52 protein-coding genes and 1 riboswitch (2 of these 53 cut by a window edge) are annotated in these 54,969 nt (G+C 68.9%); of the genes, 25 read left to right on the top strand and 27 right to left on the bottom strand.

Features of this window, described 5'->3' with window-relative positions:
* Positions 1-20, top strand: partial view of a fimbrial protein gene (locus tag ACFWZ1_RS01545; RefSeq protein ID WP_439665199.1) — the 3' end only. The gene continues 940 nt to the left of window position 1, outside the view; only the last 20 of its 960 coding nucleotides appear in the window; its start codon lies off the left edge, out of view; its stop codon occupies positions 18-20.
* Between the two features lie 51 nt (positions 21-71).
* Here the strand turns inward: ACFWZ1_RS01545 and ACFWZ1_RS01540 are convergent, their stop codons facing one another.
* Positions 72-404: a hypothetical protein gene (locus tag ACFWZ1_RS01540; RefSeq protein ID WP_439665198.1), complete on the bottom strand. Its 333-nt coding sequence runs from the start codon at positions 402-404 to the stop codon at positions 72-74.
* A gap of 312 nt (positions 405-716) precedes the next feature.
* Positions 717-1,463, bottom strand: coding sequence for a ferredoxin--NADP reductase (locus ACFWZ1_RS01535; protein WP_439665197.1), 747 nt, complete (start codon positions 1,461-1,463; stop codon positions 717-719).
* A gap of 90 nt (positions 1,464-1,553) precedes the next feature.
* Between ACFWZ1_RS01535 and ACFWZ1_RS01530 the strand changes: the two genes are divergently transcribed.
* The 3 genes from ACFWZ1_RS01530 to ACFWZ1_RS01520 all read left to right on the top strand — a co-directional run bounded on the left by ACFWZ1_RS01530 (position 1,554) and on the right by ACFWZ1_RS01520 (position 4,103).
* A complete protein-coding gene (locus ACFWZ1_RS01530) occupies positions 1,554-2,489 on the top strand; it encodes an ABC transporter ATP-binding protein (protein WP_231323012.1) in 936 nt (311 codons plus the stop codon).
* A 104-nt stretch (positions 2,490-2,593) separates the two neighbouring features.
* Positions 2,594-3,373, top strand: a complete 780-nt coding sequence (locus ACFWZ1_RS01525; protein ID WP_231323010.1) for an ABC transporter permease — start codon at positions 2,594-2,596, stop codon at positions 3,371-3,373.
* A gap of 10 nt (positions 3,374-3,383) precedes the next feature.
* A complete protein-coding gene (locus tag ACFWZ1_RS01520; RefSeq protein ID WP_439665196.1) occupies positions 3,384-4,103 on the top strand; it encodes a pseudouridine synthase in 720 nt (239 codons plus the stop codon).
* A gap of 36 nt (positions 4,104-4,139) precedes the next feature.
* On the opposite strand, the gene ACFWZ1_RS01515 is transcribed toward ACFWZ1_RS01520, so the two are convergent.
* Both ACFWZ1_RS01515 and ACFWZ1_RS01510 read right to left on the bottom strand, forming a co-directional pair.
* Complete coding sequence (locus tag ACFWZ1_RS01515) at positions 4,140-4,778, bottom strand: helix-turn-helix transcriptional regulator (protein ID WP_439665195.1); 639 nt, start codon at positions 4,776-4,778, stop codon at positions 4,140-4,142.
* Positions 4,779-4,780: 2 nt separating this feature from the next.
* The gene (locus ACFWZ1_RS01510; protein ID WP_439665194.1) at positions 4,781-5,443 is read right to left on the bottom strand and encodes a hypothetical protein; all 663 of its coding nucleotides are present in this window, start codon (positions 5,441-5,443) and stop codon (positions 4,781-4,783) included.
* A 234-nt stretch (positions 5,444-5,677) separates the two neighbouring features.
* Here ACFWZ1_RS01510 and ACFWZ1_RS01505 point away from each other — a divergent pair, with 234 nt between their 5' ends.
* Positions 5,678-7,048: a M20/M25/M40 family metallo-hydrolase gene (locus ACFWZ1_RS01505; RefSeq protein ID WP_439665193.1), complete on the top strand. Its 1,371-nt coding sequence runs from the start codon at positions 5,678-5,680 to the stop codon at positions 7,046-7,048.
* A 64-nt stretch (positions 7,049-7,112) separates the two neighbouring features.
* On the opposite strand, the gene ACFWZ1_RS01500 is transcribed toward ACFWZ1_RS01505, so the two are convergent.
* The 7 genes from ACFWZ1_RS01500 to ttcA form a co-directional block, all read right to left on the bottom strand.
* The gene (locus ACFWZ1_RS01500) at positions 7,113-8,516 is read right to left on the bottom strand and encodes a mannose-1-phosphate guanylyltransferase/mannose-6-phosphate isomerase (RefSeq protein ID WP_439665192.1); all 1,404 of its coding nucleotides are present in this window, start codon (positions 8,514-8,516) and stop codon (positions 7,113-7,115) included.
* Positions 8,517-8,657: 141 nt separating this feature from the next.
* A complete protein-coding gene (locus ACFWZ1_RS01495) occupies positions 8,658-9,578 on the bottom strand; it encodes an NAD-dependent epimerase/dehydratase family protein (protein ID WP_439665191.1) in 921 nt (306 codons plus the stop codon).
* A gap of 123 nt (positions 9,579-9,701) precedes the next feature.
* Entirely contained in the window at positions 9,702-10,136 is a 435-nt protein-coding gene (locus tag ACFWZ1_RS01490; RefSeq protein ID WP_439665190.1) for a low molecular weight protein-tyrosine-phosphatase, read from the bottom strand.
* Positions 10,137-10,210: 74 nt separating this feature from the next.
* Entirely contained in the window at positions 10,211-10,981 is a 771-nt protein-coding gene (locus tag ACFWZ1_RS01485; protein ID WP_231322994.1) for a M48 family metallopeptidase, read from the bottom strand.
* A gap of 229 nt (positions 10,982-11,210) precedes the next feature.
* Positions 11,211-12,128 (bottom strand): recombination-associated protein RdgC, encoded by a 918-nt coding sequence (locus ACFWZ1_RS01480; RefSeq protein ID WP_231322992.1) that lies wholly within the window; start codon positions 12,126-12,128, stop codon positions 11,211-11,213.
* A gap of 237 nt (positions 12,129-12,365) precedes the next feature.
* Positions 12,366-13,565, bottom strand: coding sequence for an aromatic amino acid transaminase (locus ACFWZ1_RS01475; RefSeq protein WP_439665189.1), 1,200 nt, complete (start codon positions 13,563-13,565; stop codon positions 12,366-12,368).
* A gap of 42 nt (positions 13,566-13,607) precedes the next feature.
* On the bottom strand, positions 13,608-14,510 hold the full coding sequence (gene ttcA, locus ACFWZ1_RS01470; RefSeq protein ID WP_439665188.1) for a tRNA 2-thiocytidine(32) synthetase TtcA: 903 nt from the start codon (positions 14,508-14,510) through the stop codon (positions 13,608-13,610).
* Between the two features lie 76 nt (positions 14,511-14,586).
* On the opposite strand from ttcA, the gene ACFWZ1_RS01465 reads away from it, so the two are divergent.
* Both ACFWZ1_RS01465 and ACFWZ1_RS01460 read left to right on the top strand, forming a co-directional pair.
* A complete protein-coding gene (locus ACFWZ1_RS01465) occupies positions 14,587-14,793 on the top strand; it encodes a YdcH family protein (protein ID WP_231322986.1) in 207 nt (68 codons plus the stop codon).
* Positions 14,793-15,389 carry a GNAT family N-acetyltransferase gene (locus tag ACFWZ1_RS01460; protein WP_439665187.1) on the top strand — a complete coding sequence of 199 codons (597 nt, stop codon included), beginning with the start codon at positions 14,793-14,795 and terminating at the stop codon, positions 15,387-15,389. Before ACFWZ1_RS01465 ends, ACFWZ1_RS01460 begins: the two co-directional genes overlap by 1 nt.
* Before the next feature lie 38 nt (positions 15,390-15,427).
* Here the strand turns inward: ACFWZ1_RS01460 and ACFWZ1_RS01455 are convergent, their stop codons facing one another.
* The 4 genes from ACFWZ1_RS01455 to ACFWZ1_RS01440 are packed head-to-tail and all read right to left on the bottom strand — an operon-like array spanning position 15,428 to position 19,238.
* Positions 15,428-16,429, bottom strand: coding sequence for a biotin/lipoyl-binding protein (locus ACFWZ1_RS01455; protein ID WP_231322982.1), 1,002 nt, complete (start codon positions 16,427-16,429; stop codon positions 15,428-15,430).
* 10 nt (positions 16,430-16,439) lie between these two features.
* The gene (locus ACFWZ1_RS01450; protein ID WP_231322980.1) at positions 16,440-16,640 is read right to left on the bottom strand and encodes a DUF1656 domain-containing protein; all 201 of its coding nucleotides are present in this window, start codon (positions 16,638-16,640) and stop codon (positions 16,440-16,442) included.
* Positions 16,630-18,726: an FUSC family protein gene (locus tag ACFWZ1_RS01445; protein WP_439665186.1), complete on the bottom strand. Its 2,097-nt coding sequence runs from the start codon at positions 18,724-18,726 to the stop codon at positions 16,630-16,632. The genes ACFWZ1_RS01450 and ACFWZ1_RS01445 overlap by 11 nt, the downstream gene beginning before the upstream one ends.
* A gap of 14 nt (positions 18,727-18,740) precedes the next feature.
* Positions 18,741-19,238, bottom strand: a complete 498-nt coding sequence (locus ACFWZ1_RS01440) for a MarR family winged helix-turn-helix transcriptional regulator (RefSeq protein WP_439665185.1) — start codon at positions 19,236-19,238, stop codon at positions 18,741-18,743.
* Positions 19,239-20,180: 942 nt separating this feature from the next.
* Between ACFWZ1_RS01440 and ubiE the strand changes: the two genes are divergently transcribed.
* From ubiE to ACFWZ1_RS01420, 4 genes are all read left to right on the top strand, one after another.
* The gene (gene ubiE, locus ACFWZ1_RS01435; protein ID WP_231322974.1) at positions 20,181-20,933 is read left to right on the top strand and encodes a bifunctional demethylmenaquinone methyltransferase/2-methoxy-6-polyprenyl-1,4-benzoquinol methylase UbiE; all 753 of its coding nucleotides are present in this window, start codon (positions 20,181-20,183) and stop codon (positions 20,931-20,933) included.
* Positions 20,934-20,936: 3 nt separating this feature from the next.
* Positions 20,937-21,572 carry a TMEM175 family protein gene (locus ACFWZ1_RS01430; protein ID WP_231322973.1) on the top strand — a complete coding sequence of 212 codons (636 nt, stop codon included), beginning with the start codon at positions 20,937-20,939 and terminating at the stop codon, positions 21,570-21,572.
* Positions 21,573-21,645: 73 nt separating this feature from the next.
* Entirely contained in the window at positions 21,646-21,912 is a 267-nt protein-coding gene (locus ACFWZ1_RS01425; RefSeq protein WP_231322971.1) for a DUF2249 domain-containing protein, read from the top strand.
* 2 nt (positions 21,913-21,914) lie between these two features.
* A complete protein-coding gene (locus tag ACFWZ1_RS01420) occupies positions 21,915-22,529 on the top strand; it encodes an FmdE family protein (protein ID WP_439665184.1) in 615 nt (204 codons plus the stop codon).
* Between the two features lie 3 nt (positions 22,530-22,532).
* On the opposite strand, the gene ACFWZ1_RS01415 is transcribed toward ACFWZ1_RS01420, so the two are convergent.
* Both ACFWZ1_RS01415 and ACFWZ1_RS01410 read right to left on the bottom strand, forming a co-directional pair.
* Complete coding sequence (locus ACFWZ1_RS01415; RefSeq protein ID WP_439665183.1) at positions 22,533-23,216, bottom strand: glutathione S-transferase family protein; 684 nt, start codon at positions 23,214-23,216, stop codon at positions 22,533-22,535.
* A 72-nt stretch (positions 23,217-23,288) separates the two neighbouring features.
* The gene (locus ACFWZ1_RS01410; protein ID WP_439665182.1) at positions 23,289-24,203 is read right to left on the bottom strand and encodes a DMT family transporter; all 915 of its coding nucleotides are present in this window, start codon (positions 24,201-24,203) and stop codon (positions 23,289-23,291) included.
* A 114-nt stretch (positions 24,204-24,317) separates the two neighbouring features.
* Between ACFWZ1_RS01410 and ACFWZ1_RS01405 the strand changes: the two genes are divergently transcribed.
* Complete coding sequence (locus ACFWZ1_RS01405) at positions 24,318-24,815, top strand: Lrp/AsnC family transcriptional regulator (RefSeq protein WP_439665181.1); 498 nt, start codon at positions 24,318-24,320, stop codon at positions 24,813-24,815.
* 67 nt (positions 24,816-24,882) lie between these two features.
* Complete coding sequence (acpA, locus tag ACFWZ1_RS01400; protein WP_439665180.1) at positions 24,883-26,571, top strand: acid phosphatase; 1,689 nt, start codon at positions 24,883-24,885, stop codon at positions 26,569-26,571.
* 267 nt (positions 26,572-26,838) lie between these two features.
* Here the strand turns inward: acpA and ACFWZ1_RS01395 are convergent, their stop codons facing one another.
* The 3 genes from ACFWZ1_RS01395 to ACFWZ1_RS01385 all read right to left on the bottom strand — a co-directional run bounded on the left by ACFWZ1_RS01395 (position 26,839) and on the right by ACFWZ1_RS01385 (position 35,134).
* On the bottom strand, positions 26,839-29,952 hold the full coding sequence (locus ACFWZ1_RS01395) for an efflux RND transporter permease subunit (RefSeq protein ID WP_439665179.1): 3,114 nt from the start codon (positions 29,950-29,952) through the stop codon (positions 26,839-26,841).
* A 532-nt stretch (positions 29,953-30,484) separates the two neighbouring features.
* Entirely contained in the window at positions 30,485-33,727 is a 3,243-nt protein-coding gene (locus ACFWZ1_RS01390) for an efflux RND transporter permease subunit (RefSeq protein ID WP_231322957.1), read from the bottom strand.
* Between the two features lie 183 nt (positions 33,728-33,910).
* Positions 33,911-35,134 carry an efflux RND transporter periplasmic adaptor subunit gene (locus tag ACFWZ1_RS01385; RefSeq protein ID WP_439665178.1) on the bottom strand — a complete coding sequence of 408 codons (1,224 nt, stop codon included), beginning with the start codon at positions 35,132-35,134 and terminating at the stop codon, positions 33,911-33,913.
* A 313-nt stretch (positions 35,135-35,447) separates the two neighbouring features.
* On the opposite strand from ACFWZ1_RS01385, the gene ACFWZ1_RS01380 reads away from it, so the two are divergent.
* Positions 35,448-35,969, top strand: coding sequence for a c-type cytochrome (locus tag ACFWZ1_RS01380; RefSeq protein ID WP_231322953.1), 522 nt, complete (start codon positions 35,448-35,450; stop codon positions 35,967-35,969).
* 108 nt (positions 35,970-36,077) lie between these two features.
* On the opposite strand, the gene ACFWZ1_RS01375 is transcribed toward ACFWZ1_RS01380, so the two are convergent.
* Positions 36,078-36,701: an ACP phosphodiesterase gene (locus tag ACFWZ1_RS01375; protein ID WP_439665177.1), complete on the bottom strand. Its 624-nt coding sequence runs from the start codon at positions 36,699-36,701 to the stop codon at positions 36,078-36,080.
* Between the two features lie 54 nt (positions 36,702-36,755).
* Here ACFWZ1_RS01375 and ACFWZ1_RS01370 point away from each other — a divergent pair, with 54 nt between their 5' ends.
* The 4 genes from ACFWZ1_RS01370 to ACFWZ1_RS01355 all read left to right on the top strand — a co-directional run bounded on the left by ACFWZ1_RS01370 (position 36,756) and on the right by ACFWZ1_RS01355 (position 41,045).
* Positions 36,756-37,445, top strand: a complete 690-nt coding sequence (locus tag ACFWZ1_RS01370; protein ID WP_439665176.1) for an alpha/beta hydrolase — start codon at positions 36,756-36,758, stop codon at positions 37,443-37,445.
* Positions 37,446-37,557: 112 nt separating this feature from the next.
* Positions 37,558-38,664 (top strand): cell division protein ZapE, encoded by a 1,107-nt coding sequence (gene zapE, locus ACFWZ1_RS01365; RefSeq protein ID WP_439665175.1) that lies wholly within the window; start codon positions 37,558-37,560, stop codon positions 38,662-38,664.
* A gap of 144 nt (positions 38,665-38,808) precedes the next feature.
* A complete protein-coding gene (locus ACFWZ1_RS01360; protein ID WP_439665174.1) occupies positions 38,809-40,632 on the top strand; it encodes a putative bifunctional diguanylate cyclase/phosphodiesterase in 1,824 nt (607 codons plus the stop codon).
* Positions 40,629-41,045 (top strand): hemerythrin domain-containing protein, encoded by a 417-nt coding sequence (locus tag ACFWZ1_RS01355; RefSeq protein ID WP_439665173.1) that lies wholly within the window; start codon positions 40,629-40,631, stop codon positions 41,043-41,045. Before ACFWZ1_RS01360 ends, ACFWZ1_RS01355 begins: the two co-directional genes overlap by 4 nt.
* 82 nt (positions 41,046-41,127) lie before the next feature.
* On the opposite strand, the gene ACFWZ1_RS01350 is transcribed toward ACFWZ1_RS01355, so the two are convergent.
* Together ACFWZ1_RS01350 and ACFWZ1_RS01345 are read right to left on the bottom strand one after the other, a co-directional pair.
* The gene (locus tag ACFWZ1_RS01350; RefSeq protein WP_439665172.1) at positions 41,128-41,595 is read right to left on the bottom strand and encodes a DUF421 domain-containing protein; all 468 of its coding nucleotides are present in this window, start codon (positions 41,593-41,595) and stop codon (positions 41,128-41,130) included.
* A gap of 4 nt (positions 41,596-41,599) precedes the next feature.
* Complete coding sequence (locus tag ACFWZ1_RS01345; RefSeq protein ID WP_231322939.1) at positions 41,600-42,616, bottom strand: SDR family oxidoreductase; 1,017 nt, start codon at positions 42,614-42,616, stop codon at positions 41,600-41,602.
* Positions 42,617-42,882: 266 nt separating this feature from the next.
* A riboswitch (cobalamin riboswitch) is annotated at positions 42,883-43,097 on the top strand.
* Positions 43,098-43,340: 243 nt separating this feature from the next.
* Between ACFWZ1_RS01345 and ACFWZ1_RS01340 the strand changes: the two genes are divergently transcribed.
* The 7 genes from ACFWZ1_RS01340 to ACFWZ1_RS01310 all read left to right on the top strand — a co-directional run bounded on the left by ACFWZ1_RS01340 (position 43,341) and on the right by ACFWZ1_RS01310 (position 51,119).
* Complete coding sequence (locus ACFWZ1_RS01340) at positions 43,341-45,755, top strand: ribonucleoside-diphosphate reductase subunit alpha (protein ID WP_439665171.1); 2,415 nt, start codon at positions 43,341-43,343, stop codon at positions 45,753-45,755.
* 6 nt (positions 45,756-45,761) lie between these two features.
* Positions 45,762-45,992 carry a hypothetical protein gene (locus ACFWZ1_RS01335; protein WP_439665170.1) on the top strand — a complete coding sequence of 77 codons (231 nt, stop codon included), beginning with the start codon at positions 45,762-45,764 and terminating at the stop codon, positions 45,990-45,992.
* A 194-nt stretch (positions 45,993-46,186) separates the two neighbouring features.
* Positions 46,187-47,203, top strand: a complete 1,017-nt coding sequence (locus tag ACFWZ1_RS01330) for a ribonucleotide-diphosphate reductase subunit beta (RefSeq protein ID WP_439665169.1) — start codon at positions 46,187-46,189, stop codon at positions 47,201-47,203.
* Positions 47,204-47,236: 33 nt separating this feature from the next.
* Positions 47,237-48,103: a helix-turn-helix domain-containing protein gene (locus ACFWZ1_RS01325; protein ID WP_439665168.1), complete on the top strand. Its 867-nt coding sequence runs from the start codon at positions 47,237-47,239 to the stop codon at positions 48,101-48,103.
* A 29-nt stretch (positions 48,104-48,132) separates the two neighbouring features.
* Positions 48,133-48,582: a nuclear transport factor 2 family protein gene (locus ACFWZ1_RS01320; RefSeq protein ID WP_439665167.1), complete on the top strand. Its 450-nt coding sequence runs from the start codon at positions 48,133-48,135 to the stop codon at positions 48,580-48,582.
* A gap of 237 nt (positions 48,583-48,819) precedes the next feature.
* The gene (locus ACFWZ1_RS01315; RefSeq protein WP_231322929.1) at positions 48,820-49,206 is read left to right on the top strand and encodes a BlaI/MecI/CopY family transcriptional regulator; all 387 of its coding nucleotides are present in this window, start codon (positions 48,820-48,822) and stop codon (positions 49,204-49,206) included.
* A 2-nt stretch (positions 49,207-49,208) separates the two neighbouring features.
* Positions 49,209-51,119: a M56 family metallopeptidase gene (locus ACFWZ1_RS01310; protein WP_439665166.1), complete on the top strand. Its 1,911-nt coding sequence runs from the start codon at positions 49,209-49,211 to the stop codon at positions 51,117-51,119.
* 147 nt (positions 51,120-51,266) lie between these two features.
* Here the strand turns inward: ACFWZ1_RS01310 and fabG are convergent, their stop codons facing one another.
* The 4 genes in view from fabG to ACFWZ1_RS01290 are tightly spaced (at most 2 nt apart) and all read right to left on the bottom strand, a layout consistent with a single transcriptional unit that may run on beyond the window.
* Complete coding sequence (gene fabG, locus ACFWZ1_RS01305) at positions 51,267-52,004, bottom strand: 3-oxoacyl-ACP reductase FabG (RefSeq protein WP_439665165.1); 738 nt, start codon at positions 52,002-52,004, stop codon at positions 51,267-51,269.
* Positions 52,001-52,441, bottom strand: coding sequence for a phosphotransferase (locus ACFWZ1_RS01300; protein ID WP_439665164.1), 441 nt, complete (start codon positions 52,439-52,441; stop codon positions 52,001-52,003). Before ACFWZ1_RS01300 ends, fabG begins: the two co-directional genes overlap by 4 nt.
* Positions 52,425-54,758, bottom strand: coding sequence for an MMPL family transporter (locus tag ACFWZ1_RS01295; RefSeq protein ID WP_439665163.1), 2,334 nt, complete (start codon positions 54,756-54,758; stop codon positions 52,425-52,427). Before ACFWZ1_RS01295 ends, ACFWZ1_RS01300 begins: the two co-directional genes overlap by 17 nt.
* A gap of 2 nt (positions 54,759-54,760) precedes the next feature.
* A protein-coding gene (locus tag ACFWZ1_RS01290) for a LolA-related protein (protein WP_439665162.1) crosses the window boundary here: on the bottom strand, positions 54,761-54,969 show its 3' end. Its footprint extends 430 nt past the window's final position; 209 of the gene's 639 nt are visible here — the last part of the coding sequence; its start codon lies beyond the right edge, outside the window; the stop codon is at positions 54,761-54,763.

Genomic DNA, 54,969 nt, shown 5'->3' with positions numbered 1-54,969 from the left:
TCACCCTTTCGTACCAGTAGGTCCGCCGGCTTCGTTCCGGGACCGGGAAGGCGAGGCCTTCGACGGCTCGCTCAGTCGTAGGTGCGCACCACGACCTTGGCGGCGTCCCCACCGTCCGCGGACTTGGCATAGCTGGCGAAATAGCCGAGCAGCCGGTCGCGCGTCAGGTCGAGCGCGGCCAGATCGTGCACGTCGCTGGAATAGGTCGGGCCGGCATCCACCGTCGTCATGCGGCAAGCCAGGCGCTGCGAGGCGGGGGAGGCGGTTTCGTTGACCAGCCCGGCGGTGGGGCAGGTCGGCTCCAGCACGGCGCCGGAGAAATCGATCCGCCCGCCGCCTGCCCATGCGCCGGACGAGGCGAGCACCAGGATCGAGCCAATCAACCAACGATGCGAACCGCGCATGAGCCTTCCCTCGCGGCACGGACGGACGCGTGCCTGAAAGTGCTTTCGGCGGAAGAACGATGGCCTTGATGGCACGCGACGGACTTCCCTCCGAAAGCGCGAACGCCGTCACATTTTTGACGGGCCCGGGTTCAGGGGAAGGTTTAGCGGACCGGTGGTGAGCAGGGCGCCTGCGCTGGCGGGTTACTTATCGACGCCAGGTCAACAAACTTGAAGGAGACCTGGGACGGCCGGCACCGGCGGCCCGCCTGTGCTTCAGGTCCGCCGGCCGGGCGCAGGCCGAGGTGCCGGCGGGCTCGAGCCCTTCCTCGGTCAGCGCGACGAGATGTACTTCTCGCGGCGGATCTGCGCGACGGGCAGGCCGTATTCCTTCAACGCGGTGAAGGCGGCATCGACCATGTTGGGGTTGCCGCACAGGTAGGCGATGTCGCGGTCCGCGTGCGGCGCCAGTTCGGCCAGGACGCTCTGCACGTGGCCGCTGCGGTCGTGCGGGCGCGGCACGGCGCGGGGCTGGCGGCTCAGGCAGCCGTGGAAGGTGAAACCGGGGTTTTCCTTGGCGAAGGCCTCGAATTCCTCGCCGTAGAGCAGTTCTTCCTCGTTGCGGGCGCCGTAGAGCAGCACCACCTCGCGGTCGCCCCTGGCGAGCAACTGGCGGATCTGCGGCAGCATGGCGCGGTAGGGCGTGACGCCGGTGCCGGTGGCCAGCAGCAGGTAGCGCGGGTGGGCGTCGCCCGGGTGCAGGCAGAAGCGGCCGTAGGGGCCGCTGGCCTCGATGGTCTCGCCCGGCTGCAGATTGCCCAGCAGCCGGGTGGCGGCGCCACCCTCGACGTAGCTCACCGCGATCTCGATGCGCATGGTCGGCGAACTGCCGTCGCCCACGGTCGCCACCGAATAGCTGCGCTTGGTCGCCGTGCCGTCCTCGTAGTGGAAGTGCACCTGCAGGAACTGCCCGGGCTGGAAGGCCAGCGGCTGTCCGTCGGCGCGCTCGAACACCAGGTGGCGCACGCTGGGCGCGAGCATGAAGCTGTCGACGAGACGGAGGGTGAAGTGGTCGGCCATGGGATTCCGGAGCGGTAGGCACGCCCGGCGTGAGCGGGGTGCAGGTAAACGACCCCGTATAATAAAGGGCTGGCCCCCACGGTGCAGCCCATGTCCCCTGTTCCCGCACTCGTCGTCGACAACCTGCGCAAGACCTACGGCAACGGCGTCGAAGCCCTCAAGGGCGTCTCGCTGACCGTACAGCAGGGCGATTTCTTCGCGTTGCTCGGTCCCAACGGCGCCGGCAAGTCGACGCTGATCGGCATCCTTTCCTCGCTGGTCAACTCCACCGGCGGCGATGCGCGCATCTTCGGCGTATCGGTCAACCAGCAGCGCAACGAGGCGATGAAGCTGATCGGCCTGGTGCCGCAGGAGATCAACTTCAACCAGTTCGAGAAGCCGTTCGACATCTGCGTGAACGAGGCCGGCTTCTACGGCATCCCGCGCAAGATCGCGGCGCAGCGCGCGGAGAAGTACCTCAAGGAATTGCGCCTGTGGGACAAGGCGCAGCACCAGGCGCGCATGCTCTCCGGCGGCATGAAGCGGCGCCTGATGATCGCCCGCGCGATGATGAACGAACCGCGCCTCCTGATCCTGGACGAGCCGACCGCCGGCGTGGACATCGAGATCCGCCGCTCCATGTGGCAGTTCGTCAGCGGCATCAACGCGGCGGGCACCACGGTGATCCTCACCACGCACTACCTGGAGGAAGCCGAACAGCTGTGCCGCAACATCGCGATCATCGACCACGGCACGATCGTGGAGAACACCACGATGAAGCGTCTTCTGGCGACGCTGGACGTGGAGACGTTCGTACTCGACGTGGTCGCCGCACCGGCCGAACTGCCGGCCATGCCGGGAGTGGTTTTGCGCCACGTGGACGATTACACGCTCGAAGTGGAGATGGCGCGCGAGCACGACCTCAACTCGGTGTTCGCGGCGCTGTCCGGACATGGCATCACGGTCAAGTCGATGCGCAACAAGACCAATCGCCTTGAGGAGTTGTTCGTCAGGCTGGTCGAGGGCGGGCGGGACAAGGCCGCGTGAGTCATCCGCACGACCGAGCGCACGCAGATCCCCGCATGACCCCGCCGACCACGATTCCTCCCGCATCCACGCCTGCCATCGCTGGCGAAGCCAAAGGCCCAAGCATGAGCAATACCGCCACCAACCTCGTCGCCCTGCACACCATCGTGCGCCGCGAGATCGTGCGCATCATGCGCATCTGGACGCAGACGCTGATCCCGCCGGCGATCACGATGACGTTGTATTTCGTCATATTCGGCAAGCTGATCGGCAGCCGCATCGGCACCATCCAGGGCGGCTTCAGCTACATGCAGTACATCGTGCCCGGGCTGGTGATGATGAGCATCATCACCAACAGCTACGGCAACATCTCCAGTTCGTTCTTCGGCGCCAAGTTCAGCCGCGCGGTGGAGGAGATGCTGGTCTCGCCGATGCCCAACTGGGTGATCCTGCTCGGCTACGTCACCGGCGCGGTGACGCGCGGGCTGGTGGTCGGCGTGCTGGTGTTGCTGATCGCGCTGTTTTTCACCTCGCTGCATGTGGCGCACCCGCTGATCACGTTCTTCTCGGTGTTGCTGGGCGCGACGATCTTCTCGCTGGCGGGCTTCGTCAACGCGGTCTACGCCAAGAAGTTCGACGACATCGCGCTGGTACCGACCTTCGTGCTCACGCCGCTCACCTATCTCGGCGGCGTGTTCTATTCGGTCAACATGCTGGGCGAGCCGTGGCAGGCGATCTCGCGCGCCAACCCGATCCTGTACATGGTCAACGCGTTCCGTTTCGGCGTGCTGGGAATCAGCGACGTGAACATCGGCGTGGCGTTCGTGGTCATGCTGGGCTTCGTGGCGGCGCTGTCGATCGTGGCACTGCAGTTGCTCAAGCGCGGCGTCGGCCTGCGTTCCTGACCCGGCCGCGATGCGCGTCAACAAATACATCAGCGAGGCCGGCCTGTGCTCGCGACGCGAGGCGGACGAGTGGCTCGTCGCCGGGCGCGTCACCATCAACGGCGAGGTGGTCGGCACCGGCGCCAAGGCACTGGAAGGCGACGAAGTGCGGGTGGACGGCGAGCTGGTGCGCCTGCGCGTGCTCGCCGCCACGCCGGCGGCGAAGAAGGCCATCTACATCGCGCTGAACAAGCCCGTCGGCATCACCTGCACCACCGACCGGGGCGTGGCCGGCAACATCGTCGATTTCGTCGACCATCCGCAGCGGGTGTTTCCGATCGGGCGTCTGGACAAGGATTCCGAGGGATTGATCCTGCTCACCAGCAACGGCGACATCGTCAACGAAATCCTGCGCGCGGAGAACCGCCACGAGAAGGAGTACCTGGTCGGGGTCAACAAGCCGGTGACCGATGCCTTCCTCGCCGGCATGGCGCGCGGCGTGCGCATCCACGGACAGATGACGCTGCCGTGCAAGGTACGCAAGATCGCCCGGTTCGGTTTCGGCATCGTGCTCACGCAGGGGCTGAACCGGCAGATCCGGCTGATGGCGGCGGCCTTCGATTACCGCGTGACCCAGCTTCGCCGCGTGCGCATCGACAACGTGCGCCTCGGGCACCTGCGGCCCGGCCAGTGGCGCAACCTTACCGACGCGGAGTTGACCGGCCTGTTGCCTGGCCGCACGCAGTGGTGAGGGGCGCCGACAGCTCCTCGTAACCGCTGCACGGCCTCAGCGCTTCACGTCGCCGACGCGGAAACGGCAGACGTGGCCGCCGCGGATGATGCATTCCATGTGGTGGATGCGCCGGCCGCTGGCCGCTTCCATGTAGGCGAGGTCGAACTTGCAGACCTGCGGCACGCTGCGGGCCAAGGCATGGAACACGCAATTGAAGGCTTCCACGTGCTGCTCCTGGCCATGCTTCGCAACCACCGCCTCGTAACCGAGCGCATCGAGCTGGCTGGCCAGCCGCTGCGCGACTTCATCGTGGCTGGCTTCGGGAGGTAGCGGTACCTCGTGGCTGCCCAGCGTACGGCCGAGGTCCTGCAGCATCTCCTCCAGCGCGGCCGGCCCGTAGCGCTCGCGCAGCTTGCCCAGCAGCGCCGTGCTGAGCAGGCCGTAGTTGCGCGGGAACAGCCCGCGCCCGTTTTCGGTAAGGCGGAAGCGCGCCTGCGGCCGGCCGCCGGTGGCCCGCGCCTGCCCGCGTTCGACGTAGTCGCGCGCGAGCATGGCGCTCAGGTGCTGGCGTACCGCGTTGTGGCTGATGCGCAGGCGCTCGCAGAGCTCTTCCACCGAACAGCCCTCCGGCGCCATCAACAACTGGCGCAGCAGGCGCTGCTGGGTGGCACCGAGCCGTGCGAGCGCGCCCATGCTCAGGCGGCCTTGGCCGGGAACTGCTTGGCGATCGCACCGGCCAGCGCGTCGGAGATCACGTCCATGTGCGCCTGGATGGCCTGCCAGGTGGACTGCTCGCCCTTCATGTCGCCGGCCATGATCTGCTGGATCTGCGTGGCGTGGTGCGCGACGTGCGTGGCCATCAGGCCCTGCACGGCGTTCGCCGGCAGGTTCGGGTTGGCGCCGGAGAGGAACTGGGCGATCGCCGTGACGTTCGACTGCAGGTCGGCCATGGCCTTGCGCTCGGCGGTGGCGTCATTGGCGGCGCGCGCATCGGTCAGCGCCTTGACGCCGCCCCAGTGACCGGCGAGCAGCTCGAGCATGCGCGCCCCGGCCGGCTTGCCATAGAAGCCGCCGACCGCATCGGCGATCTGCTTGGCATTGGCCACCACCGCGTCAGCCGCGGCCTTGGCCTTGGCGCTGTCATGGGCGTGCACGGCCAGCGCGTAGTCGCGGGTGTGCACGGCATGGCCGTGCCAGAGCGAGCGCATCGCGGCGTCGAGCTTGGGCGCGGCGGGCACGGCGGACGCCGGGCTTTGGGTCTGCATGGCCATCGCGGGGGTCGCCTCGGCCATCGTGGGGGTCGCCGCGGCAAAGACGGCAGCAAGGATGGCGGCGGACAGGCAGGTGGAAGTTTTCATGACGGGCTCCAGAAGGATCGTCGCGGTTGCGACGGTGGAAGTCTGGATGGGCCAGGTTTACGCGCAATAGACGTATGTGTAAAGCCTCTTGTATATCGCCTTGCCGAGCATGGAAGGGAGCCCGCTTGCAGGCGATTCCCCTGGCGGACGGTGCACAAGAGCATCGCCCACACGTGGGGTCCTACAGGTGTGTCGTGGCTTGTAAGGTAGGCGCTTTCCCAGTGGACGCATGCCATGTTTCCCCGCCACCACCTGCTGCTCGCCGCGCTGCTCTCCTTCGCCACCGCCGCGCTTGCCAGCCCGCCGGCGCAGCCGGTCGAGCATTCCGAGCTGCGCGCGCTGGCCAGCGCTCCCAGCGAACAGGAACTGCGCGCCACGATCACCGCGCTGGTCGGCTTCGGCACCCGCCACACGCTGTCGGACACCCGTTCGGACAGCCGCGGCATCGGCGCCGCGCGGCGCTGGGTCCAGGCGCGCTTCGAACGCATCAGCCATGACTGTGGCGGCTGCCTTGAGATCATCACGCCCTCGCAGACGTTCACCGGCGAACGCGCGCCCAAGCCCGTAGAGATCATGAACGTGGTCGCCATCAAGCGTGGCAGCACCGACCCGGACCGCGTCATCGTGATCACCGGGCACCTGGACTCCCGCGTCACCGACGTCATGGACACCACCCACGATGCTCCCGGTGCCAACGACGACGCCTCCGGCGTCGCCGCACTGATCGAGGCCGCGCGGCTGCTCTCGAAACAGGACAACCGCGCCACCCTGGTATTCGCCGCGCTCTCCGGCGAGGAGCAGGGCCTGTACGGCGGCAAGGTGCTGGCCGACTACGCGGTGGCGCACGGCTGGCGCGTGGAGGCCCAGCTCAACAACGACATCGTCGGCAACAGCCGCGGCCAGAACGGCGTGCGCGACAACACCGTGGTGCGCGTGTTTTCCGAAGGCACCAGGAGCAACGAGACGCTGGAGCAGGCCGCCTATCGCCGCTACCACGGCGGCGAGGTCGATTCGCCCTCGCGCAACGTGGCCCGCTTGATGGACCGCCTGGCCGACACCTACCTGCCCGACTTCCACGTGCGCATGGTCTACCGCACCGACCGCTACGGCCGCGGCGGGGACCAGGTGCCGTTCCTGCAGGCGGGCTTTCCGGCGGTGCGCGTGACCGAAGCGCACGAGGACTACACCCGCCAGCACCAGGACCTGCGTCCCGGCTACGGCGACACCATCGACGGCATCGACTTCCGTTACCTCGCGCGCGTCACCGCGCTCGACGCGATCACGATGGCGAGCCTGGGCCGCGCGCCCGCGCCGCCTGCCGGCGTGGACACCAAGGGTGCGCTGGCTACCGACACCACGGTGAGCTGGCGCAAAGTGCCCGGCGCGGCGGGCTACCGCGTGCACTGGCGCGACACCACCGCACCGCGGTGGCAGCACGCGCGCGCGGTCGGCGACGTGGACCACGCGGTGCTCAGGGACGTGGTGATCGACGACTGGTTCTTCGGCGTGTCGTCGGTGTCCGCCGACGGATACGAAAGCCCGGTGGTCTTTCCGGGCGACGCGGGAAGCTTCGAACGCTCACCGCCGGAGGCTGAGCGGCGCTGACTCGGATGTTGTCGCCCGGTGGCCCCACCGGCCGTTCCACCGGTAGAAAGACACGGGCCCGCGTTCAACCCCGACCGTACGCGTCCTCGAAGCGCACGATGTCGTCTTCGCCCAGGTAGCTGCCGGACTGCACTTCGATCAGCTCGAGCGGCAGGCGGCCCGGGTTCTCCAGCCGGTGCCTCACGCCCAGCGGGATGTAGGTGCTCTGGTTTTCGGTCAGCGTGAGCACCTCGTCTCCGCGGGTGATGCGGCCGGTGCCACTGACCACCACCCAATGCTCGGCACGGTGGTGGTGCATCTGCAGGCTCAGGGAAGCGCCCGGATTGACCGTGATGCGCTTGACCTGGAACCGCTCGCCCACGTCGATCGAGTCGTAGCTGCCCCACGGGCGATAGACCTTGCGGTGGCTGGCCGGCTCGCCGCGCCCTTGCGCCTTGAGCCGCGCGACGATGCCCTTGACGTCCTGCACCCGGTCCTTGTGTGCGACCAGCACGGCGTCGGCGGTGTCGACCACCACCACGTCCTCCAGCCCCAGCAAGGCGACCAGGCGGCCCTCGCCCCAGGCCAGCGTGTTGCGGCAATCCTGCGCGACCACGTCGCCGTGGTGCGCGTTGCCGTCGCCATCCTGCTCGGCCACTTCCCACAACGCCGACCAGCTGCCCAAGTCGTTCCAGCCCACGTCGATCGGCAGCACGGCGGCGGCATCGGTGTGCTCCATGACGGCGTAGTCGATCGAGTCGGACGGGCACGCGGCGAAGGCGGCCTTGTCCAGCCGCACGAAATCGGCATCGCGCGAGGCGCCCTCGATCGCGGCACGGCAGGCCGCCAGGATGGCCGGCTGCTGGCGCTCGAGCTCGGCCAGGAACACCGAGGCGCGGAAAAGGAACATTCCGCTGTTCCACACGTACTCGCCCGAGGCGACGTATTGCTGCGCCGTGGCCGCGTCCGGCTTTTCCACGAACTGCGCCACCTGGCGCACGCCCCCGCCCACCTCGGCGCCGGCACGGATGTAGCCATAGCCGGTCTCCGGAGCGTCCGGCACGATGCCGAAGGTGACCAGCCGCCCCTGCGCCGCGGCTGGTTCGGCCTGGCGCACGGCGGCCTGGAACGCCACCGCGTCCTTGATCACGTGATCGGAGGGCAGCACCAGCAACAGCGGATCGGCGCCCTCGGCGGTCGCCTGCAGCGCGGCCACGGCGATCGCCGGCGCGGTGTTGCGCCCGACCGGTTCGAGCAGGATCGCCGACGGCACGCAGCCGACCTGGCGCAACTGCTCGGCCACCATGAAGCGGTGCTCCTCGTTGGCCACCACCATGGGTGCGGCCGAAGCCAGCGGCGCGATGCGCAGCCAAGTCGCCTGCAACATGGTGTCCGGACCCGCCAGCGGCAGGAACTGCTTTGGATACGCCTCGCGCGACAACGGCCACAGGCGCGTACCCGAGCCACCCGAAAGAATCACCGGAACCATCCACTTCTCCATCCGGCCTGCCGCACCTGGCCGCAGGCATGCCAACGAGCGAGACAGGCTCCGCTCCCGATCCGACCGGGAGCGGCCACCGCGCGAAAGACACATGATGCCTTGCGGAAGCGCAGCTTGCGCGCGTCTGCTCTACGCGACCAGCGCGCCCGCGCCCTGCAGAAGCCACGCGCACATCTGCTCGACCCCGTCGCGCAGCGGCATGCAGGGCGACCAGCCCATGCCGTTGAGCCGCAAGCCCTCGGGCATCGCGCGCGTGGGCTCCGGTGCGCGCGTCCGATGGACCAGCCGCCCCCGGTAGCCGATGGCATCGGCCGCCATGCGAGCCACGTCCGCAAAGGCAACTTCCTCCCCGCCATCGACGTTGACCGGGACGTCGCTGCTGTAACGGCGCATCAGGAACAAGGCCGCATCGGCGAAATCGTCCACCTGTAGCCAGGGCCGCGCCGCCACGCCATCGATCGCCAGTTGCGGAAGGCCGTCCGCGTGCGCTTCATGCAGACGGCGGACCAGGGTCGGCAACACGCCCGCCTGTGCGCCGGGACTGTCGCCCGGCCCGTAGAGCTCGGCCGGGACGACGCCGATCGCATCGAAGCGATACTGCCGCCGGTAGGCCTGGCACATGCGGATGCCGGCGATCTGCGCGAGCGCCTCGCCGTCTTCGCCCGGCTGGAATGCCGCGGACAGCAGCGCCCCTTCGCGCAACGGAGGCAGCGCGCCTGCCGGATGGATGCTCGACGAAGCCAGGAAGCACAGCTTGCGTACGTCCGCCCGCCACGCGGCATGGATCACGTTGGCCTGCACCGCAAGGCTTTCGCGGACCGCCTCGTCCGAGCGCCCACCCGCGACGCCTTCGCGCGCTGCGGTGAGGAACACGTACTCGGGCCGGTGCCGAAGGAAAAATGCATCCACCGATGCGGGCCGGACGAGGTTCACCTCGTCCGGTCCCAGAAAGCGGATGTTGTCGTAACCGGCCGCCCACAGGCGACGCACTACCGCACCGCCGACCCAGCCGCACCGCCCGGTGACGAGAATGCGCGCATCCAGGTTCATGGCCCTACCCCGTTGATTCACGCCTGCGTATCTGGCCCTGAACTCCCCCGAGCAGCGGCCTAGCCCTATTCTGCACGCACCAGGCCGACAAGACAGCAGAATTGTGCAGTGTGCCTCAAAACATCAAAGATGCTTCTGCCAGGCATCGACGCCTTCTTCGATGAGCCGGTAGGCGTGTTCGAAGGCATCGCGCGGCTTGCGGTAGGGATCGGGGATATCGCGATCCCCCTGCCATTTTCCAAGCAGGAAAGTGCGCCCCACCGCGTGTGGCGAGTACCTGGCGAGGCTGTCCAAATGGGCGCGCTGCATCACCAGGATCAGGTCGGCGGCGACGATCGCCGCCTTGTCCAGCTGGCGCGCGCGATGAGGCGACGCATCGATGCCGCGCTCGGCAAGGAGGGCACCGGCCAGCGGGTCGATCGGCTTCCCCTCGAGCGCGGCCAGTCCGGCTGAATCGACGGTCGTAGCCCGCCCGCGCAGCCGTTCGCGCAGCAGGTATTCCGCCGTGGGACTGCGGCAGATGTTGCCGATGCAGACGACCAAAACCTTGTCGAACACGACCTTCCATCCGAACGGTGACGAAAGAAAAGCGTTGCGCGTGTCCCGGCCTCGCGGCTAACCGCGACGATGGGCTAATCGGCGACGTCGGCGACGAGGCGGTCCAGTTCCGCCTTCAGCGTGGCGCCGTTGACGCGCAGCCAGTCGCGCTGTTCGCGCCAGTTCGGGAACAGCGTGGCGACCAGCGCCCAGAAGCGCGGTGCGTGGCTGCGCACCTTGAGGTGGCACAACTCGTGCGCCAGCACGTAGCGCAGCGCGGCGGGCGGGGCCAGCGCGAGGGCGAGGTCCAGGTTGATGCGGTCGCGGGTGTCCAGGCTGCCCCACAGGCTCTTCATCGGGCGGATGCGCAGCGAGGTGGGCGCCAGGCCCAGTTGCGGAACGTAGGCGGCCATCCAGCGCGAGACGTCGCGGCGCATCTGCGCCTCGAAGTGCGAGGCGAGCAGGCCGCGCGCTACCGGCAGCGCGCGGGTATGCGGACGCGGGATCACCAGCGTCAGGCCGCCGTCGAACGACTCCACCCGCGGGTACGGGCCTTCGGCCCAATCCAGCAGGGCGATCTCGCCGCGCAGGGGAAATTCGGTCGCATGCCCCACGCGCAGCGGCGGCAGCGGCTTGACGATGAGGTTGAGCTCGTCGAGCTTGCGTTCCAGCCAATCGGCATGACTGCGCAGGAACGCGCTGACCTGGGAGGGATGGGTGCCATTGGGGTAGGACACCCGTGCGCCCTTGGGCGTGACCGTCAGGCGCAGGCGCCGGGCGCGCGGATGCGCGGCCTTGAGCACGCGGATCGTGCTGCCGCTCGCCGTTGCCAGTTCCAGCCAATCGCCTTGAAGTTCTGCTGCCATGGTCCGAGCCCGTCGGTAGAGCATAACCTTGCAACGGGGGCTGTGAGGAAAGGGTTGGATGGCGCCATGTGGCGGTTTCGGGCGGCCGTTCACGTGGCGTTGACGATTCGCGCCCTTCCCCGGTTCGAGCCTTCCCCCGCGAACGCGGCGGAGGTGGCGACAGGCGATTGGGGGCGCTCCTGGGCCGGATCTGCAGTGTGCAGCCGTCGCGAAGCCCGGTGGTGCGGGGTCAGGCGTCCTTGGGACGCGGCAGGCCGAACCACTCCTCGAGCTTGCCCAGCAGGCGCTCCACTTCCAGCGTGAACAGGGCGAAGCGGGCGTCCAGTTCGGCGGCGGCGTCCGCGGCGCTGTCGGCGAGCTCGTCCGTGACCACGTCGAGCAGCTTGAGCTTGCGCAGGATCAGGTCCTCGCCGAGCACGAAGCTGATGCGGTCGTCGAACACCAGGCCGAGCTGGAACACCTGCTTGCCGTTGCGCAGGTGTTCCTTGATCTCCTCGCTCTCCAGGTCCTGCCGGCGGCAACGGGCGATGGCGCCGGTGTTGCTGCCCGGGTCGCGCAGTTCGACCTCGTCGCCGAGCGCGAGGCCCGCCGGCAGCGTGCCGTTGGCGAGCCAGTCGGTCATCAGCACGCGCGGACCTTCTTCCGGCGCCAGCGGCACGGCCGGGAAGCTGCCCAGGGCTTCGCGCATCTGGGTCAGCGCGTTCTCGGCCGACTTGCGGCTGGAGGTATCCAGCACCAGCCAGCCGTGCTGGCGGTCGACGTAGGCGGACATGCGCGAGTTGCGCACGAAGGCGCGCGGCAGCAGTTCGGTGAGCAGGTCTTCCTTCATGCGCTTGCGTTCGCGGCCGCCGACCTTGCGGCCTTCTTCCTCGGCGATCTTCTGCACGCGCCGATGCAGTTCATCGTTGACCACGGCGGCCGGCAGCAGCTTGTCCTCGCCGCCGACGGACACCCAGGTGCAATGCTTGACCGCATGGGTGAGCGCGGCCTCCTCGCCTCGGCCGATCGGCGGCACGAAGCCCTTGGTGAACATCTCCAGCGGACCGCATGGGCGCAGGCGGTGCTCGCCGAGTGCTTCATCCAGGCGGGAGAGGTCTTCGGCGACGGCGGGGGAAAAGCGGAACAGCGTGAGGTTGCGGAAGAACATGGGAAATCCGGTTGGGAAACGTTCGCCCCGGGGGCCGAGGCGGCCCTTCGACTTGGGCGTTGCGGCCTGCGCCGGGGTGAACGGTTCGAGGTTGTTTTCGGCTTGGGCTGCGGCCCTTCGGGCCTACGCTCAGGGCGACGATGGAGGATATCGCCCAGGGCGAACGGTTGAGGTTATCCGATACCGTTCGCCCTGGGCGTGGCGCGGCGAAGTCGCAGGGCCTGGCGAGGTCCGGGACTAGCGGCTCACCGCCGCCACCGCCTCGGCCACGTAGTCGAGGTTGCCGCGATTGAGCGCCGCCACGCAGATGCGCCCGGTGCCCAGCGCATAGATGCCGTACTCGTCACGCAGGCGGTCGACCTGCGCGCGGGACAGGCCCGAGTAGGAGAACATGCCGGCCTGCTGCTGGATGAAGGCGAACTGCGGTGCACCGTGGGCGGCCAGCTTCTCGACCATGCCAGCGCGCATCGCGTGGATGCGCTCGCGCATGCCGGCCAGCTCCGCCTCCCACATCGCGCGTAATTCGGGGCTGCCGAGCACGCCGGCGACCAGCGCGCCGCCATGGGTGGCGGGGCTGGAGTAGTTGGCGCGGATCGTCTGCTTGATCTTGGCGCGCAGGCGCGCGGCCTCGTCGCGGTCGGCGCCGACCATCGACAGCGCGCCCACGCGCTCGCCGTACAGCGAGAACGACTTGGAGTAGGAACTCGCCACCACGAACGCGTCGATGCCGGAGGCGCCGAACAGCCGGATGGCCGTGGCGTCGGCGTCGATGCCCTCATCGAAGCCCTGGTAGGCGATGTCGATGAACGGCAGCAGGTCGCGCGCCTTGACCAGATCGACCACCTGCTGCCACTGCTGCGCGTCGAGGTCCACGCCGGTGGGGTTGTGGCAGCAGGCGTGCAGCAGCACCACGGTGCCGGGCTCGAGCTTGCCGAGGTCTTCCAGCATGCCGGCGAAATCCAGGCCGTGCGTGGCGGCGTCGTAGTAGCGATAGTCCACGATCTCGAAACCGGCGTTGCCGAACACCACGCGATGGTTTTCCCAGCTGGGGCTGCTGATCGCGATGCGCGCGTGCGGCAACACCTTCTTGAGCAGGTCCGCGCCCACCCGCAGCGCACCGCTGCCGCCGATGGTCTGCGCGGTGGCCACGCGGCCGGCTTCCAGCAGCGGGGAGTCGTCGCCGAACAGCAGCTCCTGGGTCAGCAGGTCGTAGGCCGCCAGGCCGTCGATCGGCAGATAGCCACGTGGCTTGGCTTGGGCCGCGAGCGCCTGCTCCACCTCGCGCACCGCGCGCAGCAACGGGATGTGGCCCTGCTCGTCCACGTAGATGCCCACGCCCAGATTGACTTTCTGCGGCCGCTTGTCGGCCAGGTAGGCTTCGGTAAGGCCGAGGATCGGATCGCCCGGGGCCATTTCAACATTAGCGAAGTGGGACACTGGAAAGACTCGCGTGGAAAAGTGGAAAGGAAGTATGGACGTCTAGACGTCGGCATCGGCGAACGCCGCATCGACCGGCTCGCCCGCCAGCCAGCCATGGGCATCGGCGCGTGCGACACCTTCGCGCGCGCCCAGCGCGGCGAAGTCGAACAGATGGCGGTCTGCCAGCTGCGAGGGCACGACGTTGCCCAGCGCGCGGAAGATGGTCTCGCAGCGACCGGGATGCGTCGCATCCCATTCCTGGAGCATCCGGCCGATCGCCTTGCGCTGCAGGTTTTCCTGCGAGCCGCAAAGGTTGCACGGGATGATCGGGAAGGCACGCTCGCGCGCGTATTGGTCGATGTCGCTCTCGCGACAGTAGGCCAGCGGCCGGATCACCACGTGGCGTCCGTCGTCCGAACGCAGCTTCGGCGGCATCGCCTTGAGGCTGGCACCGTGGAACAGGTTCAGGAAGAAGGTGGCCAGGATGTCATCGCGGTGGTGGCCCAGCGCGATGCGCGTGATGCCGTTCTCCGCCGCCCACTTGTACAGCGCCCCGCGACGCAGCCGCGAGCACAGGCTGCACATCGTCTTGCCCTCGGGGATCACGCGGGTGACGGTGCTGTAGGTGTCCTGCTCGATGACGTGGAACGGCACGCCGCGCGCGGCCAGGTAGTCCGGCAACACGTGCGCGGGGAAGCCGGGCTGCTTCTGGTCGAGGTTCACCGCGACCACCTCGAAGCGCACCGGCGCCTTGGCCTTGAGCGAAAGCAGCATGTCCAGCAGCGTGTAGGAATCCTTGCCGCCGGACAGGCACGCCATGATGCGGTCGCCGTCCTCGATCATCTGGAAGTCGGCGACGGCCTGGCCGACCTGACGGCGCAACCGCTTCGCCAGCCGCGCGGCCTCGTGGGCCCGCTTGCGTTCGTCGCGGGGGTCGGAAAAAACGGTGGGCATGGGCGTCATTGTACCGAAGCCCGCCCGCGCCATCCGGCGGGCGTTACACTGTTTGCCCGTTCATTCCCGTGCCGTCGCGTCCGCCATGCAGGTCCCCGATCCCATCCAGATCGCCCGCCGCCTGGCCGAGTTGCGCCAGGAACACCGTGACCTCGACGCGGCGATCAGCCACATGGCCACCCATCCCGCGCGCGACGAGCTGCAACTGACGCGGCTGAAGAAGCGCAAGCTGCTGCTCAAGGACGCCATCGCGCGGCTGGAGAGCAAGATGATTCCCGACCTGGACGCCTGATGCCGACGCCCACCGTGCTGGAAGACGCGCATGTCGTCCTCGAACCGCTCCATGCCGGACACGTTCCCTCGCTGGAAGCTGCCGCGGCCGACGGTGAACTGTGGCGGCTGTGGTTCACCTCGGTGCCGGCGCCAGGCGGCATGACGGCGTACGTGGAGAAGGCGCTGGCCGGGCAGCGCGAGGGCCGCATGCTGCCGTTCGCGATCCGCGAGCGCGCCACCGGCGAGCTGGTAGGCAGCACGCGCTTCTACGACCTCGTGGACGACCCGCCGCGCGCGGCGATCGGCTACACCTGGTACGCGAAGCGCTGGCAGAAGAGCCACCTCAACACCGCCTGCAAGCGATTGCTGCTGGAGCACGCGTTCGAGCGCATGGGCCGCGTGGCGGTGGAGTTCCACACCGACGGGCGCAACCTCGATTCGCAGCGTGCGATCGAGCGGCTCGGCGCGCAGCGCGAGGGCGTGTTGCGCGCGCACAAGCGTCGGCCGGACGGAAGCCTGCGGGATACGGTGTGTTATTCGATCCTCGAGCGCGAGTGGGCGGACGTGAAGCGTTGGCTGGAGTTGCGGCTGGCGCGGCTGGCCACTTCGCGGTAGCGGTTCCGCTTCGCGGGGCATCGTTCGCAAGCCTTGGCCTAGCGCGCCCCGCGCGGATGCACCTCGATCGTCGCGGTCATCCCCGCCGCGAGCACCATTCCCGGCGGCAGCCGCGCGGTGTCGATCGCGATGCGCACCGGCACGCGCTGCGCCAGCCGCACCCAGTTGAAGGTCGGATTGACGTCCGCCAGCAGGTCGCCGCCGGCCGGGTTGTCGCGATCGGTGATGCCATGCGCGATACCGGTGATGGTGCCCTTCAGTTGCACGCCGCCGGCCATCAGCCGCACGTCGACCGGGTCGCCCACGCGCAATTGCGGCAGCTTGGTTTCCTCGAAGTAGCCGTACAGGTAGTAGCTGTGCGCATCGATCAGCGCCAGCCGCGGCGTGCCGGTGGCGGCGTAGTCGCCCACGCGTACGGCGAGGTTGGTGACGTAGCCGTCGACCGGTGCGCGCACTTCGGTGCGCTGCAGGTCCAGCTGCGCACGGTCGAGCGCCACCTGCGCCTGCTCGACCGCCGCCGCGGCCTGTTCGCGCGCCGCGCCGGCCTGGCTGCCGCCGGCCTGGGCCTGCTGCCAGCTGGCGCGGGCGGCGCTGGCGGTGGCGGCGGCATCGCTGCGCGCCTCGCGCGAGATCACATCGCCCATCTGCTCGCGCCGCTGCGCCTGCGCCGCGTACATGCGGTACTGCTCCTGCCGCGCCTGGGCACTCGCTTTCGCCGCGGAAATGTTGGCGCCGGCCGCGCGCGCGCCGGCCTCGGCGGCGGAGAGGTTCGCCTGCGCCTGCGCCACCGCGTTGCGGAAGCGCGCCTGGTCGATCACGAACAGCAGGTCTCCCTTGTGCACGGACTGGTTGTCGACCACCGCCACGCGATCGACCAGCCCGGACACGTCCGGCGCCACGCGCACCACCTCGGCGCGCACGCGACCATCGCGCGTCCACGGCGCGTACAGGTAGTGCTTCCACAGCGCGTGGCCGAGCAGTACGGCGAGCACCACCACGGCAGCGGTGACCAGGAATCGGAGCAACGAAGCAGCTTTCATAACGATAGGTTCAACGAATCAGCAAAAGTCCGGCGGCGCCGAACAGGCAGACAAAAAGGGCGAAACGGAACAGCGAGGGATGCCATAGATGCCGGTACAGGCCCGCGCGACCGATGGCGAGGTCGAGCACCACCATCGCCACCAGGCTCAGCAGGAACACCGGCAGCAGGCTGGGCATCAGCACGCCGAACAACTCGATCTCAGGGGGCATCGGCGAGCTCCGGCGCAGGCATGTAGGCGGCCAGGGGGGATTCCTCGTCGCGCAGCGCGCTGCGCAACTGATAGAGATGCCGGCGCACGGCGGCGCCGCGTGGCGCGGCGTAGATGGCATCGAGCACGACTGCATCGGCTGCCCGCCAACGCGCCGCATCGGGCGTGCGATAGAACGCCGCCACGGCATCGAGCGCCGCCAGCGCGGTGTCGCGTGCAGCAGCGGGCAGCTCGGTGCCGCTCAGGTCCTGGCGCAACTCGATCACCGCGCGACCGCTTTCCTGCACCGCCAGCGACCAGGCCAGCAGATGGCGCGATTCGTCGCTGTCCGGCCGCGTGTGCGCGACCACCTGCTGCAGCAGGTCGCGGCTGACGCTTTCGAAGCGCCAGGCGAGCCCCGGCAGCGGCGCGCTGGCCGCCAGCGTGACCTGCCCGCGCAACAGGCGCAGCTGGCGGCGGCGCTGCCACTGCGTGCCGGTGACGCCGGGCATCACCATGAAGGCCACGCCCGAGAGGCCCAGCCCCGCGACCTGCGCGATGGCGTCGTTGAGGAAGTGCGAGGGGTCGTACACCATCGGGTTCTTGAGCGCGAGGATGTAGACGAAGCCCAGCGTGTAACCGGCGCCGACGCCCGGCAGCGTGTCGCGCGTGGTGAGGTACGGCCCGATCAGCAGCAGTCCGGCGGTCGCACAGATCAGCATGGCGAAGCCGTCGCTGCCCGGCAGCAGCACGAACACGGCCACGAAGCCCGCGGCCATGCCGCCGGCGTAGCCATACAGCGTGCGCGTCGCCGCGGCGATGGGATTCGGCGAGGCAGCCAGCAGGCCCGCGAAGATCGTCGCCAGCAGCATCGCGCTGCCGCCGAAGGCCCAGCCACTGGCGAGCCAGAAGGCGGCGAGCACCAGCATGGTGAGGAAGGTGCGCAGCGTTGCCACCGCGGCGCCAGCCAGATCGTTGCCGCGGCGGAAATGCACCCGCTCCACGCTGCCGCGCAGGTTGCCGGCACGCAGCGAGGCTTCCACCGCGGTGAAGTCGGCCAGCTCGTCGGCGAAGCGCTGCACCAGCGCCGCACCGGTATCGAATTCCAGCTGCGCGGAGGGCTCCTCGAAGCGCTCGCGCAACGCGGCGACGTGCGCGGGGAGGATGTCGACACAGGCGCGCAGGCGTCGGTTCAGCACCGCCGGCTCATGCCGAGCCGGCGACGGCGGCGACAGCGCTTCGCCGATCGGCCGGTAGGCATTGACCAGCGCCTCGGCGGCCGCATCGCGACCGCGCCGCTGCAGGCGGTTGATCAGGTGATGCAGCGACTGGAAGCTGGTCGCCGCGGCCATGTAGCGCTGGTTGAGCAGGCGCATGCGGGCGCTGCGCGAGCGCACTTCCGGGTCTTCGAAGATCACCGAGGCGCGCAGGTCTTCCAGGTGCACCGCGGCGCGCACGAACTCCAGGTGCGCCTGCTCCATCCGCGCACGCGGCAACACGCCGCCGGTGCTCTCGCGCACGAAGTCGATGAAGCGCGCGAACTGGGTGCGAGCGTTCTGCCGCAGCACCACGCGCAACCGCTGCGGCAGCACCAGGTCGCTGAACACGGCCGCGACCACGATGCCCAGCAGCACCTCGCTCACGCGCATCACCGCCGAATCGAAGCTGTTGAGCGGGTTGCCCACCGCCGGAAGCGTCACGATGGCGGCGGTATAGCCGGCCAGCACGAAACCGTAGGCCATGAAGTTGCGATACAGCGTGGCGCCGCCGGCGCACAGCGCGAGCCATGCCGAGAGGACGAGGAAGAACAGCTCGCGCTGCTGCGGGAACCAGGCGATCAGCGCCAGCCCGAACAGGCTGCCGGCCAGCGTGCCCAGCGCGCGGTAGAAGCTCTTGGCCAGCACCATGCCGCTGTGCGGGTGCATCACCACCGCCACCGTGATCATCGTGGTCGAGGGCTGTTCGAGCTTGAGCCACATCGCCAGCCAGGCGGCCGCGTACATCGCCAGCAACGACTTGGCCACGAACAGCCAGGCGCGCGATTCCTCGGCGAGGAACGCGCGCAGCCAGGGCCAGCGCGGCAGCTTGGCAATTGTGGTGGCGGACATGGTTTGCGAAGACTTCAGGCGCGGCGGTCGAACCCGTCGAAGAATTTCTTGAGCAGCCGTTCCAGCTCGGCCTGGTCGCGCGCGGTCAGTCCATCGGTCTGCTCGTCCAGCAGGTTGCAGATCGAGGGCAGGAGTCGTTCGATCAGGGCAAGCCCGGCGGGCGTGAGGCTGAGGACCAGCTTGCGGCGATCGTCCTCGCTGGCGGCACGCCCGATCAGGCCCTTCTCGCACAGCTCATTGGTAAGGCGCGTGATGTTGGCCGCCTTCTCACCCGAGCTCAGCGCCAGTTCGGACGCGCTCAGCCCGGCGCCTTCGGTGCCGTAGAGCATCATCAGCAGGTTGTACTGCGGATGGTTGAGGCCGAAGGGTTTGAGCGCCGTGTTGGCGTCGTCGTGGATGCGCTTGTGCAGGTGCTTGATGAGGCGCACGAGCACGGCTGGCTCCCGCGGGAACGCGGGATGGCGCCGGCGGGTGACGGCAAGGCGCTGTTCGGTGGGGAGGAAGCTGCTCATATGTGTTTCGCTGCCTCGGCTATATTACATTTATGTACTAAATGACGCAACGGTTTCGTGGAGGCCAGGGATTTCGGTCTGATGGCGCTGGGTACGGTCGGCGGCGGGTTGCGGGAGCTCGCACGATGTGCGCCGCATTGGGGTTGCTCTGCTGTCGTTCTTGCGGGGCTTTTTCCGCGACTTGGCTCGCCTGCGGCGGGCTTCCGATCGCCTAAAGGCGCTCGGGTCACTTTTCTTTGCGGGCCCAAAGAAAAGTAACCAAAAGAAGTGGCCTGGGCGCAACTCGATGAGGCTGAAAAGCTAGGTGCCTCCTTGCCTTGCCTGGCGTGTCCCCTGCTCTTAGAGGAGCTGCCGCCGCTTTACCGCGGGCGCCCGGGGAGCCAAGGCAAGGGAGGCGCTCGGCGGTTTGGGGGCACCAGGCTTGGTTGGCTCACGAGCCGGGCACTCGCCGTGGAATGCCAGTAGAGCTCGAATCACAATGCGACCAACGCTATGCCGTCGTGCCTGATCGATCCGTTCCCGGTTCGCGCATCCAACCACCGACCGCTCTTAAGTGTCGAACCGGTGGCAGCTCCACGCCGCCGCAAACCCACCCTTGCCCCAACTTCCGAGCGCCCGCGGTAAAGCGGCGGCAGCTCCTCTAAGAGCAGGAGACCCACCAGGCAAGGCGAGATGGCACCTAGCTCTTTCCCCTCACCGGGGTTAGCAGGCCATTTCTTTGGGTTACTTTTCTTTGGGCCAGCAAAGAAAAGTGACTCGAGCGCCGGCAGGCGATCGAAAGCCCGCCGCAGGCGAGCCCAGTCGCGGAAACACCACGCAAGAACGGCAACCAAGACCGCGTCCCACGAGCCCGATGGGGGCCCCCGGCCCTAACCCCCAACCCGCTCCCCGCACGGGAGAGCACGCCAAGACCACAAGCGAAAGGCTGTAGCATTGCCGCCCATGAGCGAGCAGTCCAAGACCACCCATTTCGGCTTCCGCGACGTACCGGTAACGGAGAAGCAGAAGCTGGTCGGCCAGGTATTCACCTCGGTCGCGCGCAGCTACGATCTGATGAACGACCTGATGTCGTTCGGCGTGCACCGGCTATGGAAGCGCCACTTCGTGGCGATCAGCGGCGTGCGTCGCGGCGACCGCGTGTTGGACCTGGCCGGCGGTACCGGCGACATCGCTGCGCTGCTCAAGCCGGTGGTCGGCGACGAGGGCGAGGTGGTGGTGGGCGACATCAACGCCGCCATGCTCGGCGTGGGTCGCGACCGGATGACCGACCGCGGCCTGGTCGGCGGGCTGCGCTGGGCGCAATTGAACGCCGAATGCCTGCCTTTCCCGGACAACAGTTTCGACGCGGTGACCATGGCCTTCGGCCTGCGCAACGTCACCGACAAAGACAAGGCGCTGGCCGACATCTGCCGCGTGTTGAAGCCGGGCGGCCGCGCGCTGGTGCTGGAGTTCTCGCGCGTGCAGAGCGAGCTGTTCGGCAAGCTCTACGACTTCCATTCGTTCAAGGTACTGCCGAAGCTCGGCCAGCTCTTCGCCGGCGACGCGGACAGCTACCAGTACCTGGCCGAATCGATCCGCAAGCACCCGGACCAGCAGACCCTGAAGGGCATGATGGAAGCGGCCGGTTTCGGCCGCGTGGAAGTGCGCAACCTCACCAACGGCATCGTGGCGATCCACAAGGCCTGGAAGCTCTGAGGCATGAACCACGGCGCGCAACTCGAACGCCTGAAGGCCTTTTCCGACGCCGTGTTCGCCATCGCCATCACCTTGCTGGTGATCGAGGTGCACGTGCCGCGGCTGGATACGCTGGACGATGCCGCCTACCTCGCCGCGCTGGCGCACCTGGTGCCCAGCTTCATGGGCTTCGCGCTGAGCTTCCTCACCATCGGCGCGCTGTGGGTGGCGCACCACCGGCTGTTCGGCGTGCTGGAGGGCTACGAGCCGACGCTGATGTGGCCGAACATGCTGCTCCTGATGGTGATCGCGTTCATGCCCTTCGCCACCGCGCTGATGAGCTCCAATCCGCTCGCGCGCGTGCCGGAAGTGTTCTATTCGGCGACCCTGCTTGCCGCCGGGCTGCTGCAACTGCTGCTGTTCCGGCTGGCGCTCAAGCCCGGGCGGACGCGCGCGGACGTGCCGCCGGAGGAGATCAACGCCTTGCGCTGGCGTGCGCTGACCCTGCCCACCGCCGCGACGATCGCCCTGCTCACCGCCTGGCGCATGCCGGGCAACAACAACTTCTTCCTGCTGTCGATCCCGCTGCTTGCGCGCGCCTTTGCCGCGCTTGGCCGGCGTCGCGCGCTGCGGCTTCCCGCCACGCCGGCGACATCCTGATCGGCTGATCCATGTCATGGGCACGGGATGGGCGCGGCCGTAGGGTGACGCTCCCATCCCGCGAGTGTCCGCCATGCACGCCAATCTCAGTCCCGAACAGAACATCCACATCTTCGACGCCCGCGGCATCGCCCGCCGCTTCCGTCACTCGGCGATCTTCGGCGCGCTGGGCGCGTTGCGCTCGGGCGAGACGATGCGCTTCATCAACGACCACGACCCGCTGCCGCTGCTGGCGCAACTGCGCGAACGCTTCGGCGAGTATCTGACGGTCAGCTACCGCGAGCGCGGTCCGCAGGCAGTCGTGGTGGATTTCGGCATCGTCGGCCTGCCCGGCGAGTGAGCATGGCGTTCCCTGCGTTTTTCGACCTCGCGCCGCGCATCACCGTGCGCGACCCGCTGGCCGCGCTGCTGGGTGCGTCCGATGATGGCCTGCTGGTCTACGGCTATGCCGACGCGGTGCGGCTGGCGGGCCACTCGTGTCCGACCGTGGCCGGCGCCTTCCTCATGGCGCGCGCTGCGCTGCGCGCACTCTACCCCGGCGCCCCCGCCGAGCGCGGCGGCGTGTCGGTGCGCATGGGCGCACCGGAACAGGAGGGCACCACCGGCGTGGTCGCGCAGGTGCTGACGCTGATCACCGGCGCGGCGTCGGCCAACGGTTTCCATGGCATCGGCGGGCGCTTCGTGCGCCAGGGCCTGCTGCGCTATGGGACGGCGGATGAAGCGCCGGGCGTGCGCTTCCAGCGGCGGGACACCGGCCAGGCGGTGCGGGTGGAACTGGATCTCTCCCACGTGCCATCGCCACCCGGCCTGCGCGAGCGCATGGCCGAGGCGCTGGCGCCGTCGGCGACCGCCGAGCAGCAGCGCGCGTTCGGCGCGCTGTGGCAGGACCGCGTGCGGCGCCTCCTGCTGGACCATGCGAATGATCCGGCGGTGGTCCGCGTCGCAGCGCTGGCCTGACGCTCAGGCCGGTGCGCGCAGGTCCTCGCGCAGCGTGCCGACGCGGCACGCGGTTTCCTCGCTGTCCTTGAGGCGCACCGTCTCGGCAAGCGCCGCGGCGTACCAGCGCTGCATCCCCGGCAGTTCGCGCAGGCGCGTGGCGTAGGCGAGCGAGGTCTCGTCCAGCGGCAGTCCGTAGCTCAGGATGCGCCAGGCAACCGGGGCGAAGAACGCATCCACGGCGCTGAAGGCATGGCCCGCCAGGAACGATCCGCCAAAGCGCGCGAGCCCTTCGCCCCACAGCTCCACCAGGCGCGCGAGGTCGCGCCGCAGCGCCGCGTCGATGCCATGCAGTTGCACGCGCACGGCGCAGTTCATCGGGCACGTGATGCGCAGGGCGGTGAAGCCCGAATGCATCTCGGCGCTGGCGCAGCGGGCCCAGGCGCGCGCCTTTGCGTCGGCCGGCCACACGCCCGGGTGGCGCTCGGCCAGGTATTCGACGATCGCCAGCGAATCCCACACCACCGTGTCGCCATCGCGCAGGCACGGCACCTTGCCGTTGGGCGCGAAGGCGCGGAAGGCATCCCAGCTGGACCCGTCGCGCAGGGCGACCATGTGTTCCTCGAACGGGATGCCCTGCTCGACCATCAGCAGCCAGGGCCGCAGCGACCAGGACGAGTAGTTCTTGTTGGCGATGAAGAGTTCCATGGCATTCCTCGCGGTTGCACGGCGGGCTCAAGCCCACCGCTCCGGTGTGTCGATGGTGGGCTGAAGCGCGCCCTACGGTTTGCAGACGGCGGTTTGGCGGACGGTGCGCACTGCGGCGCGCCGGCGCATGTTGGCCAGGATCACGCCACCGACGGTGACCGCGCCACCGACCAGGGTCAGCAGCCCGGGCCGTTCGCCGAGCCAGAACCAGCCGATCAGCACGGCGATCGGCGGCGAGAAGTAGATGAAGCTGGACACCTGCGAGGCCGAGCTGCGGTGGATGGCGATGTTCCAGGCGATGTAGCCGACGAAGGTGGGCGCGAAGCCCAGCCACAGCAGCGCGCCGATGCGCGGCCACGGCGCGGCGGCCAGTGCCTGCGGCAGGTGGGTGGCGAACGGCAACGCGCCCAGGGTGCCGGCGAAGAAGGTGAACGCGGTGACGCCGAACACGCTCGAACGCGCGAACAGCGGCTTCTGCCCGACGAAGTAGATCGCCGAGGCGGCCACGCTGAGCAACACCAGTGCGGCCATCGGCTCGAACTTCACCTGCTTGCCGCTGGCCAGCACCACCATCACCACGCCGACCAGCGCCACGCCCAGGCCCGCCAGCGTGCGCGCCGGCAAACGCTCGCGCAGCCACAGCGCCGAGAGCGCCGCGGTCGCGGCCGGCACCAGCGAGATCAGGATCGCCGCGGTACCGCTGGCAATGCGGGTTTCGGCGTAGTTGAGCGCCATGTGATAGACGGTCAGGCCGATCACGCCCAGCGCCACCAGCTGCGGCCAGTCGCGCCGGGCCGGCAGTGGCGGGCGCTTGACCAGCAGCCACAGCGCGAAACAGAGCGAGCCTATACCCAGGCGCGCGAACGCCACCTCGCCCGGCGTGAAGGCCGACAGCGCGAAGGCGATCGCCGCGTAGGCGGACGACCAGGTGACCAGGGCGACGCCGATCGGGGCCAGCGTCCGCCCGTCCAGACGGGGGGTATCCATGGGGAATTCCGGTGCGGGGAAGTGCGCATCCTAGTGACGGCCGGGGTGCGCAGGAAGGATGCAACCAAGCCAGAATGGCATGCTTCGCCAACGAACGAATTGCAGGTTCCCATCATGGCCTTCGTATCGAAACCGGAACTGGACGCCCGCGACTGGCAGCTGCTCGAAGCGCTGCAGCAGGATGCGCGGCAAGGCTACGCGGAACTGGGCCGGCAGGTCGGCCTGTCCGCACCGGCGGTGGCCGAGCGGGTGAAGCGGCTGGAGGAAGCCGGCATCATCGCCGGCTACCGCGCCGTGGTGGATCCGAAGCGCCTGGGTTACAGCATCGACGCGATGATCCGCCTGCGTTGCGACGGCGGTATCTGCGCACGCATCGGCGTCTTGGTAACCGACGTTCCCGAGGTGCTCGAGTGCCGCCGACTCGCTGGCGAGGACTCGGCGCTGCTGCACGTGGTCGCACTGTCGGTGGCGCACCTTGAGGCGGTGCTTGACCGGCTGCTGAAGATCCACCCCAGCGTGAGCACGACTACGCTGGTGGTGTTGCAGACGCCGCACACGAACCGGCCGCTGACGCGCGCGATGTGGCAGGCGGCGCACGCGGTGGAAGGCTGAGGGGCGGGTGGGGTGAGCCCACCGGATGACGGCATACTGCACCCCTGAACGCACCGAGGAGCCCCCGATGTCCGACCTTCCCCTGCCCCCGGACAGTGACGAACACCCGACCGACCCGCAACGCCGCCGCCTGCTCGGCGGCCTGGCCGCGGCCGGCGCCGGTCTGGCACTGGGCGGCGCCAGCGTCGATGCCGTGGCGAACGCGAGAAGCGCGGCGCTCCCGCCGACGAAGCTGGACGCGCTGCTGCGCCGGCATATCCAGCGCGTGGTGGTGATCTACGCCGAGAACCGCAGCTTCAACAACCTGTTCGCGAACTTTCCCGGCGTGGCCGAGCCGCTCTCGGGGCTCAAGCCCGAGCAGTACCTGCAGCGCGACCGCGACGGTTCGGTGCTCAAGCAGCTCCCCCCGGTATGGCACGGCGTGGCGCCGCACGAGCAGGTGGTCAACCATCGCAAATACGTCGTGCGCCAGGAGGACCTCACCGGCCTGCCCAACGGGCCGTGGGCGCTGCGCACCGGCGGCGGCGAACCGCTGCCGCAGGGCGTGGTCACGCGCGACCTCTGGCACCGCTTCTACGAGAACCAGCGCCAGATCAACGGCGGCAAGAACGACGGCTTCGTGGCCTGGGGTGACTCCGGCGCGCTGGTGATGGGCTACTACGGCGACAACGCGGCCAACCTGCGGCTGTGGCAGCTGGCACGCCAGTACACCTTGTGCGACCACTTCTTCATGGGCGCCTTCGGTGGCTCCTTCCTCAACCACCAGTACCTGATCGCCGCGCAACCGCCCTACTACCCGCACGCGGACAACAGCCCGGCGCGCTTCAACATCGCGCAGACGGTCAGCGGCGAGGCCACCGATATCCACCTCAAGCTCGCCCACGACTCGCCTGCCAGCGCGATGCAGGGCAAGCCCGAAACGCTGACGCCCAATACGCTGACGCCCGACTTCTGGGCGGTCAACACGATGGGGCCACCCTTCGCGCCGGGTTTCTCCAAGGACCCGAACGATCCCACCCGCGCCGATCCCAACAGCGCCAACACGGTGGTGCCACAGCAGCACGCGACCATCGGCGACGTGCTTTCGGAGGCGGGCGTGGACTGGGCCTGGTACGCCGGCGGCTGGAAACTGGCGCTCGAGGGCAAGGGCGACGGCGACCAGGCCGACTTCCCCCAGCGGCCCAACTTCCAGCCGCACCACCAGCCGTTCAACTACTTCACCGCATACGCGCCGGGCACCGCGGCGCGTGACAGGCACCTGCGCGATGCAGGCGTGGGCGAGACCCCCGAGACCAATCACTTCCTCGCCGCCGTCGCCGCCGGCACGCTGCCGCCGGTGACGTTCTACAAGCCGCAGGGCGACCTCAACATGCACGCGGGGTATTCGGACGTGGATGCGGGCGACCGTCACGTCATGACGGTGATCGAGGCGCTGCAGAAATCACCCGCGTGGCCGGGCCTGCTGGTGGTCGTCACGGTCGACGAGAACGGCGGCTGGTGGGACCACGTGGCGCCACCCAAGGGCGACCGCTGGGGGCCAGGTTCGCGTGTCCCGGCGATCATCGTGTCGCCGCATGCGAAGAAGGGGCACGTCGACCACACGGTCTACGACACCGGCTCGATCGCGCGCTTCCTGACCCGCCGCTTCGGTCTGCGCAAGCTGCCCGGACTGACGCTGCGCGAGGAGGCGATGCGTGCCGCCGGCGGGCCTGCACCGGGCGATCTCACGGCCGCGCTGGAATTTGGCGACGCGTAGCCTTGTTCCGTCCTCTTTGGGCGGAGGGCCGGCGGTGTGGACGCTTTATGGGATGTCTTCGCAGGGAGGCTGTCTCGCTTGGCGTTCTTGCGGGGATCATCGGCGACTTGGCTCGCCTGCCGCGGGCTTCCGATCGCCTGCCGCAGGCGAGCCCAGTCGCGGAAGATCCCCCCGCAAGAACGGCAAACAGGGCAACGCCCCAACGGGCTTACCGGCAAGCCCCGGCCCTCACCCCAACCCTCTCCCCGGAGAGAAGAGGGAGCGGGATCAGGAAGCCTCGGCCATCTCGCGGCGGCGATGCCGTGAGCGGAAGGCACGCCAGCGCGCCGCCAGGCACGAGAAGATCACGTACAGCGCCGGCGTGCTGAGCAACGTCAGGCTCTGCGAGATCAGCAGGCCGCCGATCAACGCGATACCCAGCGGGCGCCGCAACTCCGAACCCTCGCCCAACCCGATCGCGATCGGCAACGCCGCCAGGATCGCCACCATCGTGGTCATCATGATCGGGCGGAAACGCACGATGCAGGCCTCGCGCACGGCATCCAGCGGCGCCTTGCCGTGCTCGCGTTCGGCCACCAGCGCGAAGTCGATCATCATGATCGCGTTCTTCTTGACGATGCCGATCAAAAGCACCAGCGCGATCTGCGAAATCACCGAAAGCTCGGTGCCGGTCAGCCACAGCGCGAGCAACGCGCCCACACCCGCCGCCGGCAGCGTCGAGAGAATGGTCACCGGATGGATCAGGCTCTCGTAGAGCATGCCCAGCACGATGTAGACGGTGAGGATCGCCGCCAGGATCAGCCAGCCCATGCCGCTCTGGGTTTCCATGAAGCGGCGGAAGTCGCCGCCCACGTTGAGGCGGATGTCGCCAGGCATGCGCAGGTCCTCGACGGTGCGCTGCACGATGCCCATCGCCTCGCCCATGCTCACGCCCTTGGCGAGATTGAACGAGAGGTCCATCGTGGTGTGCTGGTCCTCGTGCGAGACCGAGGTCGGCGCGAGTCCCGGCTCCATGTGCGCCAGCGCGCCCAGCGGGATCATCCGGCCGCTGTCCGAGCGCACGTAGATGCGGTTGATCGCCGCCGGCGTGGCGGTCTGCGAGGGCAGCGCGTTGAGCACCACCTTGTACTGGTTGATGTCCGAGTAAATGGTCGACACCTGGCGCTGGCCGAACGCGTTGTACAGCGCGCCGTCGATGGTGCCGATGGAGACGCCCAGGCGCGCGGCGGTGTCGCGGTCGATCACCACGTTCTGGCGCAGGCCGGCGTCGTCGATGTCGCTGCCGACGTCCTCGAACTTCGGGTTCTTCTTCAGTGCGTTGATAAGTTTCGGCAACCACTGCTGCAGTTCGGCGAGGTCGTCACCCTGCAGCGAGACCTGGTACTGCGCGCCCTGGTTGCCGCCGCCCCCGCCGCCGCTGGGCAGATCCTGGATCGGGCGCAGGCGCAGGTCGAGGTCGGGAAAGCGGTCGGCCTTGGCCGAGAGGCGCGCGAGCACGGCGAAGGTGTCGTCGGTGCGGCCTTCACCACGGGTCTTCAGCTCGATGTTGAACGAGCCGCTGGTGCCCTGCCAGTTGATGCCCAGGCGCGAGCCGACCGCCTTGACGTCCGGGTCGGCCAGCAGCATCGCGGTGAGCCGGTCCTGGCGCGCGATCGCATCCTTGAAGGACACCGTCGCGCTGGCACTGGCGCGGCCCCAGATCAGCCCTGTGTCCTGTTTGGGGAACAGCCCGCTCTTGACTGCGCCGAACAGGAAGAACGTGGCCACGATCAGCACCAGCGGCGTCAGCGACAGCGCCAGCGCGTGACGCAGGGCGAAGTCCAGCGAACGGGTGTAGGCGCGCAGCATGCCGGCGTGGAAGCGATCCAGCGCGTGGCCCAGCCGCGAGGGTTTCGCGTTGGCGTGGCCGCGCAGGAACAGCGCGCACAGCGAGGGCGTCAGGGTGAGCGAGATCAGCGCGGACATGGCGATCGCCGCGACCAGCGTCATCGTGAACTCGTGCATGAACATGCCGGTGATGCCCGGCGCGAACAACAGCGGAATGAACACCGCGATCAGCGAGGCGGTGATCGAGACCACGGTGAAGCCGATCTCGCGCGCGCCGGTCAGCGCGGCCTGCAATCGCGGCATGCCCTGGTCGATATGCCGGATCACGTTCTCGATCACCACGATCGCATCGTCCACCACGAAGCCGATCGCGATCACCAGCGCCAGCAGCGTGAGGTTGTTGAGCGTGTAGCCGAGCGTGTACATCACCACGAAGGCGCCGGCGAGCGAGAGCGGCACGGTCAGCGCGGCGATCAGCGTGGGCGCGAGCCGGCGCAGGAACAGCGCCATGGTCAGCACCACCATCGCCAGCGAGATCAGCAGCGTCGCCTGCACCTCGTGCAGCGAGGCGCGGATGGTCGGGGTGCCGTCGAAGTACGGGGTGAGTACGGTGCCGGGCGAGAGGTATGCGCGCAGCGCGGGCACCTGGTCCTTGACCGCATCGACGGTGGCGATGACGTTGGCGTCGGCCTTCTTGTAGACGTACATCAGCACCGCGGGTTTGCCCTGGAACCAGGCCGCCTGGTAGGCATCCTGCTGGCCGGCGTAGACATGGGCCACGTCCGAAAGGCGGATCGGCACCCCGCCGCGCACGGCGATGATCAGCCCGGCGAAGTCGTCGGCGCTGTGCAGCTGGTCGTTGGCGGTCACCGCCATCGTGGTCGCGCCGTTGGACAGGAAACCCTGCGGCGAGGTGACGTTGGCCGCGGTCAGCGCGTTGCGCAATTGGTCGGGCGTCAGGCCCATGGCGCTGAGCGCGTGCAGGTCGATGTCCACGCGGATCGCCGGCGTCGCGGCGCCGGCGATCTCCACCTGGGATACGCCCGGCAACTGACGCAGGCGTTGGGCCAGCAGGGAGTCGGCCACGTTGAAAAGCGTGGCGGCCGATTCGGTATCGGAGGTAAGCGCGAAGGCGATGACCGGGTCGTCGTTGGGGTTGGCCTTCTCGTAGCTGGGCGGGCTGTTCAGGCCGGGGGGCAGGTCCGGCGCCGCGGCGTTGATCGCCGCTTGCACGTCGCGCGCTGCCGAGTCCAGGTTGGTGCCACCGCGGAACATGAGAAACACCACCGCGCGGCCTTCGGAACTGTGCGAGCGCATCGACTCGATGCCCGGCACCTGGCCCAGATGGCGCTCCAGCGGTGCGGCCACGGTCGAGGCGATGGTGCTGGCATCGGCACCGGCCTCCTGCGCCTGCACGAAGATCACCGGGAACTGCATCTGCGGCAGCGCGGACACGCCCAGCAACGCATAGCAGATCATCCCGGCGAGGATCACGCCCATGGCCAGCAGCGAGGTGCCGATCGGGCGGCGGATGAAGGAGCCGGAGAGGTTCATGCGGCGGGGGATGGGGCAAAGGGGAGGAGGATACGCGGCATCGCCGTGCTAACGCGCAACCGACCAATCGGTTGATCCGCGCGATGGATGCCGGAACCAGCGGAGGCTCCGGCGAACGACCCGCCTGCATCCCCGCTGCCCGCCCCTCACCCCAAGGCTCTCCCCGGAGGGGAGAGGAGCAGAGCGCGGCGACCATACAAGCCCTTGCGCTCTTGCCGCCTCAGATCCCGAGCGCCCGCGGTAAAGCGGCGGCAGCTCCTCTAAGAGCAGGCGACGGACCAAGCAAGGCCAGGAGGCACCTGGCTCTTATCCCTCACCGGGCTTAGCCAGGCCATTTCTTTGGTTACTTTCTTTGGGCCAGCAAAGAAAGTGACCCGAGCGCCGGCAGGCGATCGGAAGCCCGCCGCAGGCGAGCCAAATCACCGACGTGCCGCGAGAACGACAAGCAAGGCAGGGCTCATGCAGGAGCATCCCCGCGAGCCCCGACCCCTCACCCCAACCCTGCCCCGGAAGGGAGAGGGAGCTAAGAGCGTCACACGGCGCGGGCGTCGGCTTCGGCGCGCGCCAGCGCGCGGCGTTCGCGGCGCAGGCGCAGCCAGTCGGAGAAGCGCTCCATGTACAGGTAGATCACCGGCGTGGTGTAGAGCGTGACCAACTGCGACAGCAGCAGGCCGCCTACGATCGACACGCCCAGCGGCCGGCGCAACTCGGCGCCGATACCGTTGCCCAGCGCCAACGGCAACGCGCCGAGCATCGCCGCGGCGGTCGTCATCATGATCGGACGGAAGCGCAGCAGACACGCGCGGCGGATCGCATCGCGCGCGTTCAATCCGTCGCGCTGCGCCTCGATCGCGAAGTCGATCATCATGATCGCGTTCTTCTTGACGATGCCGATCAGGAGCACGATGCCCACGATGCCGTCCACCGACAGGCTCATGCCGCACAGGATCAGCGCAAGCAGCGCGCCCACGCCGGCCGGCGGCAGCGTCGAAATGATCGTCAGCGGGTGGATGTAGCTCTCGTAGAGCACGCCCAGCACGATGTAGATCACCACGATCGCCGCCAGCAGCAGCAGGACCTCGTCGCCGATCGACGCGTTGAACTCGGCCGCCTTGCCGATGAACTGGCCGCGCACCTGCGGCGGGAAGTCCAGCTGCGCCTCGACCTCGTGGATCGCATCGACCGCCTCGGACAGCGAGTAGCCCTGCGCCAGGTTGAAGGAAACCGTCACCGCCGGCAGCTGCTGCTGGTGGCTCACCACCAACGGCGCGCTGGTGACCTCGGCGGTGGCCAGCGAGGCGATCGGGATGGTGCCGCCCCCACCGATCTGGAAGCCGACATTGCCGGTGTTGCCGATGCCCGAGGGGGTCGCCGAATTGGCGGACGTCAGCTGGCCGAAGCTGGTCGCGTTGGAGCCGGTCAACGCGCCCGAACCATTGCCGCGCACGGTCAGCTTGTTGAGCAGGTCGCGGCTCGAACGGAACTCCGGCGCCACCTCTAGCACCACGCGGTACTGGTTGAGCTGAGTGAAGATCGTCGAGATCTGGCGCTGGCCAAAGGCGTCGTACAGCGTGTCGTCGATGGTCTGCACCGGCACGCCCAGGCGGCTGGCCTTCTCGCGGTCGATGGTGAGCTTGAGTGCATTGCCCCGGTTGGCCAGGTTGTTGTCGACGTCGGCCAGCTCGGGCCGCTGGCGCAGCGCCTGGGTCATCTGCTCCGCGCGCTTGGCCAGGTCCGCCGAGTTCACCTCCGAGAGCGAGTACTGGTACTCGGTGGAGGCCACGCGGCTATCCAGCGTCACGTCCTGCACGGGTTTGAGGTACAGCGCCACGCCCGGGATGTTGGCGACCGTCTGCTGCAGTCGCGGCATCACCTCGTCCAGGCCGCCGCGGTCGCCGCGGTCCTTGAGCACGATCGAGAGCTGGCCCTGGTTGAGCGTGGGATTGATGGTGCCTGCGCCGATGAAGGCAGCGACGCCGGACACGGCCGGGTCAGCGCGCAGCGCCTCGGCCACGGCCTTGGTGCGCTGCTCCATCTGCGGGAAGGCCACGTTCTCGTCGGCCTGCACCACGCCGGTGACCAGGCCGGTGTCCTGCTCGGGCAGCAGGCCCTTGGGAATCACCACGTAGAGGATGACCGTCAGCACCACGGTGGCCGCCGCGACCACGATGGTCAGGCGGCGATGGTCGAGCACCCAGTCCAGCGTGCGGCCGTAGAAGTCAACCGTGCGCAGCCACACGCCGCGCTTGCCGGCGGCGGCGTGGCGCTCGTGCGCATCGTCGCCCTCCGGAAGCTGGTCGGGCTTGAGGAGATACGCGCACATCATCGGCGTCAGCGTCAGCGACACCAGCATCGAGATCGCGACCGCGATGGTCAGCACCCAGGCGAACTCGTGGAACAGGCGACCAGTGACGCCGGGCATCAGCAGCAACGGCAGGAACACCGCGATCAGCGAAACGGTCAGCGACAGCACCGTGAAGCCGATTTCCTTGGCGCCGATTTCCGCGGCCTCCTTGCCGCTCTTGCCCTGCTCGATGTAGCGCACGATGTTCTCGATCATCACGATCGCATCGTCGACCACGAAGCCGGTGGCCACGGTCAGCGCCATCAGCGAGAGGTTGTCCAGCGACATGCCGGTGAAGGCCATCACGCCGAAGGTGCCCATCAGCGACAGCGGCACGGCGATCGACGGGATGATCGTGGCCCACAGGCGGCGCAGGAACACGAAGATCACGCCCACCACCAGGCACACGGTGAGGATCAGGGTGAACTCCACGTCGTGCACCGAGGCGCGGATGGTGACCGTGCGGTCGGCGAACACGTCCAGGTGCACATCGGCCGGCAGCACCGCCTGCAGCGAGGGCAGCACGGCACGGATCTGCTCCACCGTCTGCACGATATTCGCGCCCGGCTGCCGGCGGATGTCCAGCAGCACCGCCGGCTTGCCGTTGGCCCAGGCGGCGAGCTGGTCGTTCTCCACGCCGTCGACCACGCGCGCGACGTCCTTCAGCCGGACCGGCGCGCCGTCCTTGTAGCTGATGATGGTCTGCCCGTAGGCGGCCGCATCGCTGAGCTGGTCATTGGTGCCGATCGAATAGCTCTGCGTGGCGCCGTTCAACGTGCCCTTGGGCGCATTGACGTTGGCCGCCTGCAGCGAGGCGCGCACGTCTTCCAGCGTGAGGCCCAGGTTGGACAGCTGCGAAGGATTGACCTGCACGCGCACGGCCGGGCGCACGTTGCCGGCGATCGACACCAGGCCCACGCCCTGCACCTGCGAAAGCTTCTGGGCGATGATCGAATCGGCCAGGTCATTCACCTCGCGCAGCTGGCGGCTGTCGGAAGTGAGCATCAGCGTGAGGATCGGCGCGTCGGCCGGATTCACGCGGTTGTAGACCGGCGGGTAGGGCAGGTTGTTCGGCAGCGTGCCCTTGGCCGAACTGATCGCCGCCTGCACGTCCTGCGCGGCGATATCGATGTCCCGGTCCATGTTGAACTGCAGGATGATCGTGGACAGCCCCGCGGAGGAATCGGAGCTCATCATCGACAGGCCGGAAATCTGGCCGAGCTGGCGTTCCAGCGGCGTGGTCACCAGCGCCGCCATGGTGGTTGCGCTGGCGCCCGGGTATTGCGTAGTCACCACTAGGCTGGGCGCGTCGATTTCCGGCAGCGCGGAAACCGGCAGTTGGCGGTAGCCGAGCACGCCCAGCAGCAGCACCGCGACCATCAGCAGCGAGGTGGCGATCGGCCGGCGGATGAAGAGGGTGGAAAAGCCCATGGGTTGTCCGGTCTGTCTATCAGGTGAAGGCGCGCGTGGATCGCAACCCGACCGCCGTTTGCCCTGAACGTCGCGCGGCGACGTCGAAGGGCTGCCCTTTGGCTTCGGCCTGCGGCCTGCGCTCAGGGCGAACGACCATTTTTGCGGCGCCCCGGACTTTCGGCCCGGGGCTGCCTTCTGTCATCAGTGACCGCGGCGACCGCCGCCGCCCTTCTTCGCTTTCTCAAGCTCTTCCTTGGTCGGCGCCGGCGGCACCTCGCCCGGCTTGAGCGGGTTGACCTTGCTGCCCGGCTTGAGCCGGAACTGGCCTTCGGTGACCACGCGCTGGCCTTCGGTCAGGCCGCTGGCGATCATCACCGCGCTGTCGCCCACTTCCTGCGCCACCTGCACCGGCTGCATCTTGACCGTGTCGTCCTTCTGCAGCAGATAGACATAGTCGCCGTCGGGCCCGCGCTGCACCGCCTGCGCCGGGATCACCAGGCCGCCGCCGACCGTGCGCACCTTCAGTCGCACGTTGACGAACTGGCCGGGCCACAGCTCGTTCTTCTGGTTGGGGAATTCCGACTTGAGCCGGAAGGTGCCGGTGCTGGCGTCGATCTGGTTGTCGATCACCTTGAGCACGCCGCCGTCGGCAATCACGTGCGCGTCGTCGCGGGCAAGCGCCGCGACCGACAGCTCGCCCTCGCCCATCGCCGCCTGGCGGACCATGTCGAGATTCTGCTCGGGCAGGTTGAACATCACGTTGATCGGGTGCAGCTGGGTCAGCGTGACGATCGTGCTGGTGGTGGTCACCACGTTGCCGGGGTCGACGCCACGGATGCCGGCCAGGCCGTCGATCGGCGAAACCACTTTCGTATAGCCCAGCTGCACCTCGGCGTCGCGGATCTGCGCCTGGTCGGAGGCGAGCGTCGCCTCCAGCTGGCGCACGGTGTTGCGCAGCGCGTCCAGATCCTGCTTGGCGATGTAGCCCTTCGGACCCAGTTCCTGGCTGCGCGAATAGTTCGCCTTGGCGGTGGCCAGCTGCGCCTGGTCCTGGTGCAGCCGTGCCGTGGCCTGGTCATAGGTGGCCTGGAAGGTGCGCGGGTCGATCTGCGCCAGCACCTGGCCCTTCTTCACCGGCTGGCCTTCGGCGAATTCGAGGCTGATCAGGCGGCCGCTCACCTGTGGGCTGATCGCCACGGTATTGAGCGCCTGCACCGTTCCCAGCGCGGTCAGGTACACCGGCACGTCCTGGCGCGCCACCGGCACCACGGTGACCGGCACCGGCGGTTGCTTGCCTTCCTCTCCCTGGCCCTGGGCGTTGGCCTGCCCTGGCTGGCCGCCCGGCTTGTGCATCAGGCGCAGGCCGACCACGGCCAGCACCAGCACCACCAAGACGACCAGCGCGATCTTCCAAAAACGCGACATTGGATAAAGCTCCCGGAATGGTTGTCGGCCCTTCACGCTGCGCCGCGCGCAGCCGAAGCCGACCCTGTGAAAAGCATAGGGTTACAGCAACGGCCTTGGACAATGCCAGTTGACAGGGGTGCCCCATGACCGATGACACGTTACCGACGGCAGGGACGGCGGCGCTTTGCCGCAGTCGCGCCGCGCGCAGCATGGCCTGAACCTTGGCGCGCGCTTTGATCTATAATCGGCGACTTGTCTGCCCCGCGCCGGCCGGCCCCGAGGCCTGCGGCACGTCCACTGATTACCTGGAGTTACTTGCGTGAGCGGTTCCATGACCAAATCGGACCAGAGCTTCATCCGCCAGTTCAGCTGGCTGATCGCCGGTCTGCACGTACTGGCGCTGGTGTTGCTGATCATGGCCTACAGCATCTACTCCCACGCGGCGAAGGAAACCAACCCGCACGCGGCGCAGAAGGTCGCCGAGCGCCTGGCGCCCGCCGGCGCGGCGTACGCGGGCGATACCGGCCGCGCCGCCATGCTGGCCGCGCAGGAAGAGGCCGCCAAGGCCGCCGCGTCGCAGGTTGCCTTCGGCGGCAGCACCGACGGCAAGACGGTCTACGAAGGTCTCTGCCACAGCTGCCACACCGCTGGCGTGGCCGGCGCGCCCAAGCTGGGCGACAAGGCCGCCTGGGCACCGCGCATCGCGCAGGGCATCGACACCCTGGTCAAGCACGCGATCGAGGGCTACCACGGCCCGGACGGCAACTTCATGCCGCCCAAGGGCGGCATGCCCTCGCTCACCGACGAACAGGTGGGCAACACGGTCAAGTGGATCGTCAGTCAAGCCAAGTAAGCCCGGCCTGACATAAAAAGCTTCGTTGAAACGCCGCCCACCGGGCGGCGTTTTTTCGTTCGCTACAGGCGTCGGGATGAGGAACCCGCCGATGTGCAGGGTGGGGCTTCAGGCCCCCGGCGCGGTTTCGCCGGGCGTTGCAGGTGGGCTGAAGCCCGGGCTCCACGCATGGGCGAAGCGCTGCAGTTGCGGGAAGAACGCATCGAAGCGCGCCTGCAGCGGCGCATCCATTTCCTGCAACACGGGCAGCATCCGCCCCAACGGGTTGTCGCGCTGCAGGCGCTGCCCGATGCCGGCAAGCGCGCGATCCAGCACCGCCGGCTCGGCATACGCGGCCGGCAGGTCGTTGGCCCGCATATATTGCGCGAAGCGCCGCGCGGTGGCCGGCAACAGCGCGTCCTGCCGGCGCAACAGCTCGCGCAGGTCGGTCGAGAAGGCCGGCAAGGGCGACGGCGACCAGCGCGCGAAGTCACGCGCCAGCAGATGGTCGAACCACATGTCCAGCGCGATGCCGGCATAGCGCCGGTACGGCGGTTCGAACAACGCGCGCGCCGCCAGTACCTCGGGGTGGCGGTCGGTATAACCATCGATCGCCCGGTGCAGCGCAATGCCCTCGCGCACGCCTGTCGGCAACGCGGCATCCGGTGCGCCGCGCACGAAGTCGCCGAGCACTCCGCCCAGGATCCGGCCCTCGTCGGGACCGGCGAGCAGCGCATGGGCCAGGTGGTTCATGCCATCACCCGGCACCACGGCCGGTGCACGGCCGCGACGGTTATCATTGTGCGCATGACACCCACCACCGTTCCCGACAATCCCGCTGCGTTCCCGACCGAAGAGGCGAGCTTCGCGCTCGACGGCCCTGTCGGCAAGCTGGAGGCGATCAGCGACGTCGCCGCGCCGGAGGAGGCGCGCCGCGGCGTGGCCGTGATCTGCCATCCCAACCCCGTGCAGGGCGGCACCATGCACAACAAGGTGGTGACGATGGTCGAGCGCAGCCTGCGCGAGTCGGGGCTCGATACGGTGCGTTTCAACTTCCGCGGCACCGGCGCTTCCGAAGGCAGTTACGACGAGGGCAACGGCGAGAGCGAGGACCTGGCCGCGGTGGTCGCCTGGGTACGCCGCGTGCGTCCGGACGACGTACTGTGGCTGGCCGGGTTTTCCTTCGGCAGCTACGTGACGATCCGCAACGCGGTACGCCTGGGTGCCGCCGCGCTGGTGAGCATCGCGCCGCCGGCGGGGCGTTTCGCGCTGACCGGGATCGAGCCGCCGCAGTGCCCCTGGCTGATCGTGCAGGGCGAGGCCGACGAAGTGGTCGAGCCGCAGGCGGTGTTCGACTGGATCGACAGCCTGCCGGTCGAGCCGGAAGTGGTGCGCATGCCGGAGACCAGCCACTTCTTCCACCGCCGGCTGATGGACCTGCGCGGCGCGGTCAAGCATGCGGTGCAGCCGTGGCTGCCGCCGCCGCGCAACGGATGAGCCGGTACCGCTCCTCCTCTGTTGCCGGAGGGGAGTTTTCGCGCGCACCCCGACCCTTTTCCAACCTCCCCTGGCGAACCGTCGGAAGACCCGCCATGCCGAATCCCGCTCGATGACCACCCTCACCCCCTCCGCTCGTTATCACGAAGGCGTCGTCGCGCACCGCTGGGAAGCCGATCCGGCGCAGCTTGCCGTATTGCCGGAGTTCGATCGCATGCACGCGGCGCTGTGTTCCCCAGCGGAGGACGGCGGCCTGTTTGGACGGCTGAAATCGCTGTTCGGCGACGACGAGCGCGCGCCGGTGCCGGGCCTGTACCTGTGGGGCAACGTCGGCCGAGGCAAGACTTTCCTGATGGACCTGTTCGCCGCCAGCCTCCCGCATGGCGCGGCGCTGCGGCGGCACTACCACCGCTTCATGGGCGAGGTGCACGCCCACTTGCGCGAGCTCGGCGAACGAGCCGACCCGCTCGAGGACGTGGCCGAACGCCTGGCCGGCCGCTGCCGCGTGCTGTGCCTGGACGAATTCCTGGTCAACGACATCGGCGATGCGATGATCCTGGCCAACCTGCTCGATGCGCTGTTCCGCCGCGGCGTGGCGCTGGTCACCACCTCCAACACGCCGCCGAAGAACCTCTATCGGGACGGCCTGCAGCGCGCCCGCTTCCTGCCGGCCATCGCGCTGATCGAAAAGCACTGCCGGGTGGTGGAAATGGTGTCGCCGCACGACTGGCGATTGCGCGCGCTGACCCAGGCGCCGGTCTACCTCACCCCGCCCGGCGCCGAGGCCGAGCGCGCACTCGCGCGCGTCTTCGCCAGCCAGTCGCAAGGTGACGGGCAGGACGGCGGGACGCTGGAAATCAACGGCCGGCCGATTCCGGTGCGCCGGCAGGCGCCGGGCGTGCTGTGGTTCGACTTCGACGCCTTGTGTGAGGGCCCGCGCGCCGTCTCCGACTACATCGCACTGGCGCGCCGGGTGCCCACCGTGATCGTCTCCAACGTGCCGCAGTTTTCCGTGTACAGCGAGGACGCCGCGCGGCGGTTCGTGCTCATGGTGGACGAGTTCTACGACCGCCTCGTCAAGCTGGTGCTTTCGGCCGCCGCACCGATCACCGAGCTGTACGACGGCGAGCGGCATCGCGCCGAATTCAGCCGCACCGAATCGCGGCTGATCGAGATGCAGAGCGAGGAGTACCTGGCGCTACCGCACCGGCCCGAATAGGCCTGACCCGCAGTAGGCCGCGCCACCTCGCGCGGCAGTCTTCGCACTTTCCCATTTTTCGCATTGCGGCTGCCGACGCGGCCGAAGTACTCTGGCCGAAGGGTTACAAGCGGTTCCCACCTGGTCGGCCGGAGGGAGAACGCCATGCATACGACCATGGAGCACGCGCTGGAAGCGACGTTCATGGACAGGGACACCGCTCCTGGCGACGGGGCAGACCCGTTGGCCACGACCGACCATTACACCGTGCCCGGCTTCGATGCCGTCGCCCATCTGGCTGCCGCTTCGCTCGGCGTGGCGATGGTCGCCCTGGTGCTCGATAGCGGCAGCGCGTACTGGTACAGCCACGATGCCGGCCCGCACGCCCCGCACGTGCTGCATCCGCTCTACTTGGAGGCCGCGCGCCGCGGCGCTGGCCAGGTGCTGCCCGACATCGCCGCCGATGCGCGCTATCGCGACACGCCGCCGCTCACCGGCCCCTCGCCGGCCAGCTTGCGGTTCTTCGCCTGCGAACCGGTGTTCACCCTGAGCGGCCGCCACGTCGGTGCGCTGTGCGTGATGGACCACGCGCCACGCAGCGGCCTGGACGAGGCGGGACTGGCTGCGCTGCGCGACGCCGCGCGTCTGGCCGGCGCCGGCGTGGTGCTGGGCAGCTATCTGGGCCGCACCGACCCGGTCACCCAGCTGCCGCATCGCAGCGCCTTCTTCGAGGACCTGCGCAACCGCCACAAGAATGGCGTGCAGCGCGCCTGGCTGATCGCCATCGAAGTGGCCCCGGTGGAGCGCTTCAATGCCTTCGTGCGCGCGATGGGCTTTGCCTACGCGGACGAGCTGATGCGCGCGGTGGCTGCGCGCGTGCAGGACTGGATGCCGGCGCGCACCAACCTTTTCCAGGTCGGCGTCACCCGCTTCGCCGCCGTGCTGCCGGACGGCGACCAGCCGCTGGAAACGAGCCAGCTGGACGCGCTGGTAGCCCGCCTGCGCACGCCGTTCAATTGCCTGGATATCCCGCTCACGTTGCAGCCGGGTGTCGGCCTGCTCGACCTGGACGTGCGCCAGCTCGACGGCGCCGATCCGTTGCGCCAGGTGATGAGCGCCTCGTACGCCGCGCAGCGCAGTCCGCGCGGCTGGGCGCTGTACGAGCGCAGCCAGGACGAACGGCACCGGCAGGAGTTCTTCCTGGTCACCGAGCTTGCGGCCGCCCTGACCGAGCGCACCGAGCTCTATCTGCACTACCAGCCGCGCGTGCGCCTGAGTGACGGCCGTTGCGTCGCGCTGGAAGCGCTCGCGCGCTGGCGCCATCCGACCCTGGGCGAGGTGCCGCCGAGCCAGTTCGTGCCGCTGGCCGAGCGAGCCGGGCTGATGCGCTCGCTGACCGGCTGGGTGCTCGACCACGGCGTCGCCCAACTGGCCGCCTGGCGCCGGACCGGTTGCGACGTCGGCCTGTCGCTCAACATTTCCAATGCCGATTTCGACGCCGACCTGGTCACGCGCCTGCAGGATGTGGCGAACCGCCACGGCGTCGATCCGCGCGTGCTGGAACTGGAGTTCACCGAAAGCACGCTGCTGGCGCACAGCGACGCCACGCGGCGCCACCTGGACGCGGTGCGCGAATTGGGCACCGGCATCGCCATCGACGATTTCGGCACTGGCTACAGCAACCTCGCCTCGCTGCGGCAGATGCCCGCGACCTGCCTGAAGATCGACCAGTCCTTCGTGCGCGCGATGGACGCCAGCCGGCATGACGCGGCGATCGTGCGCTCGACCGCTGCACTCGCGCACGACCTGGGTTTCCGCGTGGTGGTCGAGGGCGTGGAGAACCGGCGCATCTACGACACCGTGCGGCGCATGGCCTGCGACGAGGTGCAGGGCTTCCACGTCTCGCGCCCCTTGCCGGCCGCCGCCGTGCCACCCTGGCTCCAGCGCTCGGCCGACTGGCACCAGGTCGATGGCGAGGGCGCTCCGTGAGGTTGACCGACATCCTGCGCGACCAGCATGCGCAGCTGTACGTCCTGCTCGACGAACTGCAAGGCGTGGGCCTGGCCGGTCCCGAGGGACGCGAGCGGCTGCGCAAGGCGAGGCAGGCAATGGTCGCGCACCTGGCCCTGGAAGACAGCCGGCTCTACCCGGCCCTGCAAGCGCACCCGTCCACCTCCACCCTGGCCCGCCGCTACGTTGGGGAGATGCAGCAGCTGACGCCCGCGCTGCTGGCGTTCTTCGACGCCTACCACGAGGGCAATGCCGATCCGGAGGCTTTCTCGCGCAGCCTGGGGCAGTTGCTGGCAGTGCTGAAGCAACGCATCGGCCGCGAGGAGAACCAGTTGTATCCCGCCTACGAGGCGCATTGCGAGCCGACCGGATTGCCGCCCACGCAGGCGTGAGCCACGGGCCATCGCCCCCGCCGCCGGGATCAGGTCGTGGGCCGAAATCTGCCTGCGTGCAGTATCCGGTCAGACGATGGCGTCAGCGCTTCGGCGCCTTCAGCACGCTGATCTTGCCATTGGCCTCCAGCCGCACCTCGGCCACGTCGCCCGCGTCGCGCAGTCCCTGTTCACGCAGCGCGCGGCGGAACGCTGCCTCCGACATGTCGTGCTTGCGCAGCGCGCCGTCGATGACCTGGCCATCGCGCGCCAGCAGGCTGGCCTTGCCCTCGACCATTCGGTCCAGGCGGGGCCAGCGCGCGCAGGTCCAGGCGATGCCCTTGTCGAGCAGGAAGATCGCCAGCACGCCGATGATCGCCGCCAACGGTTTCTTGTCGTCGCCGATGATCGCCGTGCGCAGGGTGCCGCCGACCAGCATGAGCACCACGATGTCGAACGTGGTCATCTCGCCGAACGAGCGCTTGCCCAGGAGCCGCAGCAGGACCAGCAGGCCCAGATAGACGCCCGCGCCGCGCAGCGCGTAGACCCACCACGGGTCCAGGAGATGCATGGCGTCAGCCCGTCGAGCCGCCCATCACGGGCAGGATCGCGCCGCTGATGTAGCTGGAGCAGCTCGGCGCGGCCAGGAACACGTATGCGGGCGAGAGTTCCTCCGGCTGCGCCGGCCGGCCCCACGGATTCTGCTGGCCGAACTTGGCGACCTGCCTGGCCGGCTTGTCGGCGGGATTGAGCGGCGTCCACACCGGCCCCGGCGCCACCGCGTTCACGCGGATGCCGCGCGACACCAGATTGCTTGCCAGCGACATGGTGAAGGCGTGGATCGCGCCCTTGGTCGCGGAGTAGTCGAGCAGGTGCGCGTTGCCGAACAGCCCGGTTTCCGAGCCGGTGTTGATGATCGAGCTGCCCTCGCGCAGGTGCGGGAGCGCGGCCTTGGCCATGTGGAAATAGCCATAGATATTGGTGCGCATGGTGAGGTCGAAATGCTCCTCGGTGATGTCTTCCAGCGCGTCGGCATGCTCCTGGAAGGCAGCGTTGTTGACCAGGACGTCCAGACGGCCGAACTCGTCCACCGTCTGCTGCACGGCCTGTTCGCAGAAGTCCGGGTCCTTCACGTCGCCGCGGATCAGCAGGCAGCGGCGACCTTCCTTCTCGACGTGGCGCATGGTCTCGCGCGCGTCCTCGTCCTCGGACAGGTACACCACCGCCACGTCCGCACCCTCGCGCGCGAACAACACGGCCACGGCGCGGCCGATGCCCGAGTCGGCGCCGGTGATGATCGCCGCCATGTCCTGGAGCTTGCCGCTGCCGCGGTAGTCGGGCGCCTGGAATTGCGGGCGCGGCTTGAGCTTCGCCTCCTTACCCGGCTTGCTCAGGTGTTGCTCGGGCAACGGCGGGCGCGGTTTGGCGCGGGTGCTGGTCTGGCCGGGCTGTTTCTTCGCGGCGCTCTTGCTTGCCGGTTTCGATGCCTGCTTCTGTTTGTCCTTGGCGTCGATGCGCGATTGCACCTGGCGTTCTTTCGCTACCGCCTTGCCGGTGCCGTTGCCGCCTTTGGCGGTCTTCGTCGTGGCCATCATCCGCTCCCGCTGTGGCTGGGTATGGCCCGCGACGATAGGCAGCGCGCCGTGGCGGACAAGTGAGCGCAGCGTTGCGCCGGAACCCGGGTGCCGCTAGCGCCCCATCCGCCTGCCGGCCTTCCCTGCACGCGCAGGGCAAGGTGTAAGAGGGGGCGCTGTGCAACTCCGGCCCTCCTTCCGGTCACGGGGAGGTGTCAAAGGGGATGCGCGCTGCCCGCGGCCGCCAAACACGAAATCTTGGGTTGACCGGCATCCAAAGCCCCGATATGTTGTGCGCCGTCGGTGCCCGTCCAGACGCGACTGTCGGTCGGGCTTAAAAGGGAATCCGGTGTAAATCCGGAACTGCCCCGCAGCGGTAAGCGGAAACGAACGTCCTCACATGCACTGGGCCGCAGCGCCTGGGAAGCGAGGGCAAGTAGGTGGGTCGACCGACCCGCGTCCGCGAAGTCCGAAGACCTGCCGGCACGCCGGGCCCCAGGGGCCGGCGGTCGCGTCGCATGAGACGCGCCCGCCCGACCCTGATGCGGCCCGGCGCGGGTGACCGCTTCCGCGGGGAGGCGCGTTGCATGCGGGCGTTCTGGCGCCCGCGTGGGGCGTGCCGTCCATCGGAAGCGAGCCCTCAGGCCCTGCGCGCGGGAGCAGGCGTTTGACGTTTTCGGAACCGTCGCGTCGGTGCGTTCTCCTCCGTACCGGCGCGGCGGCTTCCCTCCCGGAGATCCGCATGGACACCCTCGATACCGCTTCCCGCGAAAGCACGGCCGCGCCGTCCGTCGACGACGGCTTTGCCCTGACCCCGCCGCACAGCCCCGCGCAAATGCGCGTGACCAAGCGCAACGGCGCCACCGAAAGCGTGGACGTCAACAAGATCGTGCGCGCGGTGACGCGCAACGCCGACGGCCTGCACGCGGTCGATCCGCTGCGCGTGGCGCTCAAGACCATCGGCGGCCTGTACGACGGCGCCAGCACGGCGGAGCTGGACCAGCTCTCGATCCGCACCGCCGCCGCGCTCACCGCGGAGGAGCCCGAATACGGCCAGCTTGCCGCGCGGCTGCTCGGCGCCTACATCGACAAGGAAGTGCGCGGGCAGGAGATCCAGAGCTTTTCGCAGTCGATCGCACGCGGTGCGGAGCTGGGCCTGCTCAACGCACGGCTGCGCGACTTCGTCGCCGCGCATGCGCGCAAGTTGAATGACGCGATCGACCCGGTGGCCACGCGCCGCTTCGAATACTTCGGCCTGCGCACCGTGTACGACCGCTACCTGCTGCGACACCCGCAGATGCGCAAGGTCATCGAGACGCCGCAGCATTTCTTCATGCGGATCGCTTGCGCGCTCGGCGGCAACGACGTGGGCGAGGCGCTGGAGCTCTACCGCCTGTTTTCCGCGCTCGACTACATCCCCAGCTCGCCGACGCTGTTCAACGCCGGCACCGCGCACGAGCAGCTCTCCTCCTGCTTTCTGCTCGACTCGCCGGCCGACTCGCTGGAGGCGATCTATGACAAGTACACGGACGTGGCCAAGTTGTCCAAGTTCGCCGGTGGCATCGGCCTCTCGTTCACGCGCGTGCGTTCGCGCGGCTCGCTGATCCGCGGCACCAACGGCCACTCCAACGGCCTGGTGCCCTGGTTGAAGACGCTCGACGCCTCCGTCGCCGCGGTCAACCAGGGCGGCAAGCGCAAAGGCGCGTGTTGCGTGTACGTGGAGCCCTGGCATGCCGACATCGAGGAGTTCCTGGAGCTGCGCGACAACACCGGCGACGAGGCGCGGCGCACGCACAACCTCAACCTGGCCAACTGGATCCCGGACGAATTCATGCGACGGGTCGAAGCCAACGGCGACTGGTCGCTGTTCGACCCGAAGGCCGTGCCGCAGCTGGTCGACCTGTGGGGCGTGGCTTTCGAGCACGCCTACCGCGAGGCCGAGGCCGCCGGTCTCGCCGCCAGGACGATCAAGGCGCGCGAGCTCTACGCGCGCATGCTGCGCACCCTGGCGCAGACCGGCAACGGCTGGATGACCTTCAAGGATCGGTGCAACGCCACCGGCAACCAGACGGCCGAGGCGGACAACGTGATCCATCTGTCCAACCTGTGCACCGAGATCCTGGAGGTCACCGGCGCAGGCGAGACAGCAGTGTGCAACCTGGGTTCGATCAATCTCTCGCGTCACATCGCGGAGGGCACGTTCGACTTCGGGCGCCTGGCCACCACCGTGCGTACGGCAGTGCGCCAGCTGGACCGGGTGATCGACCTCAACTTCTATCCGATCGCCAGCGCGAAGAGCGCCAACCGGAAATGGCGTCCGGTGGGCCTGGGCGTCATGGGCCTGCAGGACGTGTTGTTCCAGTTGCGCCTGCCGTTCGATTCGGCCGAGGCACTCGCCCTGTCCACACGCATCGCCGAAGAGATTTACTTCCAGGCGCTCGAGCAGTCCTGCGAGCTGGCCGAACAGGCCGGCGCGCATCCGGGCTTCGGCGAGACCCGCGCCGCGCGCGGCAAGCTGCAGTTCGACTACTGGCCGCAGGCCGCGCCGCACGACGAGGCGCGCTGGAGCGCATTGCGCGAACGCGTCAAAAACAGCGGCCTGCGCAACTCGCTGCTGATCGCGATCGCGCCCACCGCCACGATCGCCTCGATCGCCGGCTGCTACGAGTGCATCGAGCCGCAGGTGTCCAACCTGTTCAAGCGCGAAACGCTCTCGGGCGATTTCCTGGTGGTCAACCGTTACCTGGTCGAGGAATTGAAGACGCTGGGCCTGTGGACGACCGAGGTGCGCGATGCGATCAAGCTGGCCGACGGTTCCATCCAGGGCATCGCGGTGATCCCCGAACGCCTGCGCCAGGTCTACCGCACCGTGTGGGAGCTGCCGCAGAAGGCGCTGATCGACCTGGCCGCCGCGCGCGGCGCGTACATCGACCAGAGCCAGTCGCTGAACCTGTTCATGGAGAACCCGAACATCGGGCAGCTGTCCTCGATGTACATGTACGCCTGGAAGGCGGGCATCAAGACCACGTATTACCTGCGCTCGCGGCCGGCGACGAAGATCGCCAAGACGACCGTCGCCGCGCCAAGCCAGGGCGAAGCAAGCGCAGCGGTGTTGTGTTCACTGGAGAATCCGGAGTATTGCGAGGCCTGCCAGTGATGGGGGATGCCCATGCAGCCTTATCGCAATCTCGATGGCCATTCGGGCGTCATGGGGTACGAGCTGGGCGCGGGCTGGATCCAGGTGTGGTTCGTCAACGGCAAGGACTACCGGTACTCGGCGGCCAATGCCGGGGCGGAGCATGTGCGGAACATGCAGGTCCTGGCGGAAGCCGGCGAGGGCTTGGCCAGCTACATCAGCAAGTTCGTCCACGACAAATACGATTCCGGCGCGTGAAGGCCCCTCGCCGGCCGGGAGAGGGGTGGGGCAGAGGGTACGGCCCTTGCCATCGCTCGCTCACCCTGAGCGTAGGCGCGTCAGCGCCGAAGTCGAAGGGCCGCGCCCACCCGGCACCCGCGCGAGCTCCGCACCCACCCGCCCTTTCGGGGCACCTTCTCCCGGGTGGAGAAGCAAAAGTCCAAGGCATCCCGATGACCAGCCAACTGCTCGACCCCGGCTACGCCCTCACCCTGCGTCCGATGCGCTATCCGGCCTTCTACGAGATGTACCGCGCCGCCATCCGCAACACCTGGACGGTCGACGAGGTCGACTTCGCCCCCGACCTCACCGACCTCACCGACCTCAACGCCAGGATGAACGCCGCCGAGCGCCACCTGATCCAGCGCCTGGTCGCCTTTTTCGCCACCGGCGACACCATCGTGGCCAACAACCTGGTGCTCAACCTCTACCAGCACATCAACGCGCCCGAGGCGCGCATGTACCTCTCGCGCCAGCTCTACGAGGAAGCGCTGCACGTGCAGTTCTACCTGACCCTGCTGGACACCTACATTCCCGATCCGACCGAACGGCACAAGGCGTTCGACGCGATCCAGAGCATCCCCTCCATCCGCGCCAAGGGCGAGTTCTGCTTCAAATGGATCGGCTCCATCGAGCACCTTCGCCGGCTCGACACCCGCGAGGACCGCCGCCGGTTCCTGCTCAACCTGATCTGCTTCGCCGCCTGCATCGAGGGACTGTTCTTCTACGCCGCGTTCGCCTACGTCTACTACCTGCGCTCGCGCGGCCTGCTGCACGGACTGGCCTCGGGCACCAATTGGGTGTTCCGCGACGAGTCCGGCCACATGGCCTTTGCGTTCGAGGTGGTTCGCACGGTGCGCGCCGAGGAGCCGGACCTCTTCGACGATGCGCTGCGCGCACAGGTCGAGCAGATGCTCGAGGAAGCGATCGCCTGCGAAACGCAGTTTGCCCAGGACGTGCTGTCCGGCGGCGTGGCCGGCCTGTCGGCCAGGGATATGCGCCAGTACCTGGAGTACTGCGCCGACCAGCGCCTGGCCCAGCTGGATTTCCCGAAGAAGTACGGCGCCAGCAATCCGTTCGACTTCATGGACCTGCAGGACGTGCAGGAGGTGACCAACTTCTTCGAGCGACGCGTGTCGGCCTACCAGGTCGGCGTGCAGGGCGAGGTGGCGTTCGACATGGCGTTCTGAGACGCTGGCGGCCTGCCTTGCCGGGGGAAACCGATGAGCCTGGCCGACGTCACCATGCTGTTCGACAGCCCACTGTTGCGCATCACCGGGATCGACTGCCGCCATCCGCGCGGCGGTTGCGGTTGCGAGCGCGGCGACGAGCGCACGCATCTGGCCCTGCTGCGCCGCGGCGGCTTCGGCTACCACCTGCGTGGCGCGGCGTACGTGGGCGATCCGGCCACCGCATTGCTCTACCGCGCCGGCGACAGCTATCGCATTTCGCATCCGTTCGAGGGCGGGGATGCCTGCAGCTGCTTCGAGGTGGCACCCGAGCACGAGGACGAAATGTTCTGCCGCCGCCTGCGCGACGGGGCCGACGCCGCGCGCGTGGCCAGTGCGGCCGACCAGTACCGGCACCGCGCGCTGCACGCCGCGCTGGTGCGCGGCGGGGCTGATCGCCTGGCGGTCGAGGAAGCGGCTACCGCGCTGTGCCACGACATCCTGCATCGCGCCGCGCTGCCCGAGGTTCCACTCTCCGTGGCGGCCCGGCGCCTGGCGACGCGCGCGCGGGAAATGCTGCTTGCCGAGCCCGCCGCCGACGGCGGGCTCGCGGCACTGGCCACGCGGGTCGGTTGCTCGCCATTCCATCTGGCGCGCGTGTTCCGCCGCGCCTTCGGCCTGAGCCTGGCGGACTACCGCACCCGCGTCCGCCTGGCGCTCGCGCTCGAACGGCTCGCCGCCGGCGCGGACGATCTCGCCGCGCTGGCCTGCGAGCTCGGCTTCAGCCACCACAGCCATTTCGGTGCGGCGTTTCGTCGGCATGTCGGGCTGACACCCGCGGCGGCGCGGGCGCGGCTGCGCACGGATGCGGTCGCACGCGCGAGCAGGCATTTGATAGCGACGCGGGCGCGCGGCCGCTAGCGTTGCGGGCGTCCCCACGGGAGTACGCCATGAAGTCCGCCGTTGCCCTGTTCGCCCTGGTCGCAGCCTTTCGCGCGGGCGACGCCCGCGCCACCGCGCCTCACGCCATGCTGCCACCCGCGCTTGCCAGCGCAGTCGCCGCGTTCGACCGCGCGCAGGTGCAGGGCGATGGTGCCGCGCTTGGCCGCCTGCTGGCCGACGACTACGTGCTGTTCAACAGCCGTGGCCGCGTCGAGGACAAGGCCGCCTTCATCCACGACTACACCGCGCCCGGCGCCTCGATGAAGCCGTTCACGGTGGAAGATGAAGTGGTGCGCCACTGGCCCGGCGGCGCCGTGCTCGGTGGCGTGGCCACGCTGGAGGGCACGAGCGAAGGCAAGCCCTACAAGGTCCGCCTGCGCTTCGCCGATATCTGGGCCGAACGCGACGGGCGCTGGCAGGTGGTCTTCACCCAAGCCATTCGCGTCCCGTTGCCGTAGCCCACCAGGGCTCCCTTTCCCTTGCGGAGGCTTGGGGTGAGGGGCCGAGGCTCGACGGGGTCGGCGGCGTGGTGACGCTCCCCTACGCGCGTTTCCCCCCACGCCCTGCCTGCTCGCAAGCCTTGTCCCCTCACCCCAAGCCTCTCCCTTACAAGACAGGGCGCCATGCCGCCCGGCCTATTGACTACACCTGTAGTCAGCGCTAGCTTGACTACAACTGTAGTCAGGAAAGCCGCCATGCCACGCCCCTCGATCGGCGACCAGGAACTCGCCCTGCTCCATTACCTGGCCGACCACGCCCCCGCTTCGGTGGGTGAGGTCGCCGCCGGCTTCGGCGAGGCACGCGGGCTGGCCCGCTCGACCGTGCTGACCATGATGGAGCGGTTGCGCGGCAAGGGTTACCTCAAGCGCCGCCAAGGCGGCGGCCTGTACCGCTACAGCCCGGCCACCGCGCCCGGCGAGGCGATGCGCCACGCCGTCGGCAGCTTCGTGGAAAAGACCCTGAGCGGATCGGTCTCGCCATTCGTGGCCTACCTGTCCGAGCGCGCCGAAGTCAGCGATGCCGAACTGGCCGAGCTGGAGGCGCTGGTGGCCCAGTTGCAGTCGCGGCGCAAGGAGACCTGACCATGTCCACGCTCCCGGCATTGCTCGATGCCCTGTCCACCCGCCTGCTGTGGACCTCGGCGCAGGCCTGCCTGCTGATCGGCGCGGTCGCGCTGGCCTGCCACCTGCTCCCGCGGCTGCCGGCCGCGGTGCGCTGCATGCTCTGGTGGCTGGTCGGCGCGCAACTGGTGCTGGGCTTGGCCTGGCACACGCCGCTGCAGCTGCGCTGGCTGCCGCCGCCCGATGACGCACCACTGATCGTGACGACCCCGGCACCGCCGGTTGTGCTGCCGATGGCCACGCAGCCAGTCGCCCGTCGCGCACCCTCCGCCGCCTTCGTTGCGCCGCCCCCAGCGCCGCGGTTCGCCTGGCCGCGGTTCCTGCTCGTTCTCTGGCTCGGTGGCGTCGGGCTGCAACTTGCCCTGGCCGCGCGCCAGGGATGGCGCGTCGCTCGTGCCCGCCACGGTGCGCGACCGGCTCCGCCGGCCTGGCAGGCGGTCTGCCGAGTCCACGCCCGCCGGTTGGGCCTGCGCCATGCGCCCGGTCTGGCACTGTCGCCGGCCATTGGCTCGCCGCAGGTGCTCGGCGCCTGGCGCCCGCTGGTGCTGTTCCCGGCCGACGCGCGCCTGTCCGACGAGGAAACCGCGATGGCCATTGCGCACGAACTGGCACACCTGCGCCGCGGCGACCTGTGGCTGGGCTGGGTTCCGGCACTGGCTCAGCGCCTGTTCTTCTTCCACCCGCTGGTGGCCTGGGCGATGCGCGAATACGCGCTCAGCCGCGAGGCCGCCTGCGACGCCCAGGCGCTGGCCTGCACCGGCGGCGCACCGCAGGCCTACGGCCGGCTGCTGCTGCGGCTGGGCGTGGCCACCCCGCTCCCCTCCGGCCTGGCCGGGGCTTCCCCCACGTTCCACAACCTCAAGAGGCGACTGACCATGTTGCAGCACATCGAGGCCACTCCCCGCCGCAGCCGCGGCTGGCTGCTGCTTGTCGCGATCGCGGTGGCCGGCGTGGTGCCTTACCGCGTGACCGCCGGCAGCACGGATGCTCCCACGAGCCAGAGCCAACCCGCACAGGCCGCGCTACCCGCGGCACGCCCGGCACCGGCCGCGGCGCCCGCGCCCGCCGCACGTCCGGCACCGGCCGCCCATCCGGCGCCGTATCGCATCCCGCCTCCGCCGCCGGCACCGCCCGCCCCACCCCCGCCGCCTCCCGCGTCCATCCCGCCCGCGCCTCCGGCACCGCCCGCACCTCCGCCGGCACTGACGGGCTTCGCTGGCCATCACGTGCACATCGACAACCATTCGGACGCGCGTAGCGGCCTGGCGATCTTCGACGGCGATACGACGATCATCAACGGCAACGATGCGGACATATCCGCGGCCCGCCATCTGCAGCGCGGCAACGCGCCGCTGGTCTGGTTCCGCCACGCCGGCAAGGCGTACGTCGTGCACGACCCGGCTGTGGTCGCGCGCGCCAAGGCGATTTACGCGCCGGTGACCGAGCTGGCGAGCGAGCAGGGCAGGTTGGCCGGGGAGCAGGGACGGCTGGCCGGCCAGCAAGCCGGACTGGCTGCGCGGGATGCCGCCTTCGCCGGAGAGCAAGCTGACCTCGCCCGCGAGGCGGCGGAAATCGCCGCACAAGCCGTGGAGGTCAACCCGGGGCCGGACGAGGGTGCTTCGCGCGCCCGCGAAGCGCGCCAGCACGCGCTAGAACAGCGGCAGGCCGAGCTGGAGCAGCGGCACGCTGCGCTGCAGAAAGAGATTGCCGGACAACAACGCGACCTCGAAGCGCAACAGGCTGCGTTCGGGAAACAGCAGCAGGCACTCGCCGAGCACCAGCAGGAGGTCAGTCGCAAGGCCGAGCTGCAGATGCAGCAGTTGCTGGAAGAGGCGGTTCGCAACGGCAAAGCGCAGCTGACCGGGGCGCGCTGATCGGCCAGGGCTCACCACGGAGCACGCGCAGAAGCGCGTGCGGCCGGTTCCCGACCGGCGGGAGGCCAGACCCTGTAGGGCCCGCTTGTCGCCGATTGTTGATCGGCATCCCCTACCAGCGGGCTGCCAGGAGGTTGCTGCTCGCCGTCAGGCCATGCCGCCGTTGATGCCGATCACCTGGCCGTTGATGTAGCCGGCGGCGTCCGAGCACAGGAAGGCGACCAGCGCGGCGACTTCCTCCGGCTTGCCGGCTCGCTGCGCCGGCACCATCTCGCGGATCCGCTCGGGCGGGAAGTTCTCGCCGACCATGCGGCCCTCGATCACGCCGGGCGCCACCACGTTGGCGGTGATGCCGCGAGAGGCCATCTCGCGCGCCAGCGATTTCACCGCGCCGTGCAGACCGGCCTTGGCTGCCGCGTAGTTGGCCTGGCCGCGATTGCCGACCTGGCCGCTGACCGAACCGACTGCCACCACGCGACCGAAGCGGGCACGCGCCATTGGCAAGAGCAATGGCTGTACGACGTGGAAGAAGCCATTCAGCGAGACATCGATCACGCGCTGCCACTGCCCGGCGTTCATGCCGGCCATCGGCGCGTCGTCGTGCACGCCGGCATTGCTCACCACGGCGTGGATCGGACCGTCGGCCAGCAGGCTCTCCAGCGCCGTCTGCGCGGCGTCGCCATCCGTCACGTCGAAGGCGATGGCGCGGGCCTGCCCGCCCGAGTCGCGGATCGCCGACGCCACGGCCTCGGCGCGCTCCGGCGCGCTGTTCGCGTGCACGATGACCTGATAGCCGGCCGTCGCCAGCGCGTGGCAGATCGAGCTACCGAGATCGCCGCTGCCGCCGGTGACGAGGGCGCGGCGGGGCGAAGCAGTCGTGCTCATGAGTTCGGTCCCTCCGGATGGATCACCGCGGCGCGCCCGCTGGCCAGGAGGTGGCCGTCGCGTTCGATGCGGAACAGGTACTGGGCGCCGGTATCGCCGGCATAGAGGCATTGCGCATGGACGTCCAGACGTCCATCTGGCGACACGTACTCGACAGCCAACCGCACCTCGCGCAGGCTCACCAGCATGCCCGGCCGGACGGTCTCGACGCCGCCGGCCCGCGCGCGCAGCGCGCCATGCACCGCCATCGCCTGCGCACCGTACTCGGCCAGGTGCACCGCGTGCAGGCCATGCGGGCCGCGCAGCGGGTTATCGGGGCGGGCGTGACCTTCGCTGGCGGCGTGGATGGTGTCCACGTCCCATGTTAGGACCGCATCGAGCAGGCACATGCCGCCCGCGTGCGGGATCAGGTGCGCCCAGTCACTCTTCGGCAGCATGCTCGGCCTGCGCATGCGGCGCCATCAGGATGGAAAGGCAGAAATGGAAGGCCACGCCCAGGCTGACGGTGAGGCCGATCGCGCGCAGCACGGGGATGGTCGCCCAGGCCAGCATGCCGAACACCAGCAGCGCCGACAGCACGCACACCAGCGTGGCGTGGAGCGTGCGCCGCTGCTCGGCGGCATTGCCGGTGTCGCGTTCGAAGAACAGCGCGTAGTGCAGACCCAGGCCACCGGCCAGGATCAGCGCGACCAGGTGGAACAGCGAGATCTGCACGCCCGCCACCCGTTCGACCGCCAGCACCAGGAAGGTCGCAAGGGTCATCGGCGCCAGCACGTGCCAGGCCCGACGCAGGCTGCGCAGGGCCAGGCTGATAGTCAGCACCAGCAGGATCGTGGCGGCCAGCAACGCCTGCAGGATGCGCGTACGGTAGGCGATCACGAGCGATTCGGCCGCGCCCTTCAAGTCCAGCACGCGCACGGTGCCACCGCTACCCCGGGCCAACGTCGCCAGCGCCGCGGCATCGTGCACGCCGCTGACCGTACCCAGGCCGAGCCAGTGGCCGTCGCGTTCGACCAGCATCGCGGCCAGGCGCTGGCCCAGCGGACTGGCCGCGAAGGCCTTCGGGGTCAGCGGCGGCAGACTGCGCGCGGTCTCCACGTCGGCCACGAAGGGCGCGAACAGGTCGCGCCGGAACGGCAGGCCATCGGTGGCCTCGGCGAGCGACTGCTCCAGTGACGCGCGATCCGGCAGTTTCTGCTGGCGCGCGTGTTGCGATGTTGCGCTGGGCAGGTAGCGCGAGGGCAGCTCGATCGCGTCGACGGCCTTGTTTGCAACCAGCACGTCGACCTTCGGCTCGAGCTTTTCAGACAGCGCGAGCACCGCCTCGGGCGTGGCCGCCTCCAGCACCAGCAGGTAACGCACGTCCGGCGCGCCGAGCGCCGAGCGAAGGCGGGCGTCGCGCAGCAGCAGGTCGGTCGGCAGCGGCGTGAGCGCGGCCAGGTCGTTCTGCCAGAACGGTCCGCGGCCCAGCGCGAGCAACACGACGATCACGACGGCGACCGCCCACGGGATCCAGCGCGGACGCGGCAGATTGTCTACCGCCCCGCGCAGGCGCTTGAGCCATGGCAACGCCGCGACATCGCGCACCCGGGTCGGCAGCAGGTACGGCAGCAGATAGCGCGTGCTGAAACCGGCGGCGAGCAGGCCGACGATGGTGAACACGGCCAGCTGCTTCAGACCGTTGACGCCCGAAGCGTAGAACGCGAGGTACGCGATGCATGCCGAGGCGATGGCGGTGAGCAGCAACGGCCACAGGTCGCGCACGCTCGCCACCGCATCCTCGCCGGCGCGGCGGTGGCTCAGCACGCGGATGGGATATTCCTGCGCCACGCCCAGCAGCGTGAAGCCGAAGGCCAGGGTGATGCCGTGCACCTGCGGGTAGATCAGCGTCAGCGCCGCGATGCCGGCCAGTGCGCCACTGGCCACCGGCAGTGCCGCCAGCAGCAGCGAGCCGATGCTGCGATAGGCCAGCAGCAACAGCACGATGAAGCCCACCGTGGAGATGCGACCGATCCAGTCGGCCTGGTCGCGCGTCTGCGAGCTGGCGACCACGCTGAAGTAGCCCGGCCCCGACACGATCAATTTCGCCTCGCGACCGCCAGGCAACCCATGCAGCGCTTCCTCGATGCCGCCGATGGCCGCCTGTTGCGCATCCGGATCGAAGCCGGGCGAGTGGGTCTGCACCAGCAACAGCGCCTCGCCTTGTGGCGAGAACCACACGCCGTCACGGATCTGCGGCGAGCGCGCCGGCGCCCAGCGCTGTGCGAGCTTGAGCACTTCCAGCGTGGGGTCGCGCGGCAGCAGGCCCTTGAACAGGCTGGCCGCCGGCGAGCCGAGTTCGTCCAGGCGCTGCTGCAGCTCATCGCCCAGGAACGCCGCGTCGAGCGCATGCGTGTCCAGTGTCGGCGAAAGCAGGTAGCGGTAGGGCAAAAGCTTCGGATCGAGCGCGGTGAGGTCGAAGCTGCCGTTGAGTACCTGCGCGTAGCGCGGATCGGCCTTGAGCTTCGCCGCGAGCGCCTGGCTCAGCTTCGCCAGCGTGGCTTCGTCCTTGCCGGTGATCGCCAGCAACAGCAGGCGCGAACCGGGACCCTCACCCACCTGTTCCATCAGCAGGCGCTGGTCGGGCGTGGTCGGCGCGGGCATGAAGCTGCGCAGGTCGGTGCCGACCTGAAGATGCTTCACGACCCACAGCCCCAGCAGGGCCAGTACCAGCAGCCATCCGGCCAGCAGCGCGACGCGCGCGCGCAGCGGCATGCTCAGGCGCCCTTGCAGAGCGCGGCGAGCGCCTCGCGGGTGGGCTCGGCCGGCATCTTGTCGGCCAGGCCGCCGAGCAGGTCGACGGCGACGTCGCCGTCCGCTTCCTGCATCCACATGCAGCGTGCCTCATCGCCCTTGCCGTCGATACGGATGATGGCGACGGTGCGCGCCACCTCCAGATCACGCGGGGTCAGCGTGAGCGTCCAGG

The sequence above is a fragment of the Frateuria sp. GZRe14 genome (assembly GCF_051900395.1).
Classification (GTDB): Bacteria; Pseudomonadota; Gammaproteobacteria; order Xanthomonadales; family Rhodanobacteraceae; genus Frateuria_A; species Frateuria_A edaphi.
The sequence above is the reverse complement of the archived record's forward strand: the minus strand, read 5'-3'. Positions and strand labels throughout refer to the sequence as shown.

What these genes read in the sequence shown, in the direction of transcription:
- ACFWZ1_RS01385 (WP_439665178.1), bottom strand. Translation starts at nt 35,134, where the DNA reads ATGTCGCGTTTTTGGAAGATCGCGCTGGTCGTCTTGGTGGTGCTGGTG.
- ACFWZ1_RS01425 (WP_231322971.1), top strand. Translation starts at nt 21,646, where the DNA reads ATGCACGCCAATCTCAGTCCCGAACAGAACATCCACATCTTCGACGCC.
- ACFWZ1_RS01330 (WP_439665169.1), top strand. Translation starts at nt 46,187, where the DNA reads ATGACCAGCCAACTGCTCGACCCCGGCTACGCCCTCACCCTGCGTCCG.
- ACFWZ1_RS01440 (WP_439665185.1), bottom strand. Translation starts at nt 19,238, where the DNA reads ATGAGCAGCTTCCTCCCCACCGAACAGCGCCTTGCCGTCACCCGCCGG.
- ACFWZ1_RS01535 (WP_439665197.1), bottom strand. Translation starts at nt 1,463, where the DNA reads ATGGCCGACCACTTCACCCTCCGTCTCGTCGACAGCTTCATGCTCGCG.
- ACFWZ1_RS01485 (WP_231322994.1), bottom strand. Translation starts at nt 10,981, where the DNA reads ATGGCAGCAGAACTTCAAGGCGATTGGCTGGAACTGGCAACGGCGAGC.
- ACFWZ1_RS01520 (WP_439665196.1), top strand. Translation starts at nt 3,384, where the DNA reads ATGCGCGTCAACAAATACATCAGCGAGGCCGGCCTGTGCTCGCGACGC.
- ACFWZ1_RS01375 (WP_439665177.1), bottom strand. Translation starts at nt 36,701, where the DNA reads ATGAACCACCTGGCCCATGCGCTGCTCGCCGGTCCCGACGAGGGCCGG.
- ACFWZ1_RS01345 (WP_231322939.1), bottom strand. Translation starts at nt 42,616, where the DNA reads ATGGCCACGACGAAGACCGCCAAAGGCGGCAACGGCACCGGCAAGGCG.
- ACFWZ1_RS01325 (WP_439665168.1), top strand. Translation starts at nt 47,237, where the DNA reads ATGAGCCTGGCCGACGTCACCATGCTGTTCGACAGCCCACTGTTGCGC.
- ubiE (WP_231322974.1), top strand. Translation starts at nt 20,181, where the DNA reads ATGAGCGAGCAGTCCAAGACCACCCATTTCGGCTTCCGCGACGTACCG.
- ACFWZ1_RS01370 (WP_439665176.1), top strand. Translation starts at nt 36,756, where the DNA reads ATGACACCCACCACCGTTCCCGACAATCCCGCTGCGTTCCCGACCGAA.
- ACFWZ1_RS01310 (WP_439665166.1), top strand. Translation starts at nt 49,209, where the DNA reads ATGTCCACGCTCCCGGCATTGCTCGATGCCCTGTCCACCCGCCTGCTG.
- ACFWZ1_RS01495 (WP_439665191.1), bottom strand. Translation starts at nt 9,578, where the DNA reads ATGAACCTGGATGCGCGCATTCTCGTCACCGGGCGGTGCGGCTGGGTC.
- ACFWZ1_RS01350 (WP_439665172.1), bottom strand. Translation starts at nt 41,595, where the DNA reads ATGCATCTCCTGGACCCGTGGTGGGTCTACGCGCTGCGCGGCGCGGGC.
- ACFWZ1_RS01415 (WP_439665183.1), bottom strand. Translation starts at nt 23,216, where the DNA reads ATGGAACTCTTCATCGCCAACAAGAACTACTCGTCCTGGTCGCTGCGG.
- ACFWZ1_RS01420 (WP_439665184.1), top strand. Translation starts at nt 21,915, where the DNA reads ATGGCGTTCCCTGCGTTTTTCGACCTCGCGCCGCGCATCACCGTGCGC.
- ACFWZ1_RS01505 (WP_439665193.1), top strand. Translation starts at nt 5,678, where the DNA reads ATGTTTCCCCGCCACCACCTGCTGCTCGCCGCGCTGCTCTCCTTCGCC.
- ACFWZ1_RS01450 (WP_231322980.1), bottom strand. Translation starts at nt 16,640, where the DNA reads ATGCCCCCTGAGATCGAGTTGTTCGGCGTGCTGATGCCCAGCCTGCTG.
- acpA (WP_439665180.1), top strand. Translation starts at nt 24,883, where the DNA reads ATGTCCGACCTTCCCCTGCCCCCGGACAGTGACGAACACCCGACCGAC.
- ACFWZ1_RS01515 (WP_439665195.1), bottom strand. Translation starts at nt 4,778, where the DNA reads ATGGGCGCGCTCGCACGGCTCGGTGCCACCCAGCAGCGCCTGCTGCGC.
- ACFWZ1_RS01530 (WP_231323012.1), top strand. Translation starts at nt 1,554, where the DNA reads ATGTCCCCTGTTCCCGCACTCGTCGTCGACAACCTGCGCAAGACCTAC.
- ACFWZ1_RS01380 (WP_231322953.1), top strand. Translation starts at nt 35,448, where the DNA reads ATGACCAAATCGGACCAGAGCTTCATCCGCCAGTTCAGCTGGCTGATC.
- ACFWZ1_RS01395 (WP_439665179.1), bottom strand. Translation starts at nt 29,952, where the DNA reads ATGAACCTCTCCGGCTCCTTCATCCGCCGCCCGATCGGCACCTCGCTG.
- ACFWZ1_RS01410 (WP_439665182.1), bottom strand. Translation starts at nt 24,203, where the DNA reads ATGGATACCCCCCGTCTGGACGGGCGGACGCTGGCCCCGATCGGCGTC.
- zapE (WP_439665175.1), top strand. Translation starts at nt 37,558, where the DNA reads ATGACCACCCTCACCCCCTCCGCTCGTTATCACGAAGGCGTCGTCGCG.
- ACFWZ1_RS01510 (WP_439665194.1), bottom strand. Translation starts at nt 5,443, where the DNA reads ATGAAAACTTCCACCTGCCTGTCCGCCGCCATCCTTGCTGCCGTCTTT.
- ACFWZ1_RS01480 (WP_231322992.1), bottom strand. Translation starts at nt 12,128, where the DNA reads ATGTTCTTCCGCAACCTCACGCTGTTCCGCTTTTCCCCCGCCGTCGCC.
- ACFWZ1_RS01300 (WP_439665164.1), bottom strand. Translation starts at nt 52,441, where the DNA reads ATGCTGCCGAAGAGTGACTGGGCGCACCTGATCCCGCACGCGGGCGGC.
- ttcA (WP_439665188.1), bottom strand. Translation starts at nt 14,510, where the DNA reads ATGACGCCCATGCCCACCGTTTTTTCCGACCCCCGCGACGAACGCAAG.
- ACFWZ1_RS01405 (WP_439665181.1), top strand. Translation starts at nt 24,318, where the DNA reads ATGGCCTTCGTATCGAAACCGGAACTGGACGCCCGCGACTGGCAGCTG.
- ACFWZ1_RS01500 (WP_439665192.1), bottom strand. Translation starts at nt 8,516, where the DNA reads ATGGTTCCGGTGATTCTTTCGGGTGGCTCGGGTACGCGCCTGTGGCCG.
- ACFWZ1_RS01390 (WP_231322957.1), bottom strand. Translation starts at nt 33,727, where the DNA reads ATGGGCTTTTCCACCCTCTTCATCCGCCGGCCGATCGCCACCTCGCTG.
- ACFWZ1_RS01540 (WP_439665198.1), bottom strand. Translation starts at nt 404, where the DNA reads ATGCGCGGTTCGCATCGTTGGTTGATTGGCTCGATCCTGGTGCTCGCC.
- ACFWZ1_RS01295 (WP_439665163.1), bottom strand. Translation starts at nt 54,758, where the DNA reads ATGCCGCTGCGCGCGCGCGTCGCGCTGCTGGCCGGATGGCTGCTGGTA.
- ACFWZ1_RS01430 (WP_231322973.1), top strand. Translation starts at nt 20,937, where the DNA reads ATGAACCACGGCGCGCAACTCGAACGCCTGAAGGCCTTTTCCGACGCC.
- ACFWZ1_RS01360 (WP_439665174.1), top strand. Translation starts at nt 38,809, where the DNA reads ATGCATACGACCATGGAGCACGCGCTGGAAGCGACGTTCATGGACAGG.
- ACFWZ1_RS01340 (WP_439665171.1), top strand. Translation starts at nt 43,341, where the DNA reads ATGGACACCCTCGATACCGCTTCCCGCGAAAGCACGGCCGCGCCGTCC.
- ACFWZ1_RS01315 (WP_231322929.1), top strand. Translation starts at nt 48,820, where the DNA reads ATGCCACGCCCCTCGATCGGCGACCAGGAACTCGCCCTGCTCCATTAC.
- ACFWZ1_RS01445 (WP_439665186.1), bottom strand. Translation starts at nt 18,726, where the DNA reads ATGTCCGCCACCACAATTGCCAAGCTGCCGCGCTGGCCCTGGCTGCGC.
- fabG (WP_439665165.1), bottom strand. Translation starts at nt 52,004, where the DNA reads ATGAGCACGACTGCTTCGCCCCGCCGCGCCCTCGTCACCGGCGGCAGC.
- ACFWZ1_RS01320 (WP_439665167.1), top strand. Translation starts at nt 48,133, where the DNA reads ATGAAGTCCGCCGTTGCCCTGTTCGCCCTGGTCGCAGCCTTTCGCGCG.
- ACFWZ1_RS01455 (WP_231322982.1), bottom strand. Translation starts at nt 16,429, where the DNA reads ATGAAAGCTGCTTCGTTGCTCCGATTCCTGGTCACCGCTGCCGTGGTG.
- ACFWZ1_RS01465 (WP_231322986.1), top strand. Translation starts at nt 14,587, where the DNA reads ATGCAGGTCCCCGATCCCATCCAGATCGCCCGCCGCCTGGCCGAGTTG.
- ACFWZ1_RS01335 (WP_439665170.1), top strand. Translation starts at nt 45,762, where the DNA reads ATGCCCATGCAGCCTTATCGCAATCTCGATGGCCATTCGGGCGTCATG.
- ACFWZ1_RS01525 (WP_231323010.1), top strand. Translation starts at nt 2,594, where the DNA reads ATGAGCAATACCGCCACCAACCTCGTCGCCCTGCACACCATCGTGCGC.
- ACFWZ1_RS01460 (WP_439665187.1), top strand. Translation starts at nt 14,793, where the DNA reads ATGCCGACGCCCACCGTGCTGGAAGACGCGCATGTCGTCCTCGAACCG.